The sequence below is a fragment of the Streptomyces sp. TP-A0356 genome (assembly GCF_001417775.1).
Taxonomy (GTDB): domain Bacteria; phylum Actinomycetota; class Actinomycetes; order Streptomycetales; family Streptomycetaceae; genus Streptomyces.
Genome location: NZ_BBZJ01000017.1, coordinates 280,510 through 337,803, shown reverse-complemented (window position 1 = coordinate 337,803; position 57,294 = coordinate 280,510). Strand labels below are relative to the sequence as shown.

Here is a 57,294-nt window from a genome sequence, read left to right as displayed (position 1 = left end):
CCGCAGCAGCCGCGTCGCGCCCGCCGCGACCGTCGTCGCCAGGATCCAGCCCAGCAGGATCACCGCAGCCTGGACCCACTGCCAGCCGCCGCTCAGCGCCCACTGTCCCTGCTGGCCGAGGTCGATCACGGGCAGCAGCATGTCCAGGGCGAAGAGGGAGGGGTTCCACTCGGGATGGCCCTCCTTGCTGACCGGCGGATGGCTCGCGTGCGCGAACGCGACCGAGGCCGCCGCCCACAGCACCGCCATCCACACCGCCGCGCGGCCGGGCCGGTATCCGTAGGCGACCGTCCAGTCCTGCGCGTATCCCCACAGCTTGGCCGCGAGCGGCAGGGTCTCGCGGCGGCGGCGCTGCTTGGCGAGCAGGACCTCGCGCGCGTCCTCGTCCTCCCCGGAGTTGCGCAGCACGGCCGCGAGCCGCTCGTACGGTTCCGGGGCGTACTCGGCGGTCGCCGCCGCCACCCACTCCAGTCGCCGGGCGAGCGGGAAGGCGTCCTGCGGGACGAGGTTCTCGTAGGTGAAGCCGCCCATGTGCAGATCACCGGGGCCGGGCCAGCTCGTCCACCGGTCGATCAGGGTCACGATCCGCGCGCCCGAGAGGATCACCTTGCCGCGCTCGGGCCGCTCGCCCAGGAAGCGCAGCTCGGGCGCCTGTACCCGGCGAAGTGACAGCTCCTGGTCGTCGTCGAGGACGAACCGGGCCCGCTCCAGGTCGACCGCGTCGCCGAACCGTCCGTCGTCCAGCCGGACCCCGCCCCGGCATTCGAACCGCTGCACGCGCGTTCCCCGCGCGGGCGTGGTACCGCTGGTCAGGCGCGGATTGCCGACGCCCGCCGGGGTCAGGTACAGCGTCCGCTCGACCGTCAACTGGGGGGCGTTCAGCGCCAGCCGTGTGTACGGGTTGGTCAGCTGCGCGCCGCGCAGGCTCAGCGAGACGCCCACCTTGGCGCTGCGCAGGCTCAGCTCCCCGTGCGACTCCAGCATCTCGGCCTGCAGGTCCTGCCCGACGGTCATTCCGTCCGCGGTGATCGAGTGGCCGCGCCGGTCCCGGTAGACGACGGCCTGGTTGAGCAGCAGATCGGTGCCGATGTGCGCGTCGGTGAGCCGTACCCCGTTCTGGAAGCGGCAGCGCGGCAGATGCAGGTCGCCCTCCGTGTGCACCCGTGCCGCCTCCAGGCGCGGCACCGAGCAGTCCACCAGGCGCAGGGTCGTGAAGCGGGCCTCCGGTAGCAGGATCTCCTTCTCGAACCGGCAACCCTTCAGCTCCACGTACGGCATGATCGTGCCGCCCGCGAGGTCCAGGGTGTCCAGGATCTGCACCCCGGTCAGCTTCAGCGACGAGACACGCCCGGCGAGTGCGGGCGGCCCGTCCAGGAGCAGCCACGCCACGATCCGCGCGCGCACGCTGCGCTCCGGTCCCCAGGGGTGGCCGCCGTGCGGATCGTCGACGGCGGTGTCCCCGCTGCGCAGGTCGTAGGCGCTGCCGTTGCGGAAGGCCTGCCACATCCCGGCCTCGGCGGCGGTCAGATCGTCCGGCAGGTCCCCGGTGCGGATGCCGGCACCTTCGGTCACGGCTCTTCCTTCCTCCCCAGCTACTCGCGGGTTTCGTACGACCGTTCATGCCCGCTGGGTGACGGGTCGAACGCTAATGGTGAAGGCGATCTTCCGGGTGCGGTATCAGCCACCGGATCCGGCCACGGGCCACGCCGCCCGAACAACCGGATCCGGCCACGGCACGCCGCGCGCACCCGCGCTTCGCTCTCGGGCCCGGTCTTCGGCGAGCGCGTACCGATCAACGGCCCGGGCTCCACCGGGTGCCGCGTGAACCCCGGCCCGGCCTCCGACGGGCGCACCTGTCCCCCGGCACCGGTTCCGCACTCGTCGCCCGCCCCCCGTTACCGGCTCTGGCTGTCACCGGTCAGTCGGCCTGCCCGGACCACCGCGTCCCGTTCCGGCACACGCGGCCCGATCAGTGATCCCGGCTCCGGCGTAGATGCACTGGTCGCCGCCCTCGGCCCGGACCGCCGTCCCCGCCCCCGACGCCCGCTCGCCCGGACCCCCGCCCCGCCTCCGGCCCCGACGCCTGCCCGGACCCCCGCCCCCGCCTCCGACACGGGCACCCTCGGCGCTCGCCCGGACACCGCCCCGCCTCCGACAGGGGCACCCTCGGACCACGGCGTCCGGCTCGACAGGCGCTCGCCCGGACCCTCGCCCCGCCCCGACACGCGGACCTCCGGACCACGGCGTCCGGCTCGACAGGCGCTCGCCCGGACCCTCGCCCCGCGCCGACACGCGCACCCTCGGCCCCTCGACACGCGTCGCCCGGACCCCCGCCCCCGACATGCGCAACGCGCACCCTCGGACCGCCGCTCCCGTCCCCGAACCCGCGCGCTGCCGGACCCCATGGCTCCGACACGCCGACCCGGGTGTCGGCTTCCGTCCTGGGCGATGGGGGACGGGACGTCGTGAGCGGCCCGCGACCCGTGTCCCACAAGCCGTCGGATTCGACGGCCTCCGCCACGTGGCCCACTCGACCGGACACGCTGCGTATCAGCCACTGATACGGGCGTCCGACGGGCCCGTGCCGTCTGAGAGAATTGGGGCTGTGATCTCCCGAATCGATCTGCGCGGCGACGCCCTCCCCGAGGGCCCCGCCCTGCGCGACCTGCTGCCCCGAGCCGACTTCGACGTTCAGGCCGCCCTGGAGAAGGTGCGTCCGATCTGCGAAGCCGTGCATCATCGGGGCGACGCGGCGCTGATCGACTTCGCGGAGAAGTTCGACGGTGTGCGGCTCGCATCCGTACGGGTTCCGGCCGAGGCGCTCAGCGAGGCGCTGGACCGGCTCGACCCGGCCGTGCGCGCGGCCCTGGAGGAGTCCATCCGCCGCGCCCGGCTCGTCCACCGTGAGCAGCGCCGCACCGCGCACACCACCCAGGTCGTGCCCGGCGGCTCGGTCACCGAGAAGTGGGTGCCGGTGGAGCGCGTCGGGCTGTACGCGCCCGGTGGCCGGTCCGTGTACCCGTCGTCGGTGATCATGAACGTCGTGCCCGCGCAGGAGGCCGGCGTCGAGTCGATCGCCCTCTCCTCCCCGGCCCAGGCCGAGTTCGGTGGTCTGCCGCATCCGACGATCCTCGCCGCGTGCGCACTGCTGGGCGTCGACGAGGTGTACGCGGCCGGCGGCGCGACCGCCGTGGCCATGTTCGCCTACGGCACCGAGTCCTGCCCGCCCGCCAACATGGTCACCGGCCCCGGCAACATCTGGGTCGCCGCGGCCAAGCGCTACTTCACCGGCAGGATCGGCATCGACACCGAGGCCGGTCCCACCGAGATCGCGATCCTCGCGGACGAGACCGCCGACCCAGTGCACGTGGCCTCGGACCTGATCAGCCAGGCCGAGCACGACCCGCTGGCGGCCGCCGTCCTCGTCACCGACTCGGTCGAGCTGGCGGACGCCGTGGAGAAGGAGCTGGAGCCGCAGGTCGAGGCCACCAAGCACATCGAGGACCGGATCCGCCCGGCGCTCGCGGGCAAGCAGTCCGCGATCGTGCTGGTCGACGGCGTCGACGAGGGCCTCAGGGTGGTCGACGCGTACGGCGCCGAGCACCTGGAGATCCAGACGGCGGACGCCGCCGCGGTCGCCGACCGGGTGCGGAACGCGGGCGCGATCTTCGTCGGTCCCTGGGCGCCGGTCTCGCTGGGCGACTACGCGGCCGGCTCGAACCACGTGCTGCCGACCGGGGGCTGCGCCTGCCACTCCTCGGGTCTGTCCGTCCAGTCCTTCCTGCGCGGCATCCACATCGTCGACTACACCAGGGACGCGCTGGCCGAGGTCGCGCACCACGTGGTGACGCTCGCGGACGCGGAGGACCTGCCGGCGCACGGCGCGGCGATCAAGGCCAGGTTCGGTTGGAAGGTGCCCGAAAGCAAGTGACCGGAATCGACGATCTCCCCGTACGGGACGAGCTGCGCGGCAAGTCCCCCTACGGCGCGCCCCAGCTGGACGTCCCCGTACGGCTGAACACCAACGAGAACCCCTACCCGCTGCCCGAGCCGCTGGTGGAGCGGATCGCCGAGCGCGTGCGCGAGGCCGCCCGCGACCTCAACCGCTACCCGGACCGGGACGCGGTCGAACTGCGCACGAAGCTCGCCGAGTATCTGACGAAGACCGGCAGGCACGAGGTCGGCCCCGAGAACGTCTGGGCGGCCAACGGCTCCAACGAGATCATCCAGCAGCTGCTGCAGACCTTCGGCGGACCGGGCCGCACGGCGATCGGCTTCGAGCCGTCGTACTCGATGCACGCGCTCATCGCGCGCGGCACGGGCACCGGCTGGATCGCGGGCCCCCGCAACGAGGACTTCACGATCGGCCTCGCCGCCGCCGAGCAGGCGATCGCCGAGAACCGGCCGGACGTCGTCTTCATCACGACCCCCAACAACCCCACGGGCAACGCGGTCCCCGCCGAGACGGTCCTCGCCCTGTACGAGGCCGCGCAGGCCGCGAAGCCGTCCATGGTCATCGTGGACGAGGCGTACATCGAGTTCAGCCACGGCGACTCGCTGCTGCCCCTCATCGAAGGTCGGCCGAATCTCGTCGTCTCGCGGACGATGTCGAAGGCGTTCGGGGCGGCCGGCCTCCGCCTCGGCTATCTCGCCGCGCACCCGGCGGTCGTGGACGCCGTCCAGCTCGTACGGCTGCCGTACCACCTGTCGGCGATCACCCAGGCGACCGCCCTGGCCGCCCTGGAGCACACCGACACACTGCTGAAGTACGTCGAGCAGCTGAAGTCCGAGCGCGACCGGCTGGTCGCCGAGCTGCGCGCGATCGGTTACGACGTCACCGCGTCCGATGCCAACTTCGTGCAGTTCGGGCGGTTCGCCGACGCCCAGGAGGCCTGGCGGAAGATCCTCGACCGGGGCGTCCTGGTCCGGGACAACGGCGTACCGGGGTGGCTACGGGTCAGCGCCGGAACCCCGGAGGAGAACGACGCGTTCCTCGACGCGGTCCGTGAACTGAAGAAGGAGCAGAGCGCATGAACCGCGTAGGGCGCGTGGAGCGCACCACCAAGGAGACCTCGGTCGTCGTCGAGATCGACCTCGACGGCACCGGTAGGACCGACATCGCGACGGGTGTCGGCTTCTACGACCACATGCTCGACCAGCTCGGCCGGCACGGTCTGTTCGACCTGACCGTGAAGACCGAGGGCGACCTGCACATCGACTCGCACCACACCATCGAGGACACCGCCCTCGCGCTCGGCGCCGCCTTCAAGCAGGCGCTCGGCGACAAGGTGGGGATCTACCGCTTCGGCAACTGCACGGTCCCGCTGGACGAGTCGCTCGCCCAGGTCACCGTGGACCTGTCCGGCCGCCCGTACCTGGTGCACACCGAGCCGGAGAACATGGCGCCGATGATCGGCGAGTACGACACCACGATGACCCGGCACATACTGGAGTCCTTCGTCGCCCAGGCCCAGATCGCGCTGCACGTGCACGTGCCGTACGGACGCAACGCGCACCACATCGTGGAGTGCCAGTTCAAGGCGCTGGCCCGGGCCCTGCGCTACGCCAGCGAGCGAGATCCGCGCGCGGCCGGGATCCTTCCCTCCACGAAGGGCGCGCTGTGAACGGGACGTCGACCGCTCTGATCGTCGTCGGCCTCTTCCTGGTCGGCGGGATCATCTCCTTCGTCAAGCAGAAGATGCCGACGAGCCTCGTCGTGCTGCTCTCCATCGGCGCGGCGCTGTGTCTCGTCGCGGGCGTCCTGCGGCTGGGGGTGTGGAATTGAGCGCCGCCAAGAGCGTCGTCGTCTTCGACTACGGCTTCGGCAACGTCCGCTCCGCGGAGCGTGCCCTCGCCCGCGCGGGAGCCGATGTCGAGATCACCCGCGACTTCGACAAGGCCATGAACGCGGACGGCCTGCTGGTGCCGGGCGTCGGCGCCTTCGCCGCCTGTATGCAGGGACTGCGCGGCGCGCGCGGCGACTGGATCATCGGCCGTCGCCTGGCGGGCGGTCGCCCGGTGATGGGCATCTGCGTCGGCATGCAGATCCTGTTCGCCCGCGGCATCGAGCACGGCGTCGAGAGCGAGGGCCTCGACGAGTGGCCCGGCACGGTCGGGCCGCTCCAGGCCGACGTCGTGCCCCACATGGGCTGGAACACCGTCGAGGCACCGGCCGACTCCGAACTGTTCGCCGGTCTCGACCCGGACGCGCGCTTCTACTTCGTGCACTCCTACGCCGTCCACGACTGGCAGCTGGAGACGCACAGCCCGATGCTGCACGCGCCCAAGGTGACCTGGTCGACCCACGGCAAGTCCTTCGTGGCGGCCGTCGAGAACGGCGCCCTGTGGGCCACGCAGTTCCACCCCGAGAAGTCCGGCGACGCCGGAGCGCAGCTGCTCACCAACTGGATCGGAACCCTGTAGACCATGGCCAAGCTCGAACTCCTCCCCGCCGTCGACGTCCGCGACGGCCAGGCCGTCCGCCTCGTGCACGGCGAGTCCGGTACGGAGACCTCGTACGGCTCCCCGCTGGAGGCCGCCCTCGCCTGGCAGCGGGCGGGCGCCGAGTGGCTGCACCTGGTCGACCTGGACGCCGCGTTCGGCACCGGCGACAACCGTGAGCTGATCGCGCAGGTGGCCAAGGCGATGGACATCAAGGTGGAGCTGTCCGGCGGCATCCGCGACGACGACACCCTGGCCGCCGCCCTCGCCACCGGCTGCACCCGCGTGAACCTCGGCACGGCTGCCCTGGAGACCCCGGAGTGGGTCGCCAAGGTGATCGCCGAGCACGGTGACAAGATCGCGGTCGGCCTCGACGTACGCGGCACCACCCTGCGCGGCCGTGGCTGGACCCGCGACGGCGGTGACCTCTACGAGACGCTGGAGCGCCTCGACAAGGAGGGCTGCGCGCGGTACGTGGTCACCGACATCGCCAAGGACGGCACGCTCCAGGGCCCGAACCTGGAGCTGCTGAGGAACGTCTGCGCCGCCACCGACCGCCCGGTCGTGGCCTCCGGCGGCGTGTCGTCCCTGGACGACCTGCGGGCGATCGCCGACCTCGTCCCGCTCGGTGTCGAGGGCGCCATCGTAGGGAAGGCCCTGTACGCGAGGGCGTTCACCCTGGAAGAGGCCTTGGAGGCTGTGTCGTCATGACGTCCGAAGCCGTGCGGCGCGTGCAGAGCGGAAATCCCTGGGAAGACTCCTTCGGTTTCGCTCGGGCCGTCGCGGCGGGCGACCGCGTGCTGGTGGCGGGCACGACGGCCTTCCGCGGCCCGGTGCTGTACGGGGAGGGCGACCCGTACGAGCAGGCCAAGGTCGCCTTCACCACCGCGGTCGAGGCGATCGGCGAGTTCGGGCTCGGCGTCGAGTCCGTGATCCGTACCCGGATGTACCTGGCGCATCCGCGGGACGTCGACGAGGTGGGCCGGGCCCACAAGGAGCTGTTCGACTCCGTGCGCCCGGCCGCGACCCTGCTGGTCGTGGACGGCTTCGTCGACCCGCGCGTCCTGGTGTCGGTGGAACTAGAAGCATTCAGAGGAGCCGTGGATTCATGACCCTGGCGGTCCGAGTCATCCCCTGCCTGGACGTGGACAACGGCCGGGTCGTCAAGGGCGTCAACTTCCAGAACCTGCGCGACGCGGGCGACCCCGTCGAGATGGCCAAGGTGTACGACGCCGAGGGCGCCGACGAGCTGACGTTCCTGGACATCACCGCGTCCTCGGGCAACCGCGAGACGACGTACGACGTGGTGCGCCGCACCGCCGAGCAGGTGTTCATCCCGCTGACCGTCGGCGGCGGCGTCCGTACGGCCGAGGACGTGGACAGGTTGCTGCGCGCGGGCGCCGACAAGGTCGGCGTGAACACGGCCGCGATCGCCCGCCCGGACCTGATCCGGGAGATCGCCGAGCGTTTCGGGCGCCAGGTGCTGGTCCTGTCCGTGGACGCGCGCAGGACTCCGTCCGGGGGCTTCGAGGTGACGACGCACGGCGGGCGCCGGGGCACCGGCCTGGACGCGATCGAGTGGGCGCACCGGGCCGCCGAGCTGGGCGCGGGCGAGATCCTGCTGAACTCGATGGACGCCGACGGCACCAAGGACGGCTACGACCTGGAGATGATCGCGGCCGTACGCAAGCACGTGACCGTCCCGGTCATCGCGTCGGGCGGCGCGGGCAAGCTGGCCGACTTCCCGCCGGCCGTCGCCGCGGGCGCGGACGCGGTACTGGCGGCCTCCGTGTTCCACTTCGGGGACCTGCGGATCGGCGAGGTGAAGGAGTCACTGAGAGCGGCGGGACACCCGGTCCGGTGACACCACGCCCGGCTTGAGCCCCGGTCACCCGACGGTGGCCGGGGTTCCCCGCTGAGGCGCCGGCTCAGATGCCCAGTTCCTTCGCCTCGCGCAGCGTCGTGATCGCTTCCTTGTCGCCCTCCAGTGCCACGTCCGCCACCCGCTGCCGCCCGAGCGAGAACATCAGCAGCTCCGAGGGCTCGCCGGTTGCCGTCACCACCGGCGTGCCCCGGTGCGCGACCGCCGTCTGCCCGTCCGGACGGCGCAGCACCAGGCCCGTCGGCGCGGCCCGGCCGGTCAGCCGGGCGGTCCGCTCCAGCCGCGACCACAGCGCGTCCTGGAACACCGGGTCCAGCTCACGCGGCGTCCAGTCGGGCTGCGCCCGGCGTACGTCCTCGGTGTGGACGTAGAACTCGACGGTGTTCGACATCTCGTCGATCTGCTTCAGGGCGAACGGCGAGAACCGCGGTGGACCCGTACGGATGAGCTGGATCAGCTCCTCGTAGGGCTTCTCGGTGAACTCCGCCATCACCCGCTCCAGGCGCGGCGCGAGCTGCTTGACGAGGATGCCCCCGGCGGCGTCCGGGCGCCGCTCGCGCACGACCACGTGCGCGGCCAGGTCACGGGTGGTCCAGCCCTCGCACAGCGTGGAGGCGTCCGGGCCCGTGGCCTCCAACAGGTCGGCGAGAAGAAGTCGTTCACGCTTCGCATGGGTCGACATGCAGTCAGCGTACGACCGGGGACACGGTCCGCCCACCGGGCGGGTGGCCGGGGAGGCCGGTGCGGCGCGGCACAATGGTCGGCATGACCAGCACGCCTCCGCCCAGCAGGCCCAGTGGCCTGGACCCCGAGATCGCGGCGCGTCTCAAGCGCGGCGCCGACGGGCTGCTCCCCGCGATCGCCCAGCAGTACGACACCGGTGAGGTGCTGATGCTCGGCTGGATGGACGACGAGGCGCTGCAGCGCACCCTGACGACCGGCCGGTGCACCTACTGGTCGCGCAGCCGGCGGGAGTACTGGGTGAAGGGCGATACGTCCGGCCACGTCCAGTACGTGAAGTCGGTGGCCCTGGACTGCGACGCCGACACCCTGCTCGTCAAGGTGGACCAGGTGGGCGCCGCCTGCCACACCGGTGACCGCACCTGCTTCGACGCCGACGTGCTCCTCGAGGACGCCGCGTCCGGCGCGGCCTCCGCGGATCAGTAGGGTCGGCCGCCATGGACCTCGACACGTTCCGCAAGCTGGCCGCCGACCGCCGCGTCATCCCCGTCACGCGCAAGCTCCTCGCCGACGGCGACACCCCGGTCGCGCTCTACCGCAAGCTCGCCGCGGAGCGCCCCGGCACCTTCCTGCTGGAGTCCGCGGAGAATGGCCGGACCTGGTCCCGCTACTCCTTCGTGGGCGTCCGCAGCGCCGCCACCCTGACCGAGAAGGACGGGCACGCCCACTGGCTCGGCGCCCCGCCCGTCGGAGTCCCGGTCGGCGGCGACCCGCTGGCCGCCCTCCGGGCCACCGTCGAGGCCCTGCACACGCCCCGTCAGGATGGCCTGCCGCCCTTCACCGGCGGCATGGTGGGCTATCTGGGCTACGACATCGTGCGCCGCCTGGAGAAGATCGGCCCCGGCGAGCGGGACGACCTCCGGCTGCCCGAGCTGACCATGCTCCTCACCAGCGACCTCGCCGTGATGGACCACTGGGAGGGCTCGGTCCTGCTGATCGCCAACGCGATCAACCACAACGACCTGGACACCGGCGTCGACGAGGCCTACGCGGACGCCGTGGCCCGCCTGGACGCCATGGAGGCGGACCTCTCGCGCCCGGTCGCCCAGCCCCCGGCGGTCCTGCCGCCCTCCGAACTCCCCGAGTACACCGCCGGGTGGGGCGGCAAGGACTTCCAGGAGGCCGTCGAGGACGTCAAGGAGCGCATCCGCGCGGGCGAGGCCTTCCAGGTCGTACCGTCGCAGCGCTTCGAAACCCCGTGCACGGCGAGCGCGTTGGACGTCTACCGGGTGCTGCGGGCCACCAACCCGTCCCCGTACATGTACCTGTTCCGCTTCGACGGCTTCGACGTCGTCGGGTCCAGCCCGGAAGCGCTGGTGAAGGTCGAGGACGGCCGGGCCATGGTGCACCCGATCGCCGGTACCCGGCACCGCGGGGCGACCCCCCAGGAGGACCAGGCCCTCGCCGAGGAACTGCTGGCCGACCCCAAGGAGCGCGCCGAGCACCTGATGCTCGTCGACCTCGGCCGCAACGACCTCGGACGGGTCTGCGAGCCAGGCTCGGTCGAGGTCGTCGACTTCATGTCCGTCGAGCGGTACTCCCACGTGATGCACATCGTCTCGACCGTCACGGGCCGGGTCGCCGAGGGCCGCACGGCCTTCGACGTCCTGACGGCCTGCTTCCCGGCCGGCACCCTCTCCGGCGCGCCCAAGCCGCGCGCCATGCAGATCATCGACGAACTCGAGCCGTCCCGGCGCGGGTTGTACGGCGGCTGCGTCGGCTACCTCGACTTCGCGGGCGACTCCGACACCGCCATCGCGATCCGCACGGCCCTGCTGCGGGAGGGCACGGCGTACGTCCAGGCGGGCGCGGGCATCGTCGCCGACTCCGACCCGGTCGCCGAGGACAACGAGTGCCGCAACAAGGCGGCGGCGGTCCTGCGCGCGGTCCACACGGCCAACCGGCTGGGCCGCTAGGGGGCTCATGGATCGGGGCCGTGAGGATCCACACGTCACCCGCTGAGGGGGCCCGGGTGACGGTTGGCCCGGGCCTCAGGCGATAGTGGAGTACGTGACTGCCGTACCTCACCCCCGATCCGAGGCCGCCGCACCCGTCAGGTTCGCCCGCCGAAGCCTCGCCCTCGCCCTGCTGTGCGGGGCGGTCGGCGCGGCCGTGGCGCTGCTCTCCTCCCGGCAGGGCTGGTCGGCGGGCACCGTGACGGTGGCCGGCGGCGACTTCCCGCTGACCGCCAAGGGCAGCGACGTCACGGGCGTGCCCGCGGCCCTCGCCATAGTGGGCCTCGCCGCGCTCGTCGCCGTCTTCGCCGTCCGCAGAGCCGGGCGTCTGCTCGTCTCGGTGCTGCTCGCCCTCTCCGGCGCGGGCACCGTCGTGGCGGCGCTCCTCGGTGTCACCGACAGCTCGGCGCTCGACGAGAAGGCGGCACAGGCGGCCGGCGACACCTCCGCGACCGCGTCCGCGCTCACGCACACCGCCTGGCCGTACGTCGCGGCCCTGGGCGGTGCGCTCATCCTCGTCGCGGGACTCCTCGCCCTGCGCTACGGCCGACGGTGGCCCGCGATGTCCGGCCGTTACGAGCGCGACGGCACCCCCCGGCCGCGCAGGGCCAAGCCCGTCGACCCGGACCGCCCCGAGGACCTGTGGAAGGCGCTCGACCGGGGCGAGGACCCCACGGGCGCCTGACCGCTGCGCGGCCCCGGGACCGACGACCCCGCGATCACCGGATACGCGCGGGTACGGGACAATGGGCGCCGAGCGTCCGACTCACCCACACACATACAGCACACGAGGAGCAAGACATGGCGGGCAGCAGCCACGGCCACACCCCGGCCGCCTGGACCGGTGTCATCATCGCCGTCATCGGTTTCTGCGTCGCGGGCGCCTTCACCGTGATGGCCCAGCCCGTCGGCTTCTGGGCGGGCCTGGTGATCGTCGCCCTCGGTGGCGTCATCGGTGGCGTCATGCGCCAGATGGGCCTCGGCCAGCCCAAGACGCAGGCGCACTCGGCGCACCAGCCCGCGAGCGCGACGGAGCGCTGAGCGCTTCCCGAGTCGCCCATGAGGGGCGGCCCCGGCCAATGAGCCCGGGGCCGCCCCTCACGTTCTCGCACCCCGAGCCGCGATGCGCTCGGGGCGGCGTTGCGCTGGGGCGGTGGGGCGCTCGGGGCGGCGTTGCGGTGGGGCGGTGGGGCGGTGGGGCGCTCGGGGCTGCGGTGCGGTGGGGCGCTCGGGGCGGCGATGTGCTCGGGCGGAGGGGCGCCCAGGGCCACGGTGCGCGCGGGCTGAGGAGCGCTCGGGGCCGCGATGTGCTCAGGGTCGGGATGTGCTCGGGCGGAGAGGGGCGCTCAGGGCCGGAGGGGCGCTCAGGGCCGGAGGGGCGCTCGGGGCCGCGATGTCCTCAGGGCCGGGATGTGCTCGGGTCGTGGGGCGCTCAGGGCCGCGAGCGCTCGGGCCGAGGCGCGCTCAGGAGGCGATGCGCTCGGGGCGGCGGTGCGCTGGGGCGGTGGGGCGCTCAGGGCCGCGATGTGCTCGGGCCGAGGCGCGCTCAGGGCCGCGATGCCCTCCGGGCCGCAATGCGCACGGGCGGAGGGGCGCTCAGGGCCGCGATGTGCTCAGGGCGTCGATGCGCTCGGGACCGCGATGTGCCCAGGGCCGCAATGCGCTCAGGACCGCGATGCCCTCCGGGCCGCGTTGCGCTCGGGCTGAGGGGCGCTCAGGGCCGCGATGTGCCCAGGACCGCGGTGCCCTCAGGGCCGCGATGCCCCCAGGCCCGCGATGTGCTCGGGCCGAGGGGCGCTTCGGCGTCGGCCAGTGCGCTGTGGCGGGCCGCGCGGGAGAGGGGCGTGGCGCGCGGCGCTGCCGCGGAACCCGCCTCGCCGGCGACTGCGCGGAGCGAGCGGGCGAGGTGGCCGCGGAGCGGGCAGAATGCGGGGCGTGAACCCCGCATCGCCGCTTCCGCCCCCGCCCCCCACGGATGCCCGGGCCGCCGCCGCACTGCGGCGGATCGCCGTTCCCGCCGGGGTGCTGGCGGGCGTCGTCGGGGCCTTCGTGTACGTCGGGGCGGTGGACCCCAACCGACCCGGGCACTACCCGGTCTGCCCGCTGCTGCGCTTCGCCGGCGTGTACTGCCCCGGCTGCGGCGGACTGCGCAGCGCGCACGCCTTCGTGCACGGCGACTTCCTGGCGGCGCTCCAGGACAACGCACTGGCGGTCGTCGGCTATCTGATCTTCGCGGTGGTGTGGACCGTCTGGGCGGTCCGCGCGATGCGGGGACGGCCGCTTCGGGTCAATCTGGAACCAGTACACCTGTGGAGCCTGGGTGCCCTGCTCCTGGTCTTCACGGTTGTCCGGAACCTGCCGTTCGGTGGCTGGCTGCATCCTTGATCAACTGGGGAATGTCCAGGTAGTGGGACCGGCGTCAACCGGATGCGAGGCCTACGCCCTTCTCCGGATACCATCACAGTGACCACCGGTTTCGCCGCCGAGGCGGTCCCGGTGGGCCGGGGCCCAACCCCCGAGACTCTTCACATCGTCCACCGTCAGGAAGGGGGCCGCTCGCGTGAGTGTGCTCGACGAGATCATCGACGGAGTCCGTGCCGACCTCGCGGAGCGGCAGGCGCGCGTCAGCCTCGACGAGCTCAAGGAGCGCGCGGCGAAGGCTCCCGCGGCCAAGGACGGCGTCGCCGCGCTTCGCGGCGAGGGCGTCAACGTGATCTGCGAGGTCAAGCGGTCCAGCCCCTCCAAGGGCGCGCTCGCCGCGATCGCCGACCCCGCGGCCCTCGCCGCGGACTACGAGGCGGGCGGCGCCGCCGTCATCTCCGTCCTCACCGAGCAGCGCCGCTTCGGCGGCTCGCTGGCCGACCTCGAGGCGGTGCGGGCGCGGGTCGACATCCCGGTGCTGCGCAAGGACTTCATCGTCACCTCGTACCAGCTCTGGGAGGCCCGCGCGTACGGCGCCGACCTCGCCCTGCTGATCGTCGCCGCCCTCGACCAGCCCGCCCTGGAGTCCCTCATCGAGCGCGCCGAGTCCATCGGGCTCACGGCGCTCGTCGAGGTGCACGACGAGGAGGAGGTCGACCGTGCCGTCGACGCCGGCGCGAAGGTGATCGGCGTCAACGCGCGCAACCTCAAGACCCTGGAGGTCGACCGCTCCACCTTCGAGCGGGTCGCCCCGGAGGTGCCCGAGGGCATCGTGAAGGTCGCCGAGTCCGGGGTCCGCGGGCCCCACGATCTGATCGCGTACGCCAACGCGGGTGCCGACGCGGTGCTCGTGGGCGAGTCCCTGGTGACCGGGCGCGACCCGAAGACGGCGGTCGCCGACCTGGTGGCGGCGGGTGCGCACCCGGCCCTGCGGCACGGGCGCGGCTGAGCCCCAGTAGGGTTGGCGCTGATGATGCTCCCGATCACCGTGGCGACCAGGGATCCGTATGCCCGCCTCGCCCGTGGGTGCCGGCCGCGTGGTTGCCGGGCGCCCGCGCGGCGGGTGCACGGGCGGCGGGTGCGGTACGTCATCGGTGACGAGCCGGGGCAGGTCAACGGCATGCGATGGCGTCGCCCGCGTACGCGCCGCTCACCCGCGGTGAGCTGACCCGGGTTCGCCCGGTCGGCCGGGGGTGCCCCGCCGCCGTAGGTTCGCCGGCGGCCCCGGGCACGGCGCGCGTACGCGATCGACGTCACCCTCACTCCGACCAACCCGGGGCTTTCGCCCCTGCGAGGTAACCGCATGCCCAGCGAGTTCTTCATTCCCGACCCCGAGGGTCAGGTTCCCAGCGCCGAGGGGTACTTCGGTGCGTTCGGCGGAAAGTTCATCCCGGAGGCCCTCGTGGCCGCCGTGGACGAGGTCGCCGTCGAGTACGACAAGGCGAAGGCCGACCCCGAGTTCGCGCGCGAGCTCGACGATCTGCTCGTCAACTACACCGGCCGGCCCAGCGCCCTCACCGAGGTGCCCCGGTTCGCCGGGCACGCCGGTGGCGCCCGCGTGTTCCTCAAGCGCGAGGACCTCAACCACACCGGCTCCCACAAGATCAACAACGTGCTCGGTCAGGCCCTCCTCACCAAGAGGATGGGCAAGACGCGGGTCATCGCGGAGACCGGCGCCGGCCAGCACGGCGTCGCGACCGCCACCGCCTGCGCCCTCTTCGGGCTCGACTGCACCATCTACATGGGTGAGATCGACACCCGGCGCCAGGCTCTCAACGTCGCCCGTATGCGCATGCTCGGCGCCGAGGTCATCGCCGTGAAGTCCGGCTCGCGCACCCTCAAGGACGCCATCAACGAGGCGTTCCGCGACTGGGTCGCCAACGTCGACCACACCCACTACCTGTTCGGTACCGTGGCCGGCCCCCACCCCTTCCCGGCCATGGTGCGCGACTTCCACCGGGTGATCGGCGTGGAGGCGCGGCGGCAGCTCCTGGAGCGTGCCGGACGCCTGCCCGACGCCGCCGTCGCCTGCGTGGGCGGCGGCTCCAACGCCATCGGGCTCTTCCACGCGTTCATCCCGGACACGTCCGTGCGTCTCATCGGCTGCGAGCCCGCCGGTCACGGCATCGAGACCGGCGAGCACGCCGCCACCCTCACCGCCGGCGAGCCCGGCATCCTGCACGGCTCCAGGTCGTACGTCCTCCAGGACGACGAGGGCCAGATCACCGAGCCGTACTCGATCTCCGCGGGTCTCGACTACCCGGGCATCGGCCCCGAGCACTCGTACCTGAAGGACAGCGGCCGAGGCGAGTACCGGGCGATCACCGACGACGCGGCCATGCGGGCCCTGGAACTGTTGTCCCGCACCGAGGGGATCATCCCGGCCATCGAGAGCGCCCACGCGCTCGCCGGTGCCCTGGAGGTCGGCAGGGAGCTGGGCCCGGACGGCCTGATCGTCGTCAACCTGTCCGGGCGCGGCGACAAGGACATGGACACCGCCGCCCGGTACTTCGGCCTGTACGACACCGACGCGTCCGTCGCCGCGGACGCCGACAGCGACGCCGCGGAGATCGAGGGAGACGCCAAGTGAGCGGGAACATTCAGCTGCTGTCCGACACCCTCGCCGCCGCCAGGGCCGAGGGGCGCTCCGCGCTCATCGCCTACCTGCCGGCGGGCTTCCCCACCGTCGACGGCGGCATCGCCGCGGTCAAGGCGGCCCTCGACGGCGGCGCCGACATCGTCGAGGTGGGCCTGCCGCACAGCGACCCGGTCCTGGACGGACCGGTCATCCAGACGGCCGACGACATCGCCCTGCGCGGCGGCGTCCGGATCGCCGACGTCATGCGCACGGTGCGCGAGGCCCACGAGGCGACCGGGAAGCCGGTGCTCGTGATGACGTACTGGAATCCGATCGACAAGTACGGCGTGGAACGCTTCACCGCCGAGCTGGCCGAGGCGGGCGGCGCGGGCTGCATCCTGCCGGACCTGCCCGTGCAGGAGTCGGCCCTGTGGCGCGAGCACGCCGAGAAGCACGGGCTCGCCACGGTCTTCGTGGTCGCGCCCAGCAGCAAGGACGACCGGCTCGCCGAGATCACCGCGGCGGGCTCCGGCTTCGTCTACGCGGCCTCGCTCATGGGTGTCACCGGCACCCGTGAGACGGTCGGCGCGCAGGCCCAGGACCTGGTCCGGCGCACCCGGGCGACCACCGATCTGCCGGTCTGTGTCGGCCTGGGAGTCTCCAACGCCGCGCAGGCCGCCGAGGTGGCCGCCTTCGCCGACGGGGTGATCGTCGGCTCGGCGTTCGTGAAGCGGATCCTGGACGCCGAGGACGACGCGGCCGCCCTGGCGGCCGTGCGGACGCTGGCGGGCGAGCTGGCCGAGGGCGTACGCGGCACCGCGTGACGCCCAGCCGTCCTCACACCTACGGGTGAGGCCCGTACGAGACAGGCGATTCCCTCACTCGAACGGGTGGACCTGGGGCCGGGGAGGCGCGCTGCGCCTCCCCGGTTCGTTCTGCCGGATGTGAGCGAGAAGAACCGTGACGGAAAGCGGACCGCCCGTGAGCGGCTGGCGGTCGAGCGAGAGAAGCAGAAGGCCGCGGAGAAGCGCCGGCGGGCGCTGATCGTGGGCGCCTCGGTCGTCTGCGTTCTGGCCCTGGCGGCCGTGGGAGGCGTCCTGGCGGCCAACGCAGGCAAGAGAGGCAAGAGCGGCTCCGCCGGCCCCCTGGTGGTGCCCTCGGGGGCGACCGGCAAGGACAGACTCGCGATCCCGGTGGGCAAAGCCTCCGCCAAGTCGACCCTCACGGTGTGGGAGGACTTCCGCTGCCCGGCCTGCAAGGCCTATGAGACCGCCTACCGTCCGACGATCCGCCAGCTGGTCGACGCCGGTCAGCTGAGAGCCGAGTACCACCTGGTCACGCTCATCGACGGAAACCAGGGCGGCAGCGGCTCCCGCCACGCGGCGAACGCGGCGGCGTGCGCGCAGGACGCCGGGAAGTTCCGGGACTACCACGACGTGCTCTACGACAACCAGCCCATGGAAACGCAGGACTCGTTCGCGGACGACGCCAAGCTCATCGGGCTGGCGGGCAAGGTGAGCGGCCTCGACACCCCGGCGTTCCAGAAGTGCGTGAAGGACGGCACGCACAACAGCTGGGTGGAGAAGTCGAACGCCGCGTTCCAGAGCGGCCGTTTCAGCGGCACGCCGACGGTGCTTCTCGACGGCAAGAACATCTCCGGGGACCAGACGATGACACCGGCGAAGCTGAAGCAGATGGTGCAGGCGGCGAACAAGGCCTGAGGCCGGGCCGGGCGGGTTGCGTTATGGACCCGTAGCCGGGTGGGTTGCCACGCTGTGTGTCCGGCAGGGTAGCGTCGGTCCTGCCATGGAACTTGCCTACATCCCCAGCCCCTCGCGCGGAGTGCTGTACCTCGGCCCCATTCCGCTGCGCGGCTACGCGTTCTGCATCATCATCGGTGTCTTCGTGGCCGTGTGGCTCGGCAACAAGCGCTGGATCGCCAGGGGCGGCCGATCCGGCACGGTGGCCGACATCGCGGTCTGGGCCGTGCCCTTCGGCCTCGTCGGCGGTCGGCTGTACCACGTGATCACGGACTACGAGCTGTACTTCAGCGACGGCCGTAACTGGGTGGACGCCTTCAAGGTCTGGCAGGGCGGGCTCGGCATCTGGGGCGCGATCGCGCTCGGGGCGATCGGCGCGTGGATCGGCTGCAGGCGCCGGGGCATCCCGTTGCCGGCGTACGCCGACGCCGTGGCGCCCGGTATCGCCTTCGCCCAGGCGATCGGGCGCTGGGGCAACTGGTTCAACCAGGAGCTGTACGGACGGCCGACGGATCTGCCGTGGGCGCTGCACATCACGTCGTCGACGGACGGACGGGTGCCGGGGTACTACCACCCGACCTTCTTGTACGAGTCGCTGTGGTGCGTCGGGGCCGGGTTCCTGGTGATCTGGGCGGACCGCCGCTTCACCCTCGGGCACGGGCGGGCGTTCGCGCTGTACGTGGCCGCGTACTGCGTGGGCCGCGGTTGGATCGAGTACATGCGGGTCGACGACGCGCACCACATCCTGGGTCTGCGGCTGAACGACTGGACCGCCATCCTGGTGTTCCTGCTGGCCGTGACCTACATCGTGGTGTCGTCGCGGCTGCGGCCGGGACGCGAGGAAGTCGTGGAACCGGGTGCCGTCGGCGGTGCGGTCGAGGAGGACGGCGGCCCGGTGGAGCCGGAGAAGAAGCCCGAGCCGGAGCCGGAGAAGAAGCTCGAGCCGGAGCCGGAGGACAAGAAGCCGACCGCCGCGGAGACTCCTGAGGCCGCCGAGACCGCCGCGAGCTCAGAGACCTCCGAGACCTCCGAGGCATCGGAGGACGAGGCCAAGTCGGCCAAGAAGGGCTGACGGGCGTTCGTACGTCATCGGGGGCGCCGTATCGCGCGATACGGCGCCCCCGATGTGTGTCGCCGGGTGCTCAGCGGCTTCGGTGGGTCAGGGACAGTGTCCGCTGGGCCTCTCGCACGGTCGCCGTGTCGATGAAGCGGCCGTCGGGGAGGGCTTGGGCGCCCGGTTCTCTGGCCGCGGCCTTCAGGGTCTCCTCGGCTCGGACGATCTCCTCCGCGGTGGGCGTGTAGGCGCGTTCGATGACCGGGAGCTGGCGGGGATGGATCGCCGCACGGCCCAGGAAGCCCAGCGCGCGGCCGTGGGCGCAGGAGGCCGCCAGGCCCTCCAGGTCCCTGGTGTCCGGATAGATCGACTGGGCGGGCGCAGGCAGCGCGGCGGCCCGCGCGGCCAGCACCACCCGGGCCCGTGACCAGTCCAGGCCCGCGTCCTCCCGTACGGCCAGGTCCGCCCGCAGGTCCGCCTCGCCCAGCGCGATGCCCCGTACGGACGGATGCGCCGACGCGATGGTGAACGCCCGCTCCACCCCCAGGGCCGACTCCAGAAGGGCGTGGAGGGGAAGCGCCCGGCCCCCCGCCGGGGCGACGCGTTCCGCCACGCGCACCACCTCCGACGGCGACGTGACCTTCGGCAGCCGCAGCCCCGAGAGGCCGGGGAGCCCGGACAACGCCGTGAGGTCTCCGTCCGCCCAGGGACTGTCCAGCGCGTTCACACGGACGTGCACCGGCACCGGCGGGCGCTGGGACAGCCGTTCCGCCGTTGCCGCCCGTGCGTACTCCTTGCGGTCCGGGGCGACCGCGTCCTCCAGGTCGATCAGCACCATGTCCGCCCCGGATGCAAGCGCCTTGCCCACCACCTCCGGGCGGTCCCCGGGCGCGTACAGCAGGGTGAGCGGGGGGTGGGCCGGGCCCGCGATCACAGGACGCCCTCCGCTTCGAGCGCGGCGATCTCCGGGCGCGTGAGGCCGAGCTCGGTCAGGATCGCCACCGTGTCCGCGCCGTGCGGACGGCCCGCCCAGCGGATCACGCCGGGCGTGGCGGACAGCCGGAACAGGACGTTCTGCATCCGCAGCCGGCCCAGCTCGGGGTCGTCGGGGATCGTGGTGATGGTGTTCAGCGCCGTGTACTGGGGGTCGGTCATGACATCCCGCACGTCCTGGATCGGCGCCACCGCCGCCTCCGCCTGCTCGAACGCCTTCAGGACCTCCGCGCGTGTGCGCCGGGCGATCCACCCGCCGACCGCATCGTCGAGCACGTCCGCGTGCCCGGCCCGGCCCGCGCCGGTCGCGAACCACGGCTCGTCGACCACTTCCGGACGGCCGACCAGGCGCATCACCCGCTCGGCGACGGACCGGGCGGAGGTGGAGACGGCGACCCAGCTGCCGTCGGCGGTGCGGTAGGTGTTGCGCGGGGCGTTGTTCTGGGAGCGGTTGCCGGTGCGGCGCTGGAGGTGGCCCAACTGGTCGTACCAGATCGGCTGCGGTCCCAGGACCGTGAGGATCGGTTCGATGATCGCCATGTCCACCACCTGGCCCGTGCCGGTGCGGTCCCGGGCCGCGAGGGCCGTCATCACCGCGTACGCCGTCGCCAGGCCCGCGATCGAGTCGGCCAGCCCGAACGGCGGGAGCGTCGGGGGCGCGTCGGGCTCGCCGGTGATGGCCGCGAACCCGCTCATCGCCTCCGCGAGCGTGCCGAAGCCGGGACGGTTCGCGTAGGGGCCGAACTGGCCGAAGGCGGTCACCCGGGCGAGGACCAGACGGGGATTCGCGGCCGACAGCTCGTCCCAGCCCAGGGCCCACTTCTCCAGGGTGCCCGGACGGAAGTTCTCGATGACCACGTCGGCGCTCGCGGCGAGACGCAGCAGCGTCGTACGGCCGCCGGGCTTCGACAGGTCCAGCGTCATCGTGCGCTTGTTGCGGCCCAGCAGCTTCCACCACAGACCGACCCCGTTCCTCGCCGGTCCGTGCCCCCGGGACGGGTCCGGTCTGGCCGGATGCTCGACCTTGATCACCTCGGCACCGAAGTCACCGAGCAGGGTGGCGGCGAGCGGACCGGCGAAGAGGGTCGCGATGTCGAGGACGCGGAGGCCGGTGAGGGGCGCGGTCATGAGCGGTGGGCTTCCCGGTGCGTGAGGTGGGCCAAGGTGTCGAAACCGATGCCGTTGAAGTCGCCGACGGAGGTGGCCAGCCGGTTCTTGAGGGGCGTCGTCCAGCGCTCGGGGAGCGCGGTGGGGTGCCCGGCCAGCACGCCCGCGATGCTGCCTGCCGTGGCCCCGGCGGAGTCGGTGTCCAGGCCCCCGGCCACCGCGCGGCAGATGGAGCCGGTGAAGTCGCCGTCGGCGTGGGTGAGGGCGGCGGCGATCAGCGCTGTGTTGGGGATGGCGTGGACCCAGTGGTAGGTGCGGTGGACGGTGTGGAGTTCGTCGACGACCGTGTCGAAGTCCGCGGTGTTCCGGGCGAGCCGGATCGCATGACGGACGGCGTGTGCGAGGCGGGAGGCGGGCGGGACGACGGTGAGGCCGGTGCGCAGGCAGTGGTGGACGTCGTGCGCGCCGGTGGCCGCCTCGGCGATGGTGGCCGCCGTGAACATCGCCGCGTAGACGCCGTTCGCGGTGTGGGTGAGGGTGGCGTCGCGGTGGGCCTGCTCGGCTGCGGCCCCGGGATCGCCGGGGTTCGTCCAGCCATGGACGTCGGCGCGGATGAGGGCGCCGATCCACTCGCGGAACGGGTTGCGGTGGCGGGCCGTGCGCGGGGGTTCGACGCCGGAGAGAAGGTTGCGGTAGGCGACGCGTTCGGCGGTGAAGGTACGGCCGGCGGGGAGTTCGTCGAGCCAGAGCCGGGCCACGTCGGTGGTGGTGAAGGCCTTGCCGTGGCGCGTGAGCAACAGCAGGCTCAGCAGCGGGTGGTCGAGGTCGTCGTCCTCGGGCATGCCGTCGATGTTCTCGGCGAGGGAGGTGGTGGCCGAGCGGCGGTTCCAGGGGTACGTCGCCGTCAGCTCCGGGGGAACTCCCCGGGCTGTGAACCAGGTGCGCAGCGGCCAGTTGCCGGTCGCGCGGGCGAGTCGGCGGATGCCCTCCAGGGGGAGCTTCTCCACGGGTTTGCCGAGGAGGCAGCCGGCGGCTCGGCCGAGCCAGGCGGCTTCCAGGCGGGACTCGGGTGGGCTCGCGGCGGCCGGAACGGAGGGCCACGCCGGGCACAGTGCCCTGATCCTCCCCAGCTCCGTCGGCTCCGTCTCCGCCAACCTGCTGGGCAGGTCCGCCAGTTCGTCCAGCAAGTCCTTCGCCAGCAGCCGCAGGTAAGGAGACGCGGGCACCGCTGACGCGCCCGCGCGCAGCGGGGCTCCCGGGCCGCCCGCCGCTCTCCATCTCGCCGCGATCGCGGACGGCTCACGGCCGTCCTGTTCCGCCTGGTGGAGTTCGTGGCCGAGCAGGTCCTCCGGCTGGACCCAGGTCAGTCGGAGCACCTCAGCCTCCGATCCGGCTGAACGCCGCCTCATGGGCCCGGCGGCGGCTCACGTCCCGGGCGAAGATCTCCCGTGTGACCTTCGTGAGCGTTCGTGCCGGTGCGTCCAGGTCCAGTCGGCTGGCCTCCGCGACCGCCTTCGCCCAGTACGGCGGGATCTCCGAACCCAGTGCCCCCGTGATCGCACCCGCCATCGTCGCGATCGAGTCGCAGTCCCGCCCGTAGTTCACCGAGCCGAGCACCGCGTGGCGGTAGTCGCCATGTGCCACGACCATCATGCCGAGTGCCACCGGTAGTTCCTCGATCGCGTGCAGCCGGGAGGGGCGGCGGGCGCCCAGGGACGGCGCACGGTAGTCGGGGCCGACCGTGTCGTAGGGCGCAACCGCCGCCCGCAGCGGCCGGAGCGCCGACTCGAAGTCCGTGCAGCGGGAGGCCGCTTCGCAGACCGACTCGATGGCGGCGCGCGTCCCGTCCTTCGCCAGGGACAGGCACGCGGCCACGACCGAGTCGGGGGTCGCGTCCGGCGCGCACGCCGCCGCCACCGCCGCCGCGAACACTGCGGCCGCCTCCCTGCCGTACGACGACTGGTGCGCCCCCGCCACGTCCAGCGCCTCGGCGTACGCGCCCGCCGGGTTGGCCGCGTTGACCAGGCCGACCGGCGCCATGTACATCGCGGCACCGCAGTTGACGATGTTGCCGACGCCCGCCTCACGCGGATCGACATGGCCGTGGTGCAGCCGGGCCACGAGCCACTTCTCCGCCAGGAAGATCCGCTGGAGGGGAATCGCCTCCGCCTCCAGCTCCGGGATCCAGCGGGGCGTGGTCATCAGGTCGGGGACCAGGTGCTCGGCGACCGCGTAGGCGTCGAGGTGGTCGCGGACGGCCGCGTACACCCGTACCAGGGCATGGGTCATCAACGTGTCGTCGGTGACGTGGCCGTCGCCCTTGTGGTACGGGGCGGCGGGTCGGGCCGTGCGCCAGGCGTCGCCGTGCCAGGGGCCGACGATTCCGTGCACGCGTCCGCCGTGCCGTTCGACGATCTGCTCGGGGGAGTGGCCCTCGACGGGCCCGCCGAGGGCGTCGCCGACGGCGGCGCCCACCAGGGCACCGGTGATGCGTTCGTCGAGAGGGACCGTCTCGTCACAAGTGAGCGTCATGTCCGAATCATCCACCGGTGGCGGCCAGTTCCGTCGCCTCCAGGAGTTCGGCGAGGTGTACGAGGTCCGTGCCGGTCAGGCGGGGCAGCGCACAGCCGGCCAGGGTGCGGCAGGCGTCGCGCCAGGCGGGTGGGATCGCCTCGCCGCCGCCGAGCGCCCCGGTCAGCGCGCCCGTCAGCGCCGGGGCGGAGTCGGCGACCCGCGACAGACAGGCGGCGGCGGGCAGGGCCTCCGCGATCCGGCCGCGAGCCGCCGTCGCCAGCGCGAGCGCGACCGGTACGGTCTCCGCGGCCGCGACTCCGTAGCTGTAGACGTGGTCGACGATCTGGTGCTCCAGCAGGGGGACGACCGGGAAGGCCCCGTCACCGTCCAGGGCGAGCCTCAGCGCGTGCCGGGCGTTGCGGCCGATCTCGGTGGACTCGGGAAGTTCGGCGAGCGCGGCCGCCACACAGGTGTCGACGGCCTCGCCGGACAGGGCGAGCGAGAGAGCCGCGGCCATGGCGCGGGCGCCGTGCACCCCGTCGCCGTCCTGGGTGTAGCGGGCGTCGAACTCGGCCAGTTCGGCGGCGAGCCGGGGATCCCCCGAATGAGCGATTGCCAGCACACAGGCCCGTACGCACGCCGCGTCGTCGAAGTAGTGCGGGTTGTCGTGCCCGGTGGCGGGCGGGCGCAGACCGTTGGCGAGGTTGCCGAGCCCCGCGCGTACGGAGATACGGGCGCGCAGGGGCGGGAGCGCCGCCTCGGCCTCGGGGGCGCGCCCGGCGGCGGCCTCGTCGGCGGCGGCGGTCCAGGAGAGGTCGATGGCCGCGCGCATCCTGCGCTGCCGGTCGAGGCCGGTGGGCGCGCCGCCGTCCCCGGCGTGCAGCACGGCCTCGGCGGCGAACGCGGCCCACTCGGCGTCGTCCGACGGCCCGAGCCTGAGCGGGTCCGGCGGCTGGTTCAGCGCGAGCGGCACGGGCAGGGTGGTCGTCGCGTTCTGCTCGGCGAAGGTGTCGAGTTCCCGGGTCAGCCGCCGGGTCCACCCGGGCATACGGGCGGCCCGGTGCCGGGCGGCGGGCCACCCGGCCGCGTCGCCCGCGGCCAGCCCGAGCAGGAGGCCCTCGACCCGACGCGGAACGGCGGGACGGGAGCCTGCGGGCGCCCTCACGGCTCCACCACGTCCTCGTCCGCCGCCTCCGCGTGGGCCGCTTCCGCGTACGCCGCCGGATCGCGCCGCGCCCACACGTCACCGCATGCGGCTCCGAGGGGCCCACCGGGACCGCCACGCCGCACGGGGTCGCCATGCCGTGCGGGGTCGTCAGGCCGCACGGGGTCGCTATGCCGTGCGGGGTCGCCATGCCGTACGGGATTGCCGTGCCCTTTCCGGTCGTGGAGCCGTGCCGGATCGCTGTGCTGTTCTGGGTCTTCGTGCCGTGTGGGATTGCTGTGCCCTTTCCGGTCGTGCTCCCGTGCCGGATCGCTGTGCTGTTCTGGGTCTTCGTGCCGTGTGGGATTGCTGTGCCGTTCCCGGTCGTGGAGCCGTGCCGGATCGCTGTGCTGTTCTGGGTCTTCGTGCCGTGCGGGATGGTCCTGGTGCTCCGGATCGTGGTGCCGTACGGGACGGTCGTGCCGTTCCCGATCCGCGCGGCACACCTGATCGCCACGCCGCCCCGGATCCTCGTGCCGTGCCGGGCCGCCGTGCCGTGCTGGACCGCCTCGTCGTACGCCCTTCCCCGCGCCCCACAGCCGTGCGACCGCCGCTCCCCACTTCCCGCCGTCGCCCGGCGTCAGCAGTTCCGCCACGTCCAGCACATGGTGTCCCTCCATGGACGGCAGGCAACGGCCCCGCGCCGGGCCGATCGCCGCCGCCCATTCGGCCGGGATCGACGAGACGCCGCATGTCGCGCCCGCCAGGGCGCCCGCGACCGCCGCCGTGGTGTCCGCGTCACGGCCCATGTTGACCGCGGTGAGCACCGACCGCCTGAAGTCGCCGTCCGCCGCCGCGTACGCGCCGAACGCCAGGGCCACGGCCTCGGGGGCGAGGTCGGTCCAGGGGTAGTCCTCGATCACCACCGCCGAACGCACCGCGCGGGGGCCCCGGTGCGCCGCGGCGAGCGCGCGGCGCAGGGAGCGGGCCGTCCACGAGTCGCCGGGGACGACAGCGAGGGCCGAGGCCGCGACGACGGTCGCCGGGGCGCCCGTCATGGCGGTCGCGACCCCGGCCGCGACCGCCCGGCCACCGTAGATGCCCTCCCCTTCGTGGCTCACCGAGCCGTCGATCGCCACCAGCCGGGCCGCCTCCGCGGGGTGGCCCGCCGCGAAGACGCCGAAGGGCGCAGCGCGCATGGCGAGACCGTCGCTCCAGGCGTGCCGGTGCTGCGCCGAAACGGGTGCCGCAAGGCCCCGGCGCAGGTTCTCCAGCGTGCCCCGCTCGCTGAACCCCGCACCGCGCAGCGGCCCCTCGTTCCGGTCCGCGATCCACTGGCGCCAGGCCGACTCCGCGTGTGCCACGGTGAGCGCCGAGCCGTGCCGGGCCAGCAACAGCCCGGAGAAGATCGCATACTCGGTGTCGTCCGTGCCCAGCGGCCGCTCGGCGACGTACCCGGTGATCCGGCCCCAGCGGGCGCGGATCTCGGTCGGTCGCATGTTCTCGGCGGGCGCGCCCAGCGCGTCGCCGACGGCGAGGCCGAGCAGCGCGCCGCGCGCCCGCGCCCGAAGAGCGGTGGCGTCCCCGGGTACCGGGGCCGGGGGAATGCAGGCGATGGCCATAAGGTGCCTCTTCCTCTCGGGGCACCCCCCTGATCTCGGGGCGCACGGCCCCTCTGCGGATCTGTCCCACCCGATGCGCTTCCCGGAGCCTGACCCGGCTCAGCATCACCCGTCCGACATCTGTGCAGAAGCACTCACGGATGAGCGCTGGAAGGCAAAAGTGCAGGTTAGCCCAGCCTTTCCTTGCTGGCGGACGGGCCGTTACCGGCGTACTTTCGGTGTTGTCGAAAGCTGGAAAGAGTCCAATCACGCACCCCTGGGGGACCGGGCATGGCCATCATCGAGACCGAGGCGACGCTGCACGAGGCGCACCGGGACAACCACACGCACCGCGATGTGAACGGTGGCTGGCTGCGCCCGGCCGTCTTCGGCGCGATGGACGGGCTGGTGTCCAACCTGGCCCTGATGACGGGTGTCGCCGGCGGAGCCGTCGGCCAGCAGGCCATCATTCTGACCGGGCTCGCGGGCCTGGCCGCCGGCGCCTTCTCCATGGCCGCGGGCGAGTACACCTCCGTGGCCTCCCAGCGCGAGCTGGTGGAGGCCGAACTCGACGTCGAGCGGCGCGAGTTGAAGAAGCACCCGGAGGACGAGGAGAAGGAGCTCGCGGCGCTCTACGAGGCGCGTGGCGTCGAGCCCGCGCTCGCCCGCGAGGTCGCCAGGCAGCTCTCCCGCGACCCGGAGCAGGCCCTGGAGATACACGCGCGCGAGGAACTCGGCATCGACCCGGGCGATCTGCCCTCCCCGACGGTCGCCGCCGTCTCCAGCTTCGGGTCGTTCGCGCTGGGTGCCCTCCTGCCCGTCCTGCCGTATCTGCTCGGCGCCCATGCCCTGTGGCCCGCGCTGCTGCTCGCCCTCGTCGGCCTCTTCGCGTGCGGCGCGGTCGTGGCCAAGGTGACGGCCCGCACCTGGTGGTTCAGCGGACTGCGGCAGCTCGGCCTCGGTGGTGCCGCGGCGGGTGTGACGTACGTCCTGGGCAGCCTGTTCGGTACGGCCATAGGATGACCCGCCAGCCCCTTATGCGAGGGACCGCATAAGTAGTTGTTACTCGGCGGTTTCGACCGCTTGACCGACGGGCATGAGCCGTAAGCACCGCGGGCAATGACGCCTGCGCCGCACCGCACCACGGTGGGCGACGACGCTCTCCGCCATTCGGGTCGACGGGCACCGATCTGTCCGCTTCCCGCCCCCTTGATTCCATCGCCCGGCGTGAAACCCGCGCCACGCCCCAGCGATGTCCGCATGTTGGAACGGACTATCCGGTTCCCGAGAACCACCCCATCATGTAACCTGCACGAAATTTTGCGATCCGCAGAGGGCCAGCGTCGTCCCTCGGTATTGCTCCCCCAGAGCCCGAAGGCCTGGGAGGTGCCCCCAGCCAGATGACGACGACGGGAGAGCCGATGCGTACGCCGCGCCAGCCGTCCCAGCACTCCACGAATGGCCGGAACTGGTCATTCATGGATGCTCGCCCTGCTGCGCAGGGTATGTACGACCCCCGCAACGAGCACGACGCCTGCGGCGTCGGCTTCGTGGCCACCCTCACCGGCGAGGCGAGCCATGCGCTGGTCGAGCAGGCGCTCACGGTTCTGCGCAACCTGGAGCACCGCGGTGCCACCGGCTCCGAGCCCGACTCCGGTGACGGCGCCGGCATCCTCTCCCAGGTTCCCGACGCCTTCTTCCGCGAGGTGGCCGAATTCGAGCTGCCCGAGGCGGGCGCGTACGCCGTCGGCATCGCGTTCCTGCCCGAGACGAACGCCGCCGAGGTCGTCTCGCGGATCGAGACGATCGCCGCGGAGGAGAGCCTGACCGTCCTCGGCTGGCGCGAGGTCCCGGTCGCCCCCGAGCTCCTCGGCGCCACCGCCCGCTCCACGATGCCCGCCTTCCGCCAGCTCTTCGTCACGGACGGCGTGAGCAAGGGCATCGCGCTCGACCGCAAGGCGTTCGTGCTGCGCAAGCGCGCCGAGCGCGAGGCCGGTGTGTACTTCCCCTCGCTGTCCGCGCGCACGATCGTCTACAAGGGCATGCTGACCACCGGACAGCTGGAGCCCTTCTTCCCCGACCTGTCCGACCGCCGCTTCGCCACGGCCATCGCGCTGGTCCACTCGCGCTTCTCCACGAACACCTTCCCGAGCTGGCCGCTCGCCCACCCGTACCGCTTCGTCGCGCACAACGGCGAGATCAACACGGTCAAGGGCAACCGCAACTGGATGCGCGCCCGGGAGTCGCAGCTGGTCTCCGACCTGTTCGGTTCGCAGGAGACGCTGGAGCGGACCTTCCCGGTCTGTACCCCGGAGGCGTCCGACTCCGCCTCCTTCGACGAGGTGCTCGAACTCCTGCACCTCGGCGGCCGCTCCCTGCCGCACTCCGTGCTGATGATGATCCCGGAGGCGTGGGAGAACCACGCCTCCATGGACCCGGCCCGGCGCGCGTTCTACCAGTTCCACTCCACGATGATGGAGCCCTGGGACGGTCCGGCCTGCGTCACCTTCACCGACGGCACCCAGGTCGGCGCCGTGCTCGACCGCAACGGTCTGCGCCCCGGCCGCTACTGGGTCACCGACGACGGCCTCGTCGTCCTCGGCTCCGAGGTCGGCGTCCTCGACATCGACCCCGCCAAGGTCGTCCGCAAGGGCCGTCTGCAGCCCGGCCGCATGTTCCTCGTCGACACCGCCGAGCACCGCATCATCGAGGACGACGAGATCAAGGCGGCCCTGGCCGGCGAGCAGCCCTACCAGGAGTGGCTGGAGGCCGGCGAGATCGAGCTGGAGGACCTGCCCGAGCGCGAGCACATCGTGCACACCCACGCCTCGGTCACCCGCCGCCAGCAGACCTTCGGCTACACCGAGGAGGAGCTGCGCGTCCTCCTCGCGCCGATGGCCAAGACCGGCGCCGAGCCGATCGGCTCGATGGGCACCGACTCGCCCATCGCCGCGCTGTCCGAGCGCCCGCGTCTGCTCTTCGACTACTTCACCCAGCTGTTCGCGCAGGTCACCAACCCGCCGCTGGACGCGATCCGCGAGGAGCTGGTCACCTCGCTGCGCTCGTCGCTGGGCCCGCAGGGCAACCTCCTTGAGCCGGCGGCGGCCGCCTGTCGCAGCGTCGTCCTGCCCTTCCCGGTGATCGACAACGACGAGCTGGCCAAGCTCATCCACATCAACGCCGACGGCGACATGCCCGGCATGAAGGCCGCGACGCTCTCCGGCCTCTACCGGGTCTCCGGCGGCGGTGACGCCCTGGCCGCGCGCCTGGAGGAGATCTGCGCCGAGGCCGACGCCGCCATCGACAACGGCGCCCGCCTGATCGTCCTGTCCGACCGCCACTCGGACGCCGAGCACGCGCCGATCCCGTCGCTGCTGCTCACCGCGGCCGTCCACCACCACCTCATCCGCACCAGGCAGCGCACCCACGTGGGCCTGCTGGTCGAGGCCGGCGACGTCCGCGAGGTCCACCACGTCGCGCTGCTCATCGGCTACGGTGCCGCGGCCGTCAACCCGTACCTGGCGATGGAGTCCGTCGAGGACCTGGTCCGGGCGGGCACCTTCCTGCCGGGCATCGAGCCCGAGAAGGCCATCCGCAACCTGATCTACGCCCTCGGCAAGGGCGTCCTGAAGGTCATGTCCAAGATGGGCATCTCGACCGTCGCCTCCTACCGCGGCGCCCAGGTCTTCGAGGCCGTCGGCCTCGACGAGGGCTTCGTCGACAAGTACTTCAACGGCACGGCCACCAAGATCGGCGGCGTCGGCATCGACGTCATCGCCAAGGAGGTCGCCGCCCGCCACGCCAAGGCGTACCCGGCCTCGGGCATCGCGCCCGCGCACCGCGCGCTGGAGATCGGCGGCGAGTACCAGTGGCGCCGCGAGGGCGAGCCGCACCTGTTCGACCCGGAGACGGTCTTCCGCCTCCAGCACTCCACGCGCACCGGCCGCTACGACATCTTCAAGAAGTACACCGAGCGTGTGAACGAGCAGTCCGAGCGCCTGATGACGCTGCGCGGTCTGTTCGGCTTCAAGTCCGACCGCGAGCCGATCTCCATCGACGAGGTCGAGCCGGTCTCCGAGATCGTCAAGCGCTTCTCCACGGGCGCCATGTCGTACGGCTCCATCTCCAAGGAGGCGCACGAGACGCTCGCCATGGCCATGAACCGGCTGGGCGCCAAGTCCAACACCGGTGAGGGCGGCGAGGACCCGGAGCGCCTGTACGACCCGGCGCGCCGCTCGGCGATCAAGCAGGTGGCCTCCGGCCGCTTCGGCGTGACGTCCGAGTACCTGGTCAACGCGGACGACATCCAGATCAAGATGGCGCAGGGCGCCAAGCCCGGCGAGGGCGGCCAGCTGCCCGGCCACAAGGTGTACCCGTGGGTGGCCAGGACCCGGCACTCGACGCCGGGCGTCGGCCTGATCTCCCCGCCGCCGCACCACGACATCTACTCCATCGAGGACCTGGCCCAGCTGATCCACGACCTCAAGAACGCCAACCCGGCCGCGCGTATCCACGTGAAGCTGGTGTCGGAGGTCGGCGTCGGCACGGTGGCCGCGGGTGTCGCCAAGGCACACGCGGACGTCGTCCTCATCTCCGGCCACGACGGCGGCACCGGCGCGTCCCCGCTGACGTCGCTCAAGCACGCCGGCGGCCCCTGGGAGCTCGGCCTCGCCGAGACCCAGCAGACGCTGCTGCTCAACGGCCTGCGCGACCGCATCGTCGTACAGACCGACGGCCAGCTGAAGACCGGCCGTGACGTGGTCGTCGCGGCGTTGCTCGGCGCCGAGGAGTTCGGCTTCGCCACCGCGCCGCTCGTCGTCTCCGGCTGCGTGATGATGCGCGTCTGCCACCTGGACACCTGCCCGGTCGGCATCGCGACGCAGAACCCGGTGCTGCGCGAGCGGTTCTCCGGCAAGGCCGAGTTCGTCGTGAACTTCTTCCAGTTCATCGCCGAGGAGGTCCGCGAGATCCTGGCCGAGCTGGGCTTCCGCTCCATCGAGGAGGCCGTCGGCCACGCCGAGGCCCTCGACGTGGCCCGGGCGGTCGACCACTGGAAGGCGCAGGGCCTGGACCTGGAGCCGCTGTTCCACGTGCCCGAGCTGGCGGAGGGCGCCGTGCGCCACCGGATCGTCGCCCAGGACCACGGCCTGGAGAAGGCGCTCGACAACGAGCTGATCAAGCTCGCCGCCGACGCTCTGGCCGCCAACTCCCAGGCGGACGCCCAGCCGGTGCGCGCCCAGGTCGCCATCCGCAACATCAACCGCACGGTCGGCACCATGCTCGGCCACGAGGTGACGAAGAAGTTCGGCGGCGCGGGCCTGCCCGACGACACGATCGACATCACCTTCACCGGCTCCGCGGGCCAGTCGTTCGGCGCCTTCCTGCCGCGCGGTGTCACCCTGCGCCTGGAGGGCGACGCCAACGACTACGTCGGCAAGGGTCTGTCCGGTGGCCGGGTCATCGTGCGCCCGGACCGGGGCGCCGAGCACCTCGCCGAGGACTCGACGATCGCGGGCAACACCATCGCGTACGGCGCGACCGGCGGTGAGCTGTTCCTGCGGGGCCGTACGGGCGAGCGGTTCTGCGTACGCAACTCCGGTGCGCTCGTGGTGTCGGAGGGGGTCGGCGACCACGGCTGCGAGTACATGACCGGTGGGCACGCGGTCGTGCTCGGCAAGACGGGCCGCAACTTCGCGGCCGGTATGTCGGGCGGCATCGCGTACGTCATCGACCTGAACCGCGACCACGTCAACGCAGGCAACCAGGGCTCCATCGAGGCCCTCGACGACGCCGACAAGCAGTGGCTGCACGACGTGGTGCGCCGCCACGCCGAGGAGACCGGCTCCACGGTCGCCGAGAAGCTGCTCGCCGAGTGGTCCGCGTCGGTGGAGCGCTTCAGCAAGATCATCCCCAGCACGTACAAGGCAGTGCTCGCCGCCAAGGACGCCGCCGAGCGAGCCGGTCTCTCCGAGACCGAGATCACCGAGAAGATGATGGAGGCGGCGACCAATGGCTGATCCCAAGGGCTTTCTGAACCACGGCCGCGAGGTCGCCAGGTCCCGCCCGGTGGGCGAGCGCGTCAGGGACTGGAACGAGGTCTACGTCCCCGGCTCGCTGCTGCCGATCATCAGCAAGCAGGCCAGCCGGTGCATGGACTGCGGCATCCCGTTCTGCCACAACGGCTGTCCGCTGGGGAACCTGATCCCCGAGTGGAACGACTACGCGTACCGCGAGGACTGGACCGAGGCGTCCGAGCGCCTGCACGCCACGAACAACTTCCCGGAGTTCACGGGCCGGCTGTGCCCGGCTCCGTGCGAGTCCGCGTGTGTGCTCGGCATCAACCAGCCGCCGGTCACCATCAAGAACGTCGAGGTCTCCATCATCGACAAGGCGTGGGACAGCGGTGACGTGAAGCCGCAGGCCCCCGAGCGCCTGTCCGGCAAGACGGTGGCGGTCATCGGGTCCGGTCCCGCCGGGCTCGCCGCCGCCCAGCAGCTGACCCGGGCCGGTCACACGGTCGCGGTGTACGAGCGCGCGGACCGCGTCGGCGGCCTGCTCCGCTACGGCATCCCCGAGTTCAAGATGGAGAAGCGGCACATCAACCGCCGTATCGAGCAGATGCGCGCGGAGGGCACCCGCTTCCGGACGGGCATCGAGATCGGCCGTGACCTCAAGGCGACGGACCTGCGCAAGCGGTACGACGCGGTGGTCATCGCGGCCGGTGCGACGACCGCCCGTGACCTGCCGGTCCCCGGCCGCGAGCTCAAGGGCGTCCACCAGGCCATGGAGTACCTGCCGCTGGCCAACAAGGTGCAGGAGGGCGACTACGTCACCACACCGATCTCGGCAGAGGGCAAGCACGTCGTCGTGATCGGCGGCGGTGACACGGGCGCGGACTGCGTGGGCACGGCCCACCGCCAGGGCGCGGCCTCCGTCACCCAGCTGGAGATCATGCCCCGCCCGAACGACGAGCGGAACCCGGTCAACCAGCCGTGGCCGACCTTCCCGATCCTCTACAAGGTCACCTCGGCCCACGAGGAGGGAGGCGAGCGCATCTACTCGGCCTCCACGACCCACTTCGAGGGCGACGAGGACGGCAACGTGCAGTGGCTGCACCTCGCCGAGGTCGAGTTCGTGGACGGCAAGCTGACGCAGAAGCCGGGCACGGAGCGCAAGATCCCGGCCCAGCTGGTCACGCTGGCCATGGGCTTCACCGGCACGGACCGGGACAACGGCCTGGTCGAGCAGTTCGGCCTGAAGCTGGACGAGCGCGGCAACATCGCGCGTGACGCCGACTTCCAGACGAACGTGCCGGGCGTGTTCGTGGCGGGTGACGCGGGCCGTGGCCAGTCGCTGATCGTGTGGGCGATCGCCGAGGGCCGCTCGGCGGCACGCGGTGTGGACCGCTTCCTCACGGGCGCCAGCGACCTGCCGGCCCCGATCCGCCCGACGGACCGCGCGCTGATGGTCTGACGCAGCGCTCGACAGACGTCCCGTACAACGGCGTACGGAACACAGACGGCGCCTGCCCGCCAGTCCCCGACCGGACGATGGGGCAGGCGCCGCCGCATGTCCGGACGCCGGTGGGAGCCGGCCGGTCACCGGCCGCCGGTCTGCGTTCGCTGGGCGGGAGTTGGGGCAGCGGCAGGATCGCGTGCCGCGGGACGGCGGTGGCGTAGGGTCAACAGCGCCGTCCCAGCAGAGAAGGAAGTCCGCATGGCACCGATCAGCCTCCGCAAGGTCGAGGAGACCGCGCCCGCGCTGGTCAGCCTGTACAAGAGCGCCGGGGTGTCCCTCACCAAGCACGGGCTGAGCGGGCAGCGGGCCGCCGTCTACCTGGTGGTCGACTACTCCGGTTCCATGCGGCCGTACTACAAGGACGGCAGTGTGCAGGCGCTCGCCGACCGGGTGCTCGGGCTGTCGGCTCAGCTCGATGACGACGGGCGGGTGCCGGTCGTCTTCTTCTCCACGGACGTCGACGCCGTCACCGACATCTCCCTCGGCGACCACCGGGGCCGGATCGACCGGATCGTGGCCGGGCTCGGGCACATGGGCCGGACCAGCTACCACCTGGCCATGGACACCGTCATCGACCACTACCTCGACAGCGGCTCCAGGGATCCCGCGCTGGTCGTCTTCCAGACCGATGGCGGCCCCATCGACAAGCTCGCCGCGGAACGGTATCTGTGCAAGGCGGCCAGGCTGCCGATCTTCTGGCAGTTCATCGGGTTCGGGGACCCGGGCAGCAAGCAGTTCGACTTCCTGCGGAAGCTCGACGAACTGCCCGTGCCGCAGAAGCGGGTCGTCGACAACGCGGGCTACTTCCCCGCCGGTGCGGATCCGCGAAAGGTCCCCGACGCCGAGCTGTACGACCGGCTGGTGGGCGAGTTCCCGCAGTGGCTGGCGGCGGCGCGGGCCAAGGGGATCGTGGCCTGATCGCAGCGTGCGGCCCATTGGCAACGGGGTGCTCCTGATCGGCGCCGGCAACGACCTGTGGGCGACCCTCTGTCTGGGCCTGCAGCCCCGCGACCGCGACCAGGTGCTGCACGGGCGGGAGACCGGCACCGTCAAACGGCTGCCGCACGGGGAGTACGTCGAGGTCCACCAACCGCTCTCGCGGACACGGCTGTTCACCCTCACCCAGCACGAGCAGCCATCGCCCTACGAGATCGGGCCCGGGGCTCGGATCCCCAAGCCGACGGCGGAGGAGTACCGCGCCCTCACGAGGGAGGGCGGGCACCACTGAGGACGACGGCCCGGCACTCCGCCGGATCACCCCACGCCGTGCGCAGCGCACGGGCCTTCGTCAGCCACAGGGAGAGGTCGTACTCGGCGGTGTAGCCGATCGCGCCGTGCAGCTGGAGCGCCGTGCGGGCGGTCGTGTACGCCGCCTCGCAGGCCGCGACCTTGGCGGCGGCCACGTCCGCGGGGTTCATCGACAGGGCGGCGCCGAAGAGCAGTGGCCGGGCGAACTCCAGGGCGATCTTCGCGTCGGCCAGCCGGTGCTTGACCGCCTGGAACGAGCCGACGGGCACGCCGAACTGGACGCGCTGCCCGACGTACGCGACGGTTCGGTCGAGGAGGGCGAGGCCCACGCCGAGGGCCTGGGCCGCGGTGGCCAGGCGGGCCGGGACGACGGCGTCCGGGGGGACGTCGGTGGAGAGGAGTTCGCCGCCGACGAGCGGAGTGGCGAGCCGGCGGGCGGTGTCCAGTGACCGCCGTGCGTCCGGCCCGCAGCCGGGCGACAGCCACAACTCACCGTCCCTGAGCGTGAGTACGACATCGGCCGCGTCCCCGTCCAGCGCGTACCGGGTACCCACCGTGGCCAGGGCCGTGCCGGCGGCCAGCCGGGGCAGCAGCCGCTCGGCCTGCTCGGGCACCCCGGCGAGCAGGGCCGCCGCGAGCACCGTCTCCACCAGTGGACCCGGTACCGCGTGCCGCCCCAGCTCGACGAAGGCCACGGCGAGTTCCACGGGCAGCGGTCCCACCCCTTCGTACGCCTCCGGGACCGCCAGCGCGAAGACCCCCGCCTCCGCCAGCCGGGACCACAGCGCCCGTCCGGCCGTGTGGTCCCCGGCACTCCAGGACCGTATGACGGACGGTGTGTCGGCGGCGGTCAGCAGGGCGTCCAGCGAGCGGGCGAACGCGCGCTGTTCGTCGGTGAGCAGAAGACGCATCAGCGGCGGCCCTTCGGCAGGCCGAGCAGGCGCTCGGCGATGATGTCGCGCTGGATCTCGTTCGTGCCGGCGTAGACCGGGCCGGCCAGGGAGAAGACATAGCCCTCGGACCAGTCGGTGTCCGCCGCCTCACCGTCCTCGCCCAGGAGATCGAGCGCGGTCTCGTGCAGCGCGATGTCGTACTCGGACCAGAAGACCTTGTTCAGACTGGACTCGGGGCCCATCGGCTCGCCGTCCAGGAAGCGGGAGGCTCCCGCATAGGTGAAGAGCTGGTAGGCGCGGGCGCCGATGAGGGCGTCGGCCACCCGGTCGCGCGCCGACGCCGGGCAGCCCCGCGCCTGCCACAGTCTCAGCAGCCGGTCGGCCGCGGCCAGGAAGCGGCCGGGCGAGCGCAGCGTCAGCCCGCGCTCGTCGCCCGCCGTCGACATGGCGATCCGCCAGCCCTGACCTGGTTCGCCGATCACGTCCTCGTCGGGCACGAACACGTCGTCCAGGAAGAGTTCGGCGAAGGCCGGCTTGCCGTCGAGACGGCCGATCGGACGGACCGTCACTCCCGGCGCGCCGAGGTCGAACATGAGATGGACGAGGCCCTGGTGCGGCTTCGGCGTGTCCGGATCGCTGCGGAACAGCCCGAAGGCGCGGTCCGCGAACGCCGCCCGCGACGACCACGTCTTCTGCCCCCTCAGCAGCCACCCGCCCGCCGTGCGGATCGCCTTCGACGTGAGCGACGCCAGGTCCGAGCCCGCCTCAGGCTCGGACCACGCCTGCGCCCAGATCACCTCGCCCGACGCCATCGGAGGCAGGACGCGCGCCCGCTGGTCCTCGCTCCCGTACGCGAAGAGGGTGGGCGCCAGAAGGCTGATGCCGTTCTGGCTGACGCGGCCCGGTGCTCCCGCCGCGTAGTACTCCTCTTCGAAGATCAGCCATCGGACCAGTCCCGCGTCCCGTCCTCCGTACGCGATCGGCCAGGACACCACCGACCAGCGGTCCGCGGCCAGTACCGCCTCCCAGGCGCGGTGTGCCGCGAAGCCCTCCTCCGTCTCCAGGGAGGGCAGCGGGGACTCGGGTACGTGCGCGGCGAGCCAGGACCGGGCCTCGGCGCGGAACGCCTCGTCGGCGGGGGAGTGGATGAGGTCCACGGCCGCCCTCCTTCCCTAACAAGTGTTTGGTAGGTTAGCGTGGCCGTATGACAGACGTCGAGGGTCCGTCGTATGTGCCCGGCCACGGGCTGCTGACGGGACGCACCGCCGTCATCACCGCGGCGGCCGGGACGGGGATCGGGGGAGCGACGGCGCGCCGGTTCCTGGAGGAGGGCGCGCGCGTACTGATCAGCGACGCCCATGCGCGCCGGCTGAAGGAGTACGAGGCGGAGCTGGCCGGGGAGTTCGAGGGCGCGGTGGCGGCGGTGTCCTGCGACGTCACTGACGAGAGCCAGGTGCGGGCCCTCTTCGACATGGCCGTCGGGCTGCACGGCCGCCTCGACATCGTCGTCAACAACGCCGGTCTGGGCGGTACCGCGGCGCTGGTCGACATGACCGACGAACAGTGGTCGACCGTGCTCGACGTGACGCTGAACGGCACGTTCCGGTGCACCCGGGCGGCCTTGCGCGCGATGAGGGGGACGGGCGGCGGCGTGATCGTCAACAACGCCTCCGTGATCGGCTGGCGAGCCCAGGCCGGACAGGCGCACTACGCGGCCGCGAAGGCGGGCGTGATGGCCCTGACCCGCTGCGCGGCGATCGAGGGAGCCCGGTACGGCGTGCGCGTCAACGCGGTCTCGCCGAGCCTCGCCCTGCATCCGCACCTGGTGAAGGTGACCTCGGCCGAGCTGCTGGAGGAGCTGACCGCGCGGGAGGCCTTCGGGCGGTACGCGCAGCCGTGGGAGGTGGCCAACGTGATCGTCTTCCTGGCCTCCGGCTACTCCTCGTACATGACCGGCGAGGTCGTCGCCGTCAGCAGCCAGCACGCCTAGTGCCATGCGGGGAACCAGCGCCCCCGGGATCACAATGGACCCGTGCCGACCAAGAAGAAGCCCCAGGTGACCGCCGCGCCCGCCCGCCGCCGGGAACTCCTCGACACCGCCGCCGAGGTCTTCGCCGAGCAGGGCTACAACGCCACCACCGTACGCAAGATCGCGGACCACGCCGGGATGCTCGCGGGCAGTCTCTACTACCACTTCGACTCCAAGGAGTCGATGCTGGAGGAGATCCTGCGCACCTTCCTCGACGAGCTCTGGGACGGCTACGACACCGTCCTGGACTCCGAACTCGGTCCGCGCGAGACCCTGGAGGCGCTGGTCACCGAGTCCTTCCGGGAGATCGACCGGCACCGCGCGGCCGTCGCGATCTACCAGAAGGAGTCCAAGCAGCTCGTGGCGCAGGAAAGGTTCGCGTTCCTCGCCGAGTCGCAGCGCAAGTTCGAGAAGGCGTGGCTGTCCACGCTGGAGCGGGGAGTCGCCGCCGAGGTCTTCAGGTCCGATCTCGACGTCCGCCTCACCTACCGGTTCGTGCGCGACACGGTGTGGGTCGCCGCCTCCTGGTACCGGCCCGGCGGGCAGCACAGCGCGGAGGAGATCGCCCGGCAGTACCTGTCGATGGTGCTCGACGGGATCGCCGTACGTGAGCAGTCGTAGGTGAACAGCATTCCTGTGCGAGGGAGTTGACCATGGCCGAGGCCTATGTCGTCGAAGCGGTCCGTACGCCCGTGGGGCGGCGCCGGGGTGGGCTGAGCGGGGTCCATCCGGCCGACCTGGGCGCCCATGTGCTGAGGGCCCTGGTGTCCCGTTCCGGCGTGGATCCCGCCGCCGTGGAGGACGTCGTCTTCGGCTGCCTGGACACGGTCGGGCCGCAGGCGGGGGACATCGCCCGCACCTGCTGGCTGGCGGCCGGGCTGCCCGAGGAGGTGCCGGGGGTGACGGTCGACCGGCAGTGCGGGTCCTCGCAGCAGGCCGTGCACTTCGCGGCGCAGGCCGTGCTGTCCGGCACACAGGACCTGGTGGTCGCCGGCGGCGTCCAGAACATGTCGCAGATACCGATCGCCTTCGCCTCCCGCCAGGCCGCCGAACCACTGGGGCTCACCCAGGGGCCGTTCGCGGGCAGCCAGGGCTGGCGCGCCCGCTACGGCGACCGGCCCGTCAACCAGTTCCACGGCGCCGAGCTGATCGCCGCCAAGTGGGGCATCACCCGGCGCGACCAGGAGGAGTTCGCGCTGCGCTCGCACCAGCGGGCGGTCCGGGCGATCGACGAGGGCCGCTTCGACCGGGAGACCGTCGCCTACGGCGAGGTCACGGTCGACGAGGGCCCGCGCCGGGACACCTCCCTGGAGAAGATGGCCGAGTTGAAGCCGGTCCTCGACGGCGGCACCGTCACCGCCGCCTGCTCATCGCAGGTCTCCGACGGCGCGGCGGCCCTGCTGCTGGCCTCGGAGCGGGCGGTACGCGAACACGGGCTGACCCCGCGCGCCCGGGTCCACCATCTCTCGGTGCGCGGCGGGGACCCGATCCGCATGCTGTCGGCTCCGATCCCGGCGACCGCGCACGCCCTGAAGAAGACCGGCCTCACCATCGACGACATCGACCTCGTCGAGATCAACGAGGCGTTCGCGCCGGTCGTCCTCGCCTGGCTCGAGGAGACCGGCGCCGACCCGGAGAAGGTCAACGTCAACGGCGGCGCCATCGCGCTCGGCCACCCCCTGGGCGCGACGGGCGCCAAGCTCATGACCACCCTGCTCCACGAACTGGAGCGCACCGGCGGCCGATACGGCCTCCAGACGATGTGCGAGGGCGGCGGCCAGGCGAACGTCACCATCATCGAACGGCTCTGAGCGGCTCCAGCGATCTCAGCACCTCCTCCGCCTCCGTCATGATCCGCTCCATCAGCTCCGCGCACGACGGCAGGTCGTCGATCACCCCGGCGACCTGCCCCGACGCCATCACCCCAAGGTCCGTGCGCCCGTCCACCATCGCGGACTTGAGCAGCATCGGCGTGTTCGCGGCGAGCAGGACCTGACTCCACGACAGATCCTTGCCGTGCCTCATGGCGAGGCCGTCCCGCACCATCTCCCGCCAGCTCAGCCCGGACAGCCTCCGGAACCCGGCCGCTCGCCGCACCGCCCGCAGCAGCGCCGTCGTACGGCCCGCGCGCTCAAGAGCGTCGACCAGATCCGTCCGCAGCATGCGGTGCGGCAGCCCGTCCACGGCCCGTGTCACCGTGACGTCCTGCACCGTCGCCGCCAGATACCGCGCCTTGACCGCGTGCGGGACCGTGGAGTCGGAGGTCAGCAGGAACCGCGTGCCCATCGCGATGCCCGCCGCCCCGTACGCCAGCGCCGCGACCAGCCCCCGCCCGTCGTGGAACCCGCCCGCCGCCACCACCGGGATGTCCACGGCGTCCACCACCTGCGGCAGCAGCACGGTCGTCGCCACCTCGCCGGTGTGGCCGCCCCCCTCGCCGCCCTGCACGATCACCGCGTCCGCGCCCCAGGCGGCCACCTTCTCGGCATGCCGCCGCGCTCCCACGGACGGGATCACCACCACCCCCGCCTCCTTCAACTCGGCGATCAGCTCGGGAGAGGGCGCCAGTGCGAAGGACGCGACCCGTACGCCCTCCTCGACGATGATCCGGACCCGGTCGCCCGCGTCCCCCGCGTCCGCGCGCAGATTCACCCCGAACGGCGCGTCCGTACGGGATCCGACCTCCCGTATCGCCGCCCGGAGCCGGTCGGGCGTCATGGTCGCGGAGGCCAGCACGCCCAGCGCGCCCGCGTTCGCCGCGGCGGAGACCAGCCGGGGCCCGGCCACCCAGCCCATACCTGTCTGGACCACGGGGTGACGGACTCCCACCAGCCGGGTGAATGCGGTGTCCATCAGCGCCCGCCGCGCTCGGCCGCCCGATCGTGACCCTCGCCGGCCCGGTCGGGCACCTCGCGCTCGCGTATCCCCTGGGGATCGATCACCTCACGGATCAACCGCAGCTCCTCGGCCGTGGGTGCACGGGTGTACGGCACGTCGTCCGGCACCGTCAGCTCGAAGCCGGTCGCCCGCCGCACCTCCTCCACCGTCACCCCCGGGTGCAGCGAGGCCAGCCGCATCGAGTGGTCCGCGGTGGCGAAGTCGAGGACGCCGAGGTCGGACACCACGCGCGGGATGTGGTGGAAGCGGGCGGTGGCGGGGTGTCGGGCCGCGCGGTCGTACCCCACCCCGCAGACCATGTCGACCCGCTCGACGAACACCCGCCGCGAGTGCCGGGGTATCCAGTAACTGGTCGGGTTGTTCAGGGTGTTGACCGGCGCTCCGCGCACCCCGAGCAGCTGGCGCCGGGGGCGTGCCCAGTCGCCGATGCACGAGATGTTCTGGTTGCCGAAGCGGTCGATCTGGCTCGCGCCCATCATCACGTGCCGCCGCCCGCTGGTGACCAGCGCCAGGTGCTGCCGGTAGGGCAGCCAGCCCTCGACCGTCCCGTCGAGGCCCACGAGCGTCGCCTCGCCGTCGGTGAGCAGCAGATCCGGCGAGAAGGTGTGCCGGGCGAGCCGTGCCCCGACGGACGGGACCGGGCCCATGGGGCTCGCGAGGATCTCCCCGGCGTCGCGCCAGGCCTCGGCGCAGGCGATCACGCAGTACTCGGCGCGGGTGGCTCCGCTCATGACCGCTCCTTGTGCCAGGCCCGCACGGCCGACTGATAGTCGCGTTCGTCCCCGGCGAGGAACCGCTCGGCGAACCGGGACCAGCCGGTGGTCGCATAGTGCATCTGGAAGGCCTCGTCCCGGTCGTGGTCGGGCGCGCAGGAGGTGAAGTGCGCGCCGTTCGGAGCCTCCACCACCCCGGTCACGGTGTGCCGTCTGATCAGCAGGCTCTGTGGCGCGGCCGCCTTCGTCAGCTCGGCCGTGTCCACGATCCGCTCGCACGAGATGTACGCCGTGTCGGCCGCCTCGCAGAACAGGTCGTCGAAGTACGGGTCCGGGCCCAGATACTGGCCGTTGCCCAGCCGGTCGGCCCGGTTGACATGGACCAGCGCGGCGTCCATGCGCAGCGCGGGCATGGCCACGAACTCCTCGCGCGGACCCCGCCCGCCCGGGCCCTCCCTGGTGGCCCCCTCCTCCGGCACCTGAGCGGCGGTCCGGGCCACGCCGGTGAACGGCCCTCCGTCCTCGTACGGCGAAGTGACCGTCCGAAGTCCCGGGTTGACGCGCATCACATCCGAACCGATGCCCGCCCGCACCGGCAGGAACGGCAGCCGGTTCGCCGCCGCCCGCAGCCCCCACATGAACATCGCCTCGTCGACCTCCGCCAACTCGAACGCGCCGCTCTCCCGGGCCGCGCGGTAGTGCGGTTCGAGCGGGATCGAGTCGAGGGTCGCGAAAGCGGTGACCAGTCCCCGGATCCGCCCGGCGGCCGCGAGCATGCCGACGTCCGGGCCGCCGTACGAGACGACCGTGAGATCGGTGATCCCGGAGCGGAGCAGGGCCCGCACCAGGGCCATCGGTTTGCGGCGCGAGCCCCAGCCGCCGATCCCGAGGACCATGCCGCTCTCCAGCCGGGAGACGACCTCGTCGGCGGTCATCGTCTTGTCCCCCATCTATGTGCCCTCCTTCCCGAAGGTGTCCCGGACCCGGCCGGCCACGCCGCTGAGGTGCGCCTCGAAGGTGAATCCCTGCTCGAAGCGGTAGCTGCGGCGCACGTCGACCGGATCGATGCCGTTGATGGCGGCCTTGGCGAGCCGGAGCAGCTCGCCGTCCTTGGCGGCGATCTCGGTGGCCAGCTCCAGGGCCGCCCCGTGCAGTTCCTCCCGTGGCACCACCCGCCACACCGAGCCGTGCGCGTGCAGCTCGGCCGCCGTGGCCGTGCGCGAGGTGTAGTACAGCGCCCGCATCAGATGCGGGGGGACCAGCCGCGCCAGATGCGTGGCCGCGCCCAGCGCACCGCGGTCCAGCTCGGGCAGCCCGAAGACGGCGTCCTCGCTCGCCACGATCGCGTCCGCGTTGCCCGCCAGGCCTATCCCGCCGCCCAGACAGAAGCCCTGCACCGCCGCCACGACCGGCACCTCGCACTCGTACACCGCCGCAAAGGCCTCGAAGCACCCGCGGTTGGCCCCGATCAGCGCGCTGGCGCCCTCGGCCTGTATCTCCTTGATGTCCACACCCGCGTTGAAACCGCGTCCCTGCGCGGCCAGCACGACGCAGCGGACCCGCGGGTCGCGGCCCGCCGACCGCACGGCGTCGGCCAGGGCGAACCAGCCGGTCACCGGCAGCGCGTTCACCGGAGGGAAGTCGACGGTGACGACGGCGATCCCGATTTCCCGGCGCGAGGTGGAGACACCCATGGGCACATCAGCTACCTTTCCACCAAACGTTTGTTAGGTGCGATTCGAAGTTAGCAGTCGGCGCACTGCGACGGGAGGCCCTGTGGACAACTCGGACGACCCCGCTCGGAGCGCACCACCGGGCCGCCGGCCCGACGGAATCGCCCGGAGCCTGCGCGGCCGGACCGCCGTCGTCACCGGCGGAACGCGCGGCGTCGGCGCCGGGATCGCGCAGGCGTTCGTCGCGGCCGGTGCCGATGTGGTGGTGTGCGCCCGCCGGCCACCCGACATCCCCGTCGAGGGCGCCGAGTTCGCCCCGCTCGACGTACGCGACCCGGCCGCCGTACGGGACTTCTTCGGCGGGCTGCCCCGCGTCGACGTGCTGGTCAACAACGCGGGCGGCGCCCCGTACCGGCTCCTCGCCGACGCAGGGCCCGAACGGCATGCCCGGGTCGTCGAACTCAACCTCGTCGCGCCGCTGACCGTGTCCCTCGCCGCACACGACCACCTCAGCCGGGCCCGGGGAGCGGTCGTGATGATCGGCAGCGTGAGCGGCGGCCGTCCCTCACCGGGCACCGCCGCGTACGGGGCGGCCAAGGCGGGACTGGAGAGCCTGGCCCGCTCCATGGCCGTGGAGTGGGCGCCCCAAGTGCGGGTCAACACGCTCGTCGTGGGCATGGTCCGCACCGAACGCTCCCACCTCCACTACGGCGACGAGGACGGCATCGCCGCGGTCTCCCGCACCGTGCCGCTCGGGCGGCTCGCCGAGCCGTCCGACGTCGGTGAGGCCGCCGTCTTCCTCGCCTCGGACGCCGCCGCGTACATCACCGGCGCGAGCCTGCTCGTGCACGGGGGTGGGGAGCGGCCGGCGTTCCTCGACGCGGCGACCGTCAACCGAGGATGAGAGACGCGTCGATACCGCGTCGATCCGAGGATCGTCCATCGAGACGACCAATGCTCCACTCGATACGACCGGCAAGGGAGACGACGTGACGGGTATCGCCGACGGCCGGGTGGTGATCGTCACCGGTGCGGGCCGTGGTCTCGGCCGCGCCCACGCGCTCGCCTTCGCCGCCGAGGGTGCGCGGGTCGTGGTCAACGACCTCGGTGTCGGCCTCGACGGCACACCCGGCGCCGACAGTCCGGCCGGACGGGTCGTCGACGAGATCCGTGCGGCCGGCGGTGAGGCGGTCGCGCACGGCGGCGACGTCGCGACGAGCGCGGGGGCCGCGTCCCTGGTGCGGACCGCCCTGGAGACCTACGGGCGCCTCGACACCCTCGTCAACAACGCCGGGTTCCTGCGCGACCGGATGCTGGTCAACCTCGACGAGGACGACTGGGACGCCGTCCTGCGGGTCCACCTCAAGGGACACTTCCTGCCGCTGAAGCACGCGGCGGCGCACTGGCGGGCCGAGGCGAAGGCGGGCCGCACACCCGGCGCGCGGGTCGTCAACACCAGTAGCGGAGCCGGGCTGTTGGGCTCGGTGGGGCAGGGTAACTACAGCGCGGCGAAGGCCGGGATCATCGCCCTCACACTGGTCGCGGCGGCGGAACTGGGGCGTTATGGCGTGCAGGTCAACGCCGTCGCGCCAGCGGCGCGCACCCGGATGACAGAGCGCACGTTCGCCGAGACGATGGCCGCACCCGACTCCGGCTTCGACGCGATGGCCCCCGAGAACGTCGCGCCCCTGGTCGTGTGGCTCGGGGCCACGGCGAGCGCCGGGGTCACCGGCCGTGTGTTCGAGGCCGAGGGGGGACGCATCAGCGTCATGGAGGGGTGGCGGCGGGGCCCGACCGCCGACACGGGGACGCGCCGGACTCCGGCCGATGCGGGGGAGACCGCACTGAGACTGCTGGCACAGGCGGAGCTGCCGGGCGCGGTGTACGGCGCGGAGGACACCTAGTTGATCGAACCCGCCACCCGCACCGTACTCCGCGAACACACCGACACCCTCACTGCGGGAAGACACCGGCACCGTCGCTCCGGGAAGACACCGACGCCGTCACTCCGGGAAGACACCGGCACCGTCGCCGCAGGCGTGCCGATCCGCATCGCCCTCGGTACCCGGCCCGTCGCCTCACCCCGTGAGCGCGCCGGGCCCGGCTTCCAGCAGGCCCGCTATGACGACGTGCCCCGTCTGCTGGTCGTTGGCCGCCGCCGGGCGGCCGTCGCGCAGCAGCGCCACCTCCACGGTCACCGTGCCGGGCTCCCCCTCCCAGCGGCGCGTGACGTACTCGTGCCCCGGGCCGTACGTCGCCTCCAGACCCGCCCGGAGCTCCGCCGCGACGTCCCGTGTCAGCCAGCGCCGGGCCTCGGCCCGGGCCTCCCGGCGCGCTCGCGCCCCGTGGGCCAGCAGGGCGCGTACACATCCGGGTGAGCCGCGGCGGGCGGCCGCCACCAGCGGGGGTTCGCCCGTGGGACCGGGCAGGTCCGGGTTCGCACCCGCCTCCAGCAGCGCCCGGACGACCTCGGCGTGCCCCCGTTGTACCGCCCACGTCAGCGCCCGGAACCCGTACCCCTCCTCCAGATCCGGCGTCGCCCCGGCCGCCAGCAGCGCCCGGACGACCTCGGTGTGGCCCCCGCAGGCGGCACCGCACAGCGGCGCGTCGGCCCCCGCGCTGAGGCGGTCGGGGTCGGCTCCGGCGGTCAGCAGCAGCCGTACGATCCCGGGTGCGTCGCTCACCGCCGCCAGATACAGGGCCGTCTGGCCCTCCGCGTCCACGGACTCGGGGCTGGTGCCCGTGCGCAGCAGCCGTACGACCGCGTCCTCGTTCCCTTCGTACACCGCCGTGAACAGCCCTGGCGGCTCGCGCGTGTTCATGTCTCGACCCTCGCTCCCCGAGGGCTCCATGGGCAAAGACATATGAGGTGTTCTGTGCCACCTCTGTGCCGTCTCCTGCGTCACACCCAGGTTCGGCCTCAGGTGTCGCATTCGAGCACGGTCCGGCACAGCCCGCACCGGGCCCGCACCCGCCCTCGCACGGGCACCCGGATCCGCTGGTGACAGGTCGGGCACGGGAAGGAGACACGCAGCGGGCCCCGGTCGGCGGGGGTGAAGGAGTACGGGACGCCCGGATGCGGGCCGGGGGTGGAGTGGTCCTGGGCGTAGCGGCGGTCCTTGGCGTAACGGCGGCGGCCCGCCCAGCCGGCCGCCGTCAGCGGCGGCTGCTGTGCGTCGTGGCGGGCCTGCGCCATGCCCTTCGTGTACGCCGTGTACGCCTGCGGGCTGGTGAACCAGATCGCCGGGTCCTCGCCGAACAGCAGTGCCCGCTTGGCGAGGACGTAGCCGAACTCCTCCGGGGTCAGATAGCCGAGCTTCTGAGAGGAAGCCCCATCCTCGCGGTAGGCGTCCAGGAGCAGCCAGCCCGCGCCCAGGTACGTCGTCGCCGTGTCCGTGAGGATCTCGTTGTCGCGCGTGCCGGGGAAGGACAGGTCGAGGCGGTGCAGATAGACGTGCATCACCTCGTGTGCGAGGGCCGCGCCGATGTCCTGGCGGTGGGTGCGGAACCGGTCGTTGAGCTCCACGAAGTACTCGGGGCCCGCGGCGAGTTCGACATTGGCCGCGTGCGTCATCTCACGGAAGCTGACGATCATCCGCGCGTCCGGCAGCCGGTAGTGCCGCACCAGCTCGCGCGCCACGCGCTGTGCGCCCAGGTGCAGGTCGTCCTGGTCGGAGAACGCGACGTCGACGGGCATCACGCTGGTCTCGAAGGTGCGGATGGTGTCGTAGGTGAGCCGTTTGTACAGCGCGGTGATGGCCGCCCGCACCGTGTCCAGATGCGGATAGCCGTGCTCGACCGGTCCGCCGTTCGCCACGTCCGTACCCCCTGAAGACGCCAGCTCCGCATTCCACTGTATGCGCGCTTCCGCCCGGTCGTATGCGTGCTTCCGCCGCGTGTGCGTGCTGACTCCAGGCCCGTGTGCGTGCTGACTCCGGGCCCGTGTGCGTGCTGCCTCCGGTGGGGAGCGCGCGGGCGCGGCATCTCGCGCCATACGGCCCCTCTGGCCGGAAAACGCTTCTTGTCGCCGCGGGTCCACCGTCCAAATGATTCGCAAGACTTGGCGGGAGCATGCCATGTCTGTTCCTCGCGTGCTGTCGCCTTGCGACAACCCCCCACGGAAGGAAGCGCGTTGAAGATCCTGAAGAACATCCGCGGCCTCAGAAGAGCCCTCGCGGTGGTCACCGTCGTGCTCGCCGCCCTCTCGCTCCAGCCCCTGTCCGCGCAGGCGGCTCCCCAGCCCGTCGTCGGCGGGACGCGTGCCGCGCAGGGCGAGTTCCCGTTCATGGTGCGGCTCTCCATGGGCTGCGGCGGGGCCCTGTATGCCAAAAACATCGTGCTGACCGCCGCACACTGTGTGAGCGGATCCGGCGCCAACACCTCCGTCACCGCCACCGCCGGCGTCGTCGACCTGCAGGGCAGCGGCGCGATCAAGGTGAAGTCGACCAGGGTGCTGCAGGCCCCCGGCTACAACGGCAAGGGCAGGGACTGGGCGCTGATCAAGCTGGCCCAGCCCATCGACCTGCCCACCCTGAAGACCGCCACCACCGCCGCGTACAACAACGGCGACTTCACCATCGTCGGCTGGGGCGCGGCCCGTGAGGGGGGTGGCCAGCAGCGCTATCTGCTCAAGGCCACGGTCCCCTTCGTCGACGACGCCACCTGTCAGCGGGCCTACGGCAGCGATCTCGTGCCCGGCCAGGAGATCTGCGCCGGGTTCCCGCAGGGCGGCGTCGACACCTGCCAGGGTGACTCCGGTGGTCCCATGTTCCGCAAGGACGACACGGGCGCATTCGTGCAGGTCGGCATCGTCAGCTGGGGTGAGGGCTGTGCGCGGGCCGGATACCCCGGTGTCTACACCGAGGTATCGGCCTTCGCCGCGGACATAGCCCGCGCGGCCTCCGGCCTCTAGCCCGACCGTACGGGCGTGCCCCCGGCGGGCACGCCGGCGCCCATGGCCGCCTCGGTCATGGGCGCTCGCGGCAGGGAGCCGCCGCCCGGCGCGCGGCGGCCATCCGCACTGCGGACCGGGCGGACCGGGGACCGGCGCGCCCCGTAGGGTGGTCGCCCATGACCACCCGCCACAACTGCAACGGAGACGTCGAGCCGGCCGTGCGTGCCGAACTCGCCCGGCTGCGCGACAGCATCGACAACATCGACGCCGCCGTCGTCCACATGCTCGCCGAACGTTTCAAGTGCACCCAGCAGGTCGGCCATCTCAAGGCCGCACACCAGCTGCCGCCCGCCGACCCGGCCCGGGAGGCCGCCCAGATCGCCCGGCTGCGCCGGCTCGCCGAGAACGCCAAACTCGACCCGGCGTTCGCGGAGAAGCTGCTCAATTTCATCATTGCCGAGGTCATCCGCCATCACGAGCGCATCGCCGAGGACGGCACGGCCGCCCCCCACGCTCCGGGGGAGTGACATCCGGCGGCCGACCGGGCATCCTGCGCTGAACGCTCTCTGCCGGGTCGGCCGGAGGCACCGTGGCCGGGCCGGCCGGGTGACTCTGTGTCAGGTCAAAGGAACGCGCGGTAAGACGGTTCGGGCCTATGCTGGTTGCCCAAGCGAGGGGACGTCGGACCATGCCGTCTGATGCCAAGATTCTCATCGTCGACGATCATGAGCACACGCTCTACGCGCTGGAGAGCGCCCTGGCCCCGCTGGGTTACCGGTTGACCCGTGCCACCAGCGGCGACGCCGCGCTCAAGGAGGTCCTGCGCGGGCAGGTCGGCCTGCTGCTCCTCGATGTGCGCATGCCCAACGTGAGCGGTCTCGACGTGGTGCGCTACATGCGGCGGGTGGAGCAGACCCAGCACATCCCGATCATCCTGCTCACCGGCTTCGGCCCCGACGCCCAACTCACCGCCGCCGCCTACGGACTCGGTGTCGCCGACCTCATGATGAAGCCCGTCGACCCCTGGGCGCTGCGCACCAAGGTCCGCTACCTCTACGACGCCCACCAGCGCTTCCGGGCCCTGGAGCAGGAGGTGCGCGCCCTGCGCGCCCGGCTGGAGAAGCGCCCTTCACGCCCGGCCCGTGCGCTGCCGCATCCGGACGCGCGCGTTCCGAGCCAGCGGGAGGACCCCGCCACCCGACCGGCCCGCGAAACCACCGCGCCAGGGGGCGAGAGACGGACATAGGGCGTGTACCGGACCGACCCTGTGCCCTGTCGGCGGCATCAGGCAGCATGTCCCTCATGTCCGTACTGACGCGCGACGAAGCGCAGACCCGTGCCCGGCTCCTCGACGTCCACCGCTACGAGATCGCTCTCGACCTGACCCGTGGCGACGAGACCTTCGACTCCCGTACCGTCATTCGCTTCACGGCCCGCGCGGACGCGGACACCTTCGTCGAGCTCAAGCCCGCCGAGCTGCGCTCGGCCACCCTGGACGGACAGCCCCTCGACACCGGGACCCTCGCCGACAACCGGCTGCCGCTCCAGGGACTCACCGCGGGCGAGCACGAACTGCGCATCGACGCCGCCATGCGCTACTCGCGCACCGGCGAGGGCATGCACCGCTTCACCGACCCCAGCGACGGTGAGACCTATGTCTACACCCAGCTGTTCATGGACGACGTCCAGCGCGTCTTCGCCGCCTTCGACCAGCCCGACCTCAAGGCCGTCTTCGACCTGAAGGTGACGGCACCCGAGAGCTGGAGCGTCCTCGCCAACGGCATCACCACGCGCGAGGAGGACGGCACCTGGCGGGCCGCCGCCACCCCGCTGATCTCCACCTATCTGGTCGCCGTCGCCGCCGGCCCCTGGTACTCCGTGCGCACCGAACACCGGGGGCTGCCCTTCGGCATCCACTGCCGCCGCTCCCTCGCCCCCCACCTCGACGCCGACGCGGACGAACTCCTCGAGGTCACCCGCCAGTGCTTCGACCGCTACCACGAGAAGTTCGAGGAGCCCTACCCCTTCGACTCCTACGACCAGGCGTTCGTCCCGGAGTTCAACGCCGGAGCCATGGAGAACCCCGGCCTCGTCACGTTCCGCGACGAGTTCGTCTACCGCTCCGCCGTCACCGACACCCAGCGCCAGACCCGCGCCATGGTCATCGCCCACGAGATGGCCCACATGTGGTTCGGCGACCTCGTCACCCTGCGGTGGTGGGACGACATCTGGCTGAACGAGTCCTTCGCCGAGTACATGGGCTACCAGACCCTCACCGAGGCCACCCGCTTCACCGACACCTGGACCGACTTCGGCGTCGCCCGCAAGGCCTGGGGCTATGACGCCGACCAGCGGCCCTCCACCCACCCAGTGGCCCCCGAAGCGGTCGACGACACCGCCTCCGCACTCCTCAACTTCGACGGCATCTCCTACGCCAAGGGCGCCTCGGCGCTGCGGCAGCTGGTGGCCTGGCTCGGCGAGAAGGACTTCCTCGCCGGTATCAACACCCACTTCGCCCGCCACCGCTTCGGCAACGCGACCCTCGCCGACTTCATCGACTCCCTTGCCGGCGCCACCGATCGCGACGTGCACGCCTGGGCCGACTCCTGGCTGCGCACGACCGGCGTCGACACCCTCACCCCGCGCCTCGACCAGGCCGACGACGGCACCTACTCCCTCACCGTCGACCACGACGGCAGCCGCCCGCACCGCATCGCCGTCGGCCTCTACGACCAGAACCTCGCCGACGAGACCACCCTCACCCTGCGCGAGCGTCTCGACCTCGACGTCCCGCAGACCGCGCCGCAGCCCCTCGGCAAACGACCCGCCCTGCTCCTGCTCAACGACGGCGACCTCACCTACGCCAAGGTCCGCTTCGACGCCGAGTCCTTCGAGACCGTACGCGGCGCCCTGTGCGGCCTGCCCGAGCCGCTCACCCGCGCCGTGGTGTGGAACGCGCTGCGCGACGCCGTACGCGACGGCCACCTCCCCGCCACCGCCTATCTGGAGGCCGCCCGCGCCCACCTTCCGCAGGAGACCGACCTGGCCCTCGCGGAAGGCGTCCTCGCCTTCGCCTCCGCCCACGTCGCCGACCGCTACCTCCCCGTCTCCGACCGGCCCGCCGCACTCGCCATCCTCACCCACACATGCCGCGACCTCATCCGCCGCACCGAGGACGGCTCCCACCCCGGGCTGCGCCTGATCGCCGTGCGCCACTTCATCGACGCCGCAGCCCACCCCGACACCATCGCCGCCTGGCTCGCCGACGGCACCGTGCCCGGCGGACCCGAACTCGACCCCGAACTGCGCTGGCGCATCCTCGGCCGCCTCGCCGTCCTCGGCGCCGTGGACGAGCGCGCGATCGCCGAGGAACTCGACCGCGACCCCAGCGCCACCGGCCGGGAAGGCGCCGCCCGCTGCCGCGCCGCCCTGCCCGACCCCGCCGCCAAGAGCCGCGCCTGGGAGGCGATGTTCGCCACCGACGACCTCTCCAACTACCTGTTCACCGCCACCGCCCAGGGCTTCTGGCAGCCCGAACAGGCCGACCTCGTCGAGGAGTACGTCGACCGCTACTGGACCGACGCACCCGCCGTCGCCGCCCGCCGCGGCCCGGCCATCGCCACCGCCGCGGGCCGCTGGGCCTTCCCCCGCCACGCCGTGTCCGCGGACACCCTCAGCCGGGGCGAACAGTGCCTGCGCGAGGCGGACCCCATCCCGGCCCTGCGCCGGAGGCTCGTCGACGAACTCGACGACCTGGGACGGGCGTTGCGCATCCGCGAGGCATAGCCTGCCCGTCGGCCGGCGCGCGGTCCGCCACCGTGGGCCGGCCGACAGCGGCACGTCCCAATCCCTCACCCCACCCTCCCCATTACCTCACCCCGCACCTCCTTGCTGCGGCAGTACCCCCTTTCGGGTCGGATCGTGGTTCTCTTCGGGCCAACCCAACCTCCGGGCATGCAGGCTTTGATTCCCCTGTCGAGCGCCTGGAGGACGTCCCATGAGCTTGCCGCCCCTCGCCTCAGGACCCGATGGCCCCGGCGCCCTGCGGCCGTTGCTCGAGACGGTCCTCGACGCCCTGGAGCGGGGCGCGCGGGCACGCGGGGGCCCACTGCCCGCGGGCGGCCCCGAAGCCGTCGCCGCCCGGGTGCGCGCCGCCGTCGGCGACGTACTGCCGCAGGAGGGCGACCCGGACGCCCTGCGAGCAGTCGTCCACACCCTCGCCGAGGGCGCCGCGGACCCCGCCGATCCCCTGTGCGCCGCCCATCTGCACTGTCCGCCGCTCGCCGTCGCCAGCGCCGGGGACCTCGCCGCCGGTGCCCTCAATCCCTCCCTCGACTCCTGGGACCAGGCCCCGGCCGCCTCGGAGCTGGAGACCCTCGTCACCCGGGCCCTCGCCCGGGAGACCGGCGCGGCCGACGCCCTGGTCACCACCGGCGGCACCGAGTCCAACCAGCTGGCCCTGCTCCTCGCCAGGGAAGCGCACGGCGGCGTCCGGCTCGTCTGCGGAGCCCACACCCACCACTCCCTCACGCGCGCCGCCTGGCTCCTCGGCCTGCCCGATCCCGTCGTGCTGCCCGCCCCGGGCGGCACCCTCGACCCTGCCGCGCTCAAGGCGGCCCTCACCGAGCTGACCGGCCCGCTGCTCGTCGCCGCCACCGCGGGCACCACCGACGCCGGTCTCATCGACCCCCTGCCCGACATCGCCGACCTGTGCGCCGCCCACGGCGCCCGTCTGCACGTCGACGCCGCCTACGGAGGCGGACTCCTCTTCAGCGACCGCCACCGTCCCAAGCTCACCGGCCTCGAACGCGCCCACACCGTCACCCTCGACCTGCACAAGCTGGGCTGGCAGCCGGTCGCCGCCGGCCTCCTCTCCGTGCGGGACCACCGAGACCTGCGCGCCCTGCGGCACCGTGCCGACTACCTCAACGCGGACGACGACACCGAAGCCGGCCTGCCCGACCTCCTCGGCCGCTCCCTGCGCACCACCCGGCGACCCGACGTCGTCAAGATCGCGGTCACTCTCAAGACGCTCGGCCGCAGCGGACTCGGCACCCTCGTGGACCGCGTCTGCACCCGCGCGGACGAGTTCGCCGATCTGGTCCGGGCACATCCGGGCTTCGAACTCCACGCCCCGCCCACCATCAGCACCGTCCTGTTCCGGCCCGTCCAGGCATCCGACGACACCGTCGCCGTCGTCCGCCGCACCCTCCTCCACGAGGGCCGTGCCGTCCTCGGCCGCGCCCGGCTCCACGGCCGCCTCTGGCTCAAGGCCACCCTCCTCAACCCGCACACCCGGCCCGGCGACCTGGCCGCACTCCTGAACCTGGTGGAAGGAATCACGCCCCGATGACCCACCCTTCGCACCCCGAGCCCGCGGAACCCCGCGACCTGGTCGGCATCGGCATCGGCCCGTTCAACCTCTCCCTCGCCGCGCTCGCCCACCCCCTCGCCGAACTCGACGCCGCGTTCTACGAACAGCGAGCCGGGTTCGACTGGCACCCCGGGCTGCTCATCGACGGCGCGACCCTGCAGGTTCCCTTCCTCGCCGACCTGGTCACCCTCGCCGACCCCGCCAGTGCCTGGTCGTTCCTCAACTACCTCAAGACCTGCGACCGGCTCTTCCCCTTCTACTTCGCCGAGCGCTTCCACATCCAGCGCGCCGAATACGACGCCTACTGCCGCTGGGTCGCCGGCAACCTCCCCGGCCTCCACTTCGGCCACCAGGTCGACGGCGTCCGCTGGAACGCCGACGCCGACCTCTTCGAAGTCGACTTCACCAGGCTCGGCGCGGACGGTGAAGCCGAGGCCCTCGGCCGTACGTACACGCGCAACATCGTCCTCGGCGTGGGCACCGAACCGTATGTGCCCGAACCGCTGGCGCCCCTCGTCGAGGCCCCCGGTGTCCCCGTCATCCACGCCGCGGACTACCTCCGCCACCGCGAGACCTTCCTGGCCGCCGAACACATCACCGTCGTCGGTGCGGGCCAGTCCGGCGCCGAGGTGTTCCTCGACCTCCTCCGCCACCGCCCCGTCGGCCACGAGAAGATCCACTGGCTCGCCCGCACGGAGGCCTTCGCGCCCATGGAGTACTCCAAGCTCGGCCTGGAGCACTTCACGCCCGACTACACCCGCTACTTCCACGCCCTCGCCGAACCCGTGCGCGACCGCCTCGTCTCCTCCCAGTGGCAGCTCCACAAGGGCATCGACGCCGGCACCATCGCCGCCATCCACGACGAGCTCTACCGACGCACCCTCCACGGGGGCTGGCCCGACGCCGTCCTCACCCCCGGCGTTCGCGTCCGCACCGCCGGACGCATCGCCACCACGAAGATCGAACTGCATCTGCAGCACACCCAGCAGGACACCCGCTCCCGCCTCACCACCGACGCCGTCGTCCTCGCCACCGGCTACCGCGAACGCCCTCTCGGCCGCATCCTCGCCGGACTCGACCCCTACCTGCGCCGGGACGACGGCGGACGCCCCCGCATCGACGACCAGTTCCGCATGGTCCTCGCCCCCTGCGTCACCGGCTCCGTCCATGTGCAGAACGCCGAACTCCACACCCATGGCGTCGGCGCCCCCGACCTGGGTCTCGCCGCCTGGCGCAGCGCCACCATCCTCAACTCGCTGACGGGCAAGGAGCCATACCCGCTGCCGCGGCGCACCGCCTTCACCACCTTCGGTCTCCAGCAGCCGGACCGCATCCCGTCCGCCCGACGGCCCGAGGTGCTCACCCCACTCGTCGACGGACGGTGAGGGAAGGGCCGAGCGCGGAAGAACCCAGGGCCGCGATCAGGCTCAGCAACGACCGGCCGGGCCGGGCGGCATCCGAGCGGAGTTCACCGCCGACGACGGCCTGCACGGCACGCCGACGACGCCGGCGCGCACGTCACCGCCGACGCCGACGCCGCCGTCGACGTGTCCCTGCTGGACCTCTGGAACACCGGCGTGCCGTTCGGCGTCAGCCCCCAGTCCACCGACTCGAATTCCTTCGGGTCCAGGCCTTCTTGGCGGTCACCCACTCCGCGATCCGGGTCCGGATCTCCGTCGACAGCCCCCGAAGGTCTCGATCTGGTGACCGACAAGCGTCCCCCGCAAGGCCGTTGCTGACAGAGTGGGACGTATGACCTCCAGTCCCGTGGAATCCCAGCCGGACGCCGTCCCCTTAGGTACGCCTGACGCTCCCCGAATCGCCGTCCGCGGCGAGGCCCACCTCGAAGTCGACCCCGAGATCGCCCGCATCGGCATCACCGTCAGCGCCCGTGGCACCGACCGCCGTACCGCCCTCGAGGACCTCACCCGCCGCAACGCCACGGTCCTCGACCTCGTCAGGAGCTACGGGGAAGCGGTCGAGAAGCTGGAGACCGGGGCCCTGTGCCTCAGCCCGGAGTTGACGAAGCACGGCCGCGGGGAACGCGTCCGCACCCACCACGGCCGGGTCCACATCACCGCCGAGCTCACCGACTTCACCGCGCTCGGCGAACTCACCACCCGCCTCGCCGACCTCGAACTCACCCGCGTCGACGGCCCCCGGTGGGCCCTGCGACCCGGCTCGCCCGTCCACCGCACGGCCAGACAGCAGGCCGTACGCGAGGCGGTGCAACGCGCCCGCGAATACGCCGAGGCGCGCGGCACCACCCTCACGGCCCTCGTCGAACTCGCCGACATCGGCGCCGAGAGCGCTCAGCCGTACGGGTACGCAACCCGATCCATGGCCCGGGCCGCCTCGGCCGGCCCGGACACCCTCGGTGACGGCGCCCCCCTCGACCTCGAACCCCAGCGGCAACAGGTCAATGCCCAGGTCAACGCGCGATTCACGATGGCGCCGCCGCGGCTGTAGTCACGACAATGCGGGGGGTGTTCCAAATAGGCCGGTAATTCCTACCGGGATGCTCATCGGAGCGCGTCACCGCACAATTCAACACTTGTCAATAACGCTTCACGCAAAGGTTGTTGAGTAGTCATGCTGGACCAATTCTCTACCGGCCGGTAAGGCCTAGGCTCGAAGCATGCGCCGAGCAAAGATCGTCTGTACTCTGGGCCCCGCCACCGACTCGTACGACCAGATCAAGGCACTGGTCGAAGCCGGAATGGACGTCGCCCGCCTCAACCTGAGTCACGGCACCTACGCCGAACACGAGCAGCGCTATCAGCGCGTGCGAAAGGCATCCGACGAGAGTGGCCGCAGTGTCGGAATCCTCGCCGATCTTCAGGGCCCGAAGATTCGGCTCGGCCGCTTCACCGAAGGCCCTGTACTCCTTGAACGCGGCGACACCTTCACGATCAGTGTCGAGGAAGGCGTCGAAGGCGACCGCCAGACCTGCGGAACCACCTATGCCGGACTGGCCGCCGATGTCACCGCCGGTGAGCGCATCCTCGTCGACGACGGCAAGGTCACCCTCGAAGTCACCTCCGTCGACGGCCCCCGTGTCCACACCCTCGTCGTCGAGGGCGGCATGGTCTCCGACCACAAGGGCCTCAACCTCCCCGGCGTCGCCGTCTCCGTCCCCGCGCTCTCCAAGAAGGACGAGGCGGACCTCCGCTGGGCGCTGAGCACCGGCTGCGACGTCATCGCCCTGTCCTTCGTCCGCAGCGGCAGGGACATCAGGGACGTCCACCGCATCATGGACGAGGAGGGCCGCCGTCTTCCGGTGATCGCCAAGGTGGAGAAGCCGCAGGCCGTCGAGAACATCGACGAGATCGTGGCCGCGTTCGACGGCATCATGGTGGCGCGCGGCGACCTGGGCGTGGAGATGCCCCTGGAGCAGGTCCCGATCGTCCAGAAGCGCGCGATCAAGCTTGCCAAGCGCAACGCCAAGCCGGTCATCGTCGCCACCCAGATGCTCGACTCGATGATCGACAACTCGCGCCCCACCAGGGCGGAGGCCTCGGACGTGGCGAACGCGGTGATCGACGGCACGGACGCGGTGATGCTGTCGGGGGAGACCAGTGTCGGCAACTACCCCGTCGAAACGGTCAGGACGATGGCCCGCATCGTCGAGGCCGCGGAGGAGGACATCCTCGCCAAGGGCCTGCCGCCGCTGACCGAGAGCAACAAGCCGCGCACCCAGGGCGGTGCGGTCGCGCGCGCGGCCGCGGAGATCGGGGACTTCCTCGGCGCCCGGTTCCTGGTCGCCTTCACCCAGTCCGGCGACACCGTCCGCCGTCTGTCCCGTTACCGCTCGCCGATCCCGCTGCTCGCCTTCACCCCCCTGCCGGCCACGCGCTCCCAGC

The 57,294-nt window shown here is 72.2% G+C and carries 51 protein-coding genes and 2 pseudogenes (2 of these 53 cut by a window edge); 37 read left to right on the top strand and 16 right to left on the bottom strand.

Features of this window, described 5'->3' with window-relative positions; translation table 11 throughout:
- On the bottom strand, positions 1 to 1,572 hold the 5' portion of the coding sequence (locus ASC56_RS14660; RefSeq protein ID WP_055491811.1) for a hypothetical protein. Its footprint begins 9 nt before the window's first position; the window shows 1,572 of its 1,581 coding nt (coding positions 1-1,572); it begins with the start codon at positions 1,570 to 1,572; its stop codon lies beyond the left edge, outside the window.
- Between the two features lie 1,033 nt (positions 1,573 to 2,605).
- On the opposite strand from ASC56_RS14660, the gene hisD reads away from it, so the two are divergent.
- The 8 genes from hisD to hisF are packed head-to-tail and all read left to right on the top strand — an operon-like array spanning position 2,606 to position 8,305.
- Positions 2,606 to 3,931, top strand: a complete 1,326-nt coding sequence (hisD, locus tag ASC56_RS14655; protein WP_055491810.1) for a histidinol dehydrogenase — start codon at positions 2,606 to 2,608, stop codon at positions 3,929 to 3,931.
- Positions 3,928 to 5,034, top strand: a complete 1,107-nt coding sequence (locus tag ASC56_RS14650) for a histidinol-phosphate transaminase (RefSeq protein ID WP_055491809.1) — start codon at positions 3,928 to 3,930, stop codon at positions 5,032 to 5,034. The genes hisD and ASC56_RS14650 overlap by 4 nt, the downstream gene beginning before the upstream one ends.
- The gene (gene hisB / locus ASC56_RS14645; protein WP_055491808.1) at positions 5,031 to 5,624 is read left to right on the top strand and encodes an imidazoleglycerol-phosphate dehydratase HisB; all 594 of its coding nucleotides are present in this window, start codon (positions 5,031 to 5,033) and stop codon (positions 5,622 to 5,624) included. The genes ASC56_RS14650 and hisB overlap by 4 nt, the downstream gene beginning before the upstream one ends.
- The gene (locus tag ASC56_RS41195; protein ID WP_055491807.1) at positions 5,621 to 5,785 is read left to right on the top strand and encodes a hypothetical protein; all 165 of its coding nucleotides are present in this window, start codon (positions 5,621 to 5,623) and stop codon (positions 5,783 to 5,785) included. Before hisB ends, ASC56_RS41195 begins: the two co-directional genes overlap by 4 nt.
- On the top strand, positions 5,776 to 6,423 hold the full coding sequence (gene hisH, locus ASC56_RS14635; RefSeq protein ID WP_055491806.1) for an imidazole glycerol phosphate synthase subunit HisH: 648 nt from the start codon (positions 5,776 to 5,778) through the stop codon (positions 6,421 to 6,423). The genes ASC56_RS41195 and hisH overlap by 10 nt, the downstream gene beginning before the upstream one ends.
- A 3-nt stretch (positions 6,424 to 6,426) precedes the next feature.
- Positions 6,427 to 7,152, top strand: coding sequence for a bifunctional 1-(5-phosphoribosyl)-5-((5-phosphoribosylamino)methylideneamino)imidazole-4-carboxamide isomerase/phosphoribosylanthranilate isomerase PriA (gene priA, locus ASC56_RS14630; protein ID WP_055491805.1), 726 nt, complete (start codon positions 6,427 to 6,429; stop codon positions 7,150 to 7,152).
- Positions 7,149 to 7,553, top strand: a complete 405-nt coding sequence (locus ASC56_RS14625) for a RidA family protein (protein WP_055491804.1) — start codon at positions 7,149 to 7,151, stop codon at positions 7,551 to 7,553. Before priA ends, ASC56_RS14625 begins: the two co-directional genes overlap by 4 nt.
- Entirely contained in the window at positions 7,550 to 8,305 is a 756-nt protein-coding gene (hisF, locus tag ASC56_RS14620) for an imidazole glycerol phosphate synthase subunit HisF (RefSeq protein WP_055491803.1), read from the top strand. Before ASC56_RS14625 ends, hisF begins: the two co-directional genes overlap by 4 nt.
- Positions 8,306 to 8,369: 64 nt before the next feature.
- Here hisF and ASC56_RS14615 read toward each other — a convergent pair whose 3' ends face one another.
- On the bottom strand, positions 8,370 to 9,005 hold the full coding sequence (locus ASC56_RS14615; RefSeq protein ID WP_055491802.1) for a TIGR03085 family metal-binding protein: 636 nt from the start codon (positions 9,003 to 9,005) through the stop codon (positions 8,370 to 8,372).
- Positions 9,006 to 9,088: 83 nt separating this feature from the next.
- Here ASC56_RS14615 and hisI point away from each other — a divergent pair, with 83 nt between their 5' ends.
- The 11 genes from hisI (at position 9,089) to lgt (ending at position 18,850) form a co-directional block, all read left to right on the top strand.
- Complete coding sequence (hisI, locus tag ASC56_RS14610) at positions 9,089 to 9,490, top strand: phosphoribosyl-AMP cyclohydrolase (RefSeq protein ID WP_055491937.1); 402 nt, start codon at positions 9,089 to 9,091, stop codon at positions 9,488 to 9,490.
- Positions 9,491 to 9,501: 11 nt separating this feature from the next.
- Positions 9,502 to 10,980 carry an anthranilate synthase component I gene (locus tag ASC56_RS14605; RefSeq protein ID WP_055491801.1) on the top strand — a complete coding sequence of 493 codons (1,479 nt, stop codon included), beginning with the start codon at positions 9,502 to 9,504 and terminating at the stop codon, positions 10,978 to 10,980.
- Positions 10,981 to 11,065: 85 nt separating this feature from the next.
- Positions 11,066 to 11,704: a TIGR02234 family membrane protein gene (locus ASC56_RS14600; protein ID WP_055491800.1), complete on the top strand. Its 639-nt coding sequence runs from the start codon at positions 11,066 to 11,068 to the stop codon at positions 11,702 to 11,704.
- Between the two features lie 116 nt (positions 11,705 to 11,820).
- Positions 11,821 to 12,060, top strand: coding sequence for an HGxxPAAW family protein (locus ASC56_RS14595; protein WP_055491799.1), 240 nt, complete (start codon positions 11,821 to 11,823; stop codon positions 12,058 to 12,060).
- A gap of 885 nt (positions 12,061 to 12,945) precedes the next feature.
- Complete coding sequence (locus ASC56_RS14590; protein ID WP_079102496.1) at positions 12,946 to 13,404, top strand: DUF2752 domain-containing protein; 459 nt, start codon at positions 12,946 to 12,948, stop codon at positions 13,402 to 13,404.
- A 175-nt stretch (positions 13,405 to 13,579) separates the two neighbouring features.
- Positions 13,580 to 14,389: an indole-3-glycerol phosphate synthase TrpC gene (gene trpC, locus ASC56_RS14585; protein WP_055491798.1), complete on the top strand. Its 810-nt coding sequence runs from the start codon at positions 13,580 to 13,582 to the stop codon at positions 14,387 to 14,389.
- Between the two features lie 21 nt (positions 14,390 to 14,410).
- Positions 14,411 to 14,608, top strand: coding sequence for a tryptophan biosynthesis modulator TrpM (trpM, locus tag ASC56_RS43100; protein ID WP_079102509.1), 198 nt, complete (start codon positions 14,411 to 14,413; stop codon positions 14,606 to 14,608).
- 135 nt (positions 14,609 to 14,743) lie between these two features.
- On the top strand, positions 14,744 to 16,030 hold the full coding sequence (gene trpB / locus ASC56_RS14580) for a tryptophan synthase subunit beta (protein WP_055491797.1): 1,287 nt from the start codon (positions 14,744 to 14,746) through the stop codon (positions 16,028 to 16,030).
- Entirely contained in the window at positions 16,027 to 16,842 is an 816-nt protein-coding gene (gene trpA, locus ASC56_RS14575) for a tryptophan synthase subunit alpha (RefSeq protein WP_055491796.1), read from the top strand. The genes trpB and trpA overlap by 4 nt, the downstream gene beginning before the upstream one ends.
- A gap of 120 nt (positions 16,843 to 16,962) precedes the next feature.
- The gene (locus ASC56_RS14570; protein ID WP_055491795.1) at positions 16,963 to 17,739 is read left to right on the top strand and encodes a thioredoxin domain-containing protein; all 777 of its coding nucleotides are present in this window, start codon (positions 16,963 to 16,965) and stop codon (positions 17,737 to 17,739) included.
- 85 nt (positions 17,740 to 17,824) lie between these two features.
- Entirely contained in the window at positions 17,825 to 18,850 is a 1,026-nt protein-coding gene (lgt, locus tag ASC56_RS14565; RefSeq protein WP_055491794.1) for a prolipoprotein diacylglyceryl transferase, read from the top strand.
- Between the two features lie 70 nt (positions 18,851 to 18,920).
- Here lgt and ASC56_RS14560 read toward each other — a convergent pair whose 3' ends face one another.
- The 6 genes and pseudogenes from ASC56_RS14560 to ASC56_RS14535 all read right to left on the bottom strand — a co-directional run.
- On the bottom strand, positions 18,921 to 19,766 hold the full coding sequence (locus ASC56_RS14560; protein WP_107309253.1) for a CoA ester lyase: 846 nt from the start codon (positions 19,764 to 19,766) through the stop codon (positions 18,921 to 18,923).
- Positions 19,763 to 20,953 carry a CaiB/BaiF CoA-transferase family protein gene (locus ASC56_RS14555; protein ID WP_055491793.1) on the bottom strand — a complete coding sequence of 397 codons (1,191 nt, stop codon included), beginning with the start codon at positions 20,951 to 20,953 and terminating at the stop codon, positions 19,763 to 19,765. The genes ASC56_RS14560 and ASC56_RS14555 overlap by 4 nt, the downstream gene beginning before the upstream one ends.
- Positions 20,950 to 22,308: an ADP-ribosylglycohydrolase family protein gene (locus ASC56_RS14550; protein ID WP_199835988.1), complete on the bottom strand. Its 1,359-nt coding sequence runs from the start codon at positions 22,306 to 22,308 to the stop codon at positions 20,950 to 20,952. The genes ASC56_RS14555 and ASC56_RS14550 overlap by 4 nt, the downstream gene beginning before the upstream one ends.
- Before the next feature lies 1 nt (position 22,309).
- On the bottom strand, positions 22,310 to 23,464 hold the full coding sequence (locus tag ASC56_RS14545) for an ADP-ribosylglycohydrolase family protein (protein WP_055491791.1): 1,155 nt from the start codon (positions 23,462 to 23,464) through the stop codon (positions 22,310 to 22,312).
- A 7-nt stretch (positions 23,465 to 23,471) separates the two neighbouring features.
- Positions 23,472 to 24,611 carry an ADP-ribosylglycohydrolase family protein gene (locus ASC56_RS14540; RefSeq protein WP_055491790.1) on the bottom strand — a complete coding sequence of 380 codons (1,140 nt, stop codon included), beginning with the start codon at positions 24,609 to 24,611 and terminating at the stop codon, positions 23,472 to 23,474.
- A gap of 592 nt (positions 24,612 to 25,203) precedes the next feature.
- Positions 25,204 to 26,212: pseudogene (locus tag ASC56_RS14535) on the bottom strand (ADP-ribosylglycohydrolase family protein); the annotation flags it as partial.
- Between the two features lie 270 nt (positions 26,213 to 26,482).
- On the opposite strand from ASC56_RS14535, the gene ASC56_RS14530 reads away from it, so the two are divergent.
- From ASC56_RS14530 to ASC56_RS14510, 5 genes and pseudogenes are all read left to right on the top strand, one after another.
- On the top strand, positions 26,483 to 27,214 hold the full coding sequence (locus ASC56_RS14530) for a VIT1/CCC1 transporter family protein (RefSeq protein ID WP_055491789.1): 732 nt from the start codon (positions 26,483 to 26,485) through the stop codon (positions 27,212 to 27,214).
- 398 nt (positions 27,215 to 27,612) lie between these two features.
- A complete protein-coding gene (gene gltB, locus ASC56_RS14525; RefSeq protein ID WP_199835996.1) occupies positions 27,613 to 32,208 on the top strand; it encodes a glutamate synthase large subunit in 4,596 nt (1,531 codons plus the stop codon).
- A complete protein-coding gene (locus tag ASC56_RS14520) occupies positions 32,201 to 33,664 on the top strand; it encodes a glutamate synthase subunit beta (RefSeq protein WP_055491787.1) in 1,464 nt (487 codons plus the stop codon). Before gltB ends, ASC56_RS14520 begins: the two co-directional genes overlap by 8 nt.
- Positions 33,665 to 33,907: 243 nt before the next feature.
- Positions 33,908 to 34,627, top strand: a complete 720-nt coding sequence (locus tag ASC56_RS14515) for a VWA domain-containing protein (RefSeq protein WP_055491786.1) — start codon at positions 33,908 to 33,910, stop codon at positions 34,625 to 34,627.
- Between the two features lie 28 nt (positions 34,628 to 34,655).
- Positions 34,656 to 34,937, top strand: a pseudogene (locus tag ASC56_RS14510) (ubiquinol-cytochrome c reductase cytochrome b subunit); the annotation flags it as partial.
- Here the strand turns inward: ASC56_RS14510 and ASC56_RS14505 are convergent.
- Both ASC56_RS14505 and ASC56_RS14500 read right to left on the bottom strand, forming a co-directional pair.
- Entirely contained in the window at positions 34,912 to 35,868 is a 957-nt protein-coding gene (locus ASC56_RS14505; RefSeq protein WP_055491784.1) for an acyl-CoA dehydrogenase family protein, read from the bottom strand. The pseudogene ASC56_RS14510 and the gene ASC56_RS14505 overlap by 26 nt on opposite strands.
- Complete coding sequence (locus ASC56_RS14500) at positions 35,868 to 37,007, bottom strand: acyl-CoA dehydrogenase family protein (protein ID WP_055491783.1); 1,140 nt, start codon at positions 37,005 to 37,007, stop codon at positions 35,868 to 35,870. Before ASC56_RS14500 ends, ASC56_RS14505 begins: the two co-directional genes overlap by 1 nt.
- A 47-nt stretch (positions 37,008 to 37,054) precedes the next feature.
- Here ASC56_RS14500 and ASC56_RS14495 point away from each other — a divergent pair, with 47 nt between their 5' ends.
- From ASC56_RS14495 to ASC56_RS14485, 3 genes are read left to right on the top strand one after another with little or no spacing between them, the layout of a single operon-like run.
- Positions 37,055 to 37,840 carry an SDR family oxidoreductase gene (locus ASC56_RS14495; protein ID WP_055491782.1) on the top strand — a complete coding sequence of 262 codons (786 nt, stop codon included), beginning with the start codon at positions 37,055 to 37,057 and terminating at the stop codon, positions 37,838 to 37,840.
- Positions 37,841 to 37,882: 42 nt separating this feature from the next.
- A complete protein-coding gene (locus ASC56_RS14490; protein ID WP_055491781.1) occupies positions 37,883 to 38,500 on the top strand; it encodes a TetR/AcrR family transcriptional regulator in 618 nt (205 codons plus the stop codon).
- A 32-nt stretch (positions 38,501 to 38,532) separates the two neighbouring features.
- Entirely contained in the window at positions 38,533 to 39,690 is a 1,158-nt protein-coding gene (locus ASC56_RS14485; RefSeq protein ID WP_055491780.1) for an acetyl-CoA C-acetyltransferase, read from the top strand.
- Here ASC56_RS14485 and ASC56_RS14480 read toward each other — a convergent pair.
- The 4 genes from ASC56_RS14480 to ASC56_RS14465 are packed head-to-tail and all read right to left on the bottom strand — an operon-like array spanning position 39,674 to position 43,184.
- Positions 39,674 to 40,732, bottom strand: coding sequence for a nitronate monooxygenase family protein (locus ASC56_RS14480; RefSeq protein ID WP_055491779.1), 1,059 nt, complete (start codon positions 40,730 to 40,732; stop codon positions 39,674 to 39,676). The two genes, ASC56_RS14485 and ASC56_RS14480, sit on opposite strands and share 17 nt — an antisense overlap.
- Positions 40,732 to 41,508: a CoA-transferase subunit beta gene (locus ASC56_RS14475; protein ID WP_055491778.1), complete on the bottom strand. Its 777-nt coding sequence runs from the start codon at positions 41,506 to 41,508 to the stop codon at positions 40,732 to 40,734. The genes ASC56_RS14480 and ASC56_RS14475 overlap by 1 nt, the downstream gene beginning before the upstream one ends.
- A complete protein-coding gene (locus ASC56_RS14470) occupies positions 41,505 to 42,440 on the bottom strand; it encodes a CoA transferase subunit A (RefSeq protein ID WP_055491777.1) in 936 nt (311 codons plus the stop codon). Before ASC56_RS14470 ends, ASC56_RS14475 begins: the two co-directional genes overlap by 4 nt.
- Positions 42,441 to 43,184 (bottom strand): enoyl-CoA hydratase family protein, encoded by a 744-nt coding sequence (locus tag ASC56_RS14465; protein ID WP_055491776.1) that lies wholly within the window; start codon positions 43,182 to 43,184, stop codon positions 42,441 to 42,443. It lies immediately after the preceding gene.
- A 151-nt stretch (positions 43,185 to 43,335) separates the two neighbouring features.
- Between ASC56_RS14465 and ASC56_RS14460 the strand changes: the two genes are divergently transcribed.
- Both ASC56_RS14460 and ASC56_RS14455 read left to right on the top strand, forming a co-directional pair.
- Complete coding sequence (locus tag ASC56_RS14460; protein WP_055491934.1) at positions 43,336 to 44,067, top strand: SDR family oxidoreductase; 732 nt, start codon at positions 43,336 to 43,338, stop codon at positions 44,065 to 44,067.
- A gap of 85 nt (positions 44,068 to 44,152) precedes the next feature.
- The gene (locus ASC56_RS14455) at positions 44,153 to 45,067 is read left to right on the top strand and encodes an SDR family oxidoreductase (RefSeq protein ID WP_055491775.1); all 915 of its coding nucleotides are present in this window, start codon (positions 44,153 to 44,155) and stop codon (positions 45,065 to 45,067) included.
- A gap of 174 nt (positions 45,068 to 45,241) precedes the next feature.
- Here ASC56_RS14455 and ASC56_RS14450 read toward each other — a convergent pair whose 3' ends face one another.
- Both ASC56_RS14450 and ASC56_RS14445 read right to left on the bottom strand, forming a co-directional pair.
- A complete protein-coding gene (locus ASC56_RS14450; RefSeq protein ID WP_055491774.1) occupies positions 45,242 to 45,985 on the bottom strand; it encodes an ankyrin repeat domain-containing protein in 744 nt (247 codons plus the stop codon).
- 98 nt (positions 45,986 to 46,083) lie between these two features.
- Complete coding sequence (locus ASC56_RS14445; RefSeq protein ID WP_055491773.1) at positions 46,084 to 46,980, bottom strand: hypothetical protein; 897 nt, start codon at positions 46,978 to 46,980, stop codon at positions 46,084 to 46,086.
- Positions 46,981 to 47,301: 321 nt separating this feature from the next.
- Between ASC56_RS14445 and ASC56_RS14440 the strand changes: the two genes are divergently transcribed.
- The 8 genes from ASC56_RS14440 to pyk form a co-directional block, all read left to right on the top strand.
- The gene (locus tag ASC56_RS14440) at positions 47,302 to 48,075 is read left to right on the top strand and encodes a trypsin-like serine protease (RefSeq protein ID WP_055491933.1); all 774 of its coding nucleotides are present in this window, start codon (positions 47,302 to 47,304) and stop codon (positions 48,073 to 48,075) included.
- A 158-nt stretch (positions 48,076 to 48,233) separates the two neighbouring features.
- Positions 48,234 to 48,584 carry a chorismate mutase gene (locus ASC56_RS14435; RefSeq protein ID WP_055491772.1) on the top strand — a complete coding sequence of 117 codons (351 nt, stop codon included), beginning with the start codon at positions 48,234 to 48,236 and terminating at the stop codon, positions 48,582 to 48,584.
- A gap of 161 nt (positions 48,585 to 48,745) precedes the next feature.
- A complete protein-coding gene (locus ASC56_RS14430; protein ID WP_055491771.1) occupies positions 48,746 to 49,303 on the top strand; it encodes a two-component system response regulator in 558 nt (185 codons plus the stop codon).
- Between the two features lie 47 nt (positions 49,304 to 49,350).
- Entirely contained in the window at positions 49,351 to 51,843 is a 2,493-nt protein-coding gene (gene pepN / locus ASC56_RS14425; RefSeq protein WP_055491770.1) for an aminopeptidase N, read from the top strand.
- Between the two features lie 211 nt (positions 51,844 to 52,054).
- A complete protein-coding gene (locus ASC56_RS14420) occupies positions 52,055 to 53,410 on the top strand; it encodes an aminotransferase class V-fold PLP-dependent enzyme (RefSeq protein WP_055491769.1) in 1,356 nt (451 codons plus the stop codon).
- Positions 53,407 to 54,816: a lysine N(6)-hydroxylase/L-ornithine N(5)-oxygenase family protein gene (locus tag ASC56_RS14415; RefSeq protein ID WP_055491768.1), complete on the top strand. Its 1,410-nt coding sequence runs from the start codon at positions 53,407 to 53,409 to the stop codon at positions 54,814 to 54,816. Before ASC56_RS14420 ends, ASC56_RS14415 begins: the two co-directional genes overlap by 4 nt.
- A gap of 367 nt (positions 54,817 to 55,183) precedes the next feature.
- A complete protein-coding gene (locus tag ASC56_RS14410; RefSeq protein ID WP_055491767.1) occupies positions 55,184 to 55,900 on the top strand; it encodes an SIMPL domain-containing protein in 717 nt (238 codons plus the stop codon).
- 169 nt (positions 55,901 to 56,069) lie between these two features.
- Positions 56,070 to 57,294: the 5' portion of a pyruvate kinase gene (gene pyk, locus ASC56_RS14405; protein ID WP_055491766.1), read on the top strand. It continues 212 nt past the right edge of the window; the window shows 1,225 of its 1,437 coding nt (coding positions 1-1,225); it begins with the start codon at positions 56,070 to 56,072; its stop codon lies beyond the right edge, outside the window.

Bases quoted from the DNA above. Each gene is read 5' to 3' on its own strand.
- hisB (WP_055491808.1), top strand. From the start codon at position 5,031: ATGAACCGCGTAGGGCGCGTGGAGCGCACCACCAAGGAGACCTCGGTC.
- priA (WP_055491805.1), top strand. From the start codon at position 6,427: ATGGCCAAGCTCGAACTCCTCCCCGCCGTCGACGTCCGCGACGGCCAG.
- ASC56_RS14625 (WP_055491804.1), top strand. From the start codon at position 7,149: ATGACGTCCGAAGCCGTGCGGCGCGTGCAGAGCGGAAATCCCTGGGAA.
- hisF (WP_055491803.1), top strand. From the start codon at position 7,550: ATGACCCTGGCGGTCCGAGTCATCCCCTGCCTGGACGTGGACAACGGC.
- ASC56_RS14615 (WP_055491802.1), bottom strand. From the start codon at position 9,005: ATGTCGACCCATGCGAAGCGTGAACGACTTCTTCTCGCCGACCTGTTG.
- hisI (WP_055491937.1), top strand. From the start codon at position 9,089: ATGACCAGCACGCCTCCGCCCAGCAGGCCCAGTGGCCTGGACCCCGAG.
- ASC56_RS14605 (WP_055491801.1), top strand. From the start codon at position 9,502: ATGGACCTCGACACGTTCCGCAAGCTGGCCGCCGACCGCCGCGTCATC.
- ASC56_RS14595 (WP_055491799.1), top strand. From the start codon at position 11,821: ATGGCGGGCAGCAGCCACGGCCACACCCCGGCCGCCTGGACCGGTGTC.
- ASC56_RS14590 (WP_079102496.1), top strand. From the start codon at position 12,946: ATGCGGGGCGTGAACCCCGCATCGCCGCTTCCGCCCCCGCCCCCCACG.
- trpM (WP_079102509.1), top strand. From the start codon at position 14,411: ATGATGCTCCCGATCACCGTGGCGACCAGGGATCCGTATGCCCGCCTC.
- trpB (WP_055491797.1), top strand. From the start codon at position 14,744: ATGCCCAGCGAGTTCTTCATTCCCGACCCCGAGGGTCAGGTTCCCAGC.
- lgt (WP_055491794.1), top strand. From the start codon at position 17,825: ATGGAACTTGCCTACATCCCCAGCCCCTCGCGCGGAGTGCTGTACCTC.
- ASC56_RS14555 (WP_055491793.1), bottom strand. From the start codon at position 20,953: ATGACCGCGCCCCTCACCGGCCTCCGCGTCCTCGACATCGCGACCCTC.
- ASC56_RS14545 (WP_055491791.1), bottom strand. From the start codon at position 23,464: ATGACGCTCACTTGTGACGAGACGGTCCCTCTCGACGAACGCATCACC.
- ASC56_RS14530 (WP_055491789.1), top strand. From the start codon at position 26,483: ATGGCCATCATCGAGACCGAGGCGACGCTGCACGAGGCGCACCGGGAC.
- gltB (WP_199835996.1), top strand. From the start codon at position 27,613: ATGCGTACGCCGCGCCAGCCGTCCCAGCACTCCACGAATGGCCGGAAC.
- ASC56_RS14520 (WP_055491787.1), top strand. From the start codon at position 32,201: ATGGCTGATCCCAAGGGCTTTCTGAACCACGGCCGCGAGGTCGCCAGG.
- ASC56_RS14515 (WP_055491786.1), top strand. From the start codon at position 33,908: ATGGCACCGATCAGCCTCCGCAAGGTCGAGGAGACCGCGCCCGCGCTG.
- ASC56_RS14505 (WP_055491784.1), bottom strand. From the start codon at position 35,868: ATGCGTCTTCTGCTCACCGACGAACAGCGCGCGTTCGCCCGCTCGCTG.
- ASC56_RS14495 (WP_055491782.1), top strand. From the start codon at position 37,055: ATGACAGACGTCGAGGGTCCGTCGTATGTGCCCGGCCACGGGCTGCTG.
- ASC56_RS14485 (WP_055491780.1), top strand. From the start codon at position 38,533: ATGGCCGAGGCCTATGTCGTCGAAGCGGTCCGTACGCCCGTGGGGCGG.
- ASC56_RS14480 (WP_055491779.1), bottom strand. From the start codon at position 40,732: ATGGACACCGCATTCACCCGGCTGGTGGGAGTCCGTCACCCCGTGGTC.
- ASC56_RS14475 (WP_055491778.1), bottom strand. From the start codon at position 41,508: ATGAGCGGAGCCACCCGCGCCGAGTACTGCGTGATCGCCTGCGCCGAG.
- ASC56_RS14470 (WP_055491777.1), bottom strand. From the start codon at position 42,440: ATGGGGGACAAGACGATGACCGCCGACGAGGTCGTCTCCCGGCTGGAG.
- ASC56_RS14465 (WP_055491776.1), bottom strand. From the start codon at position 43,184: ATGGGTGTCTCCACCTCGCGCCGGGAAATCGGGATCGCCGTCGTCACC.
- ASC56_RS14450 (WP_055491774.1), bottom strand. From the start codon at position 45,985: ATGAACACGCGCGAGCCGCCAGGGCTGTTCACGGCGGTGTACGAAGGG.
- ASC56_RS14435 (WP_055491772.1), top strand. From the start codon at position 48,234: ATGACCACCCGCCACAACTGCAACGGAGACGTCGAGCCGGCCGTGCGT.
- ASC56_RS14430 (WP_055491771.1), top strand. From the start codon at position 48,746: ATGCCGTCTGATGCCAAGATTCTCATCGTCGACGATCATGAGCACACG.
- pepN (WP_055491770.1), top strand. From the start codon at position 49,351: ATGTCCCTCATGTCCGTACTGACGCGCGACGAAGCGCAGACCCGTGCC.
- ASC56_RS14420 (WP_055491769.1), top strand. From the start codon at position 52,055: ATGAGCTTGCCGCCCCTCGCCTCAGGACCCGATGGCCCCGGCGCCCTG.
- ASC56_RS14415 (WP_055491768.1), top strand. From the start codon at position 53,407: ATGACCCACCCTTCGCACCCCGAGCCCGCGGAACCCCGCGACCTGGTC.
- ASC56_RS14410 (WP_055491767.1), top strand. From the start codon at position 55,184: ATGACCTCCAGTCCCGTGGAATCCCAGCCGGACGCCGTCCCCTTAGGT.